The 57,671-nt window shown below is 54.5% G+C and carries 53 protein-coding genes and 2 tRNA genes (2 of these 55 cut by a window edge); 20 read left to right on the forward strand and 35 right to left on the reverse strand.

All coding sequences use genetic code 11. The features are described from left to right. A protein-coding gene (locus tag BT114_RS10415) for an EAL domain-containing protein (protein ID WP_072326410.1) crosses the window boundary here: on the forward strand, positions 1 to 2,158 show its 3' portion. 626 nt of this gene lie to the left of the window's left edge; only the last 2,158 of its 2,784 coding nucleotides appear in the window; its start codon lies off the left edge, out of view; the stop codon is at positions 2,156 to 2,158. Positions 2,159 to 2,167: 9 nt separating this feature from the next. Here the strand turns inward: BT114_RS10415 and uvrD are convergent, their stop codons facing one another. Then, positions 2,168 to 4,432 (reverse strand): DNA helicase II, encoded by a 2,265-nt coding sequence (gene uvrD, locus BT114_RS10420; RefSeq protein WP_072326411.1) that lies wholly within the window; start codon positions 4,430 to 4,432, stop codon positions 2,168 to 2,170. Between the two features lie 135 nt (positions 4,433 to 4,567). Between uvrD and BT114_RS10425 the strand changes: the two genes are divergently transcribed. Next, on the forward strand, positions 4,568 to 6,901 hold the full coding sequence (locus tag BT114_RS10425) for a putative bifunctional diguanylate cyclase/phosphodiesterase (protein WP_072326412.1): 2,334 nt from the start codon (positions 4,568 to 4,570) through the stop codon (positions 6,899 to 6,901). A gap of 29 nt (positions 6,902 to 6,930) precedes the next feature. On the opposite strand, the gene hexR is transcribed toward BT114_RS10425, so the two are convergent. After that, positions 6,931 to 7,785 carry a transcriptional regulator HexR gene (gene hexR, locus BT114_RS10430; RefSeq protein WP_425434787.1) on the reverse strand — a complete coding sequence of 285 codons (855 nt, stop codon included), beginning with the start codon at positions 7,783 to 7,785 and terminating at the stop codon, positions 6,931 to 6,933. 190 nt (positions 7,786 to 7,975) lie between these two features. On the opposite strand from hexR, the gene BT114_RS10435 reads away from it, so the two are divergent. Both BT114_RS10435 and BT114_RS10440 read left to right on the forward strand, forming a co-directional pair. Further along, complete coding sequence (locus BT114_RS10435) at positions 7,976 to 8,179, forward strand: PA3496 family putative envelope integrity protein (protein ID WP_072326414.1); 204 nt, start codon at positions 7,976 to 7,978, stop codon at positions 8,177 to 8,179. Positions 8,180 to 8,267: 88 nt separating this feature from the next. Further along, positions 8,268 to 8,771, forward strand: coding sequence for a disulfide bond formation protein B (locus BT114_RS10440; protein WP_143142820.1), 504 nt, complete (start codon positions 8,268 to 8,270; stop codon positions 8,769 to 8,771). Between the two features lie 69 nt (positions 8,772 to 8,840). On the opposite strand, the gene BT114_RS10445 is transcribed toward BT114_RS10440, so the two are convergent. Then, positions 8,841 to 10,034 (reverse strand): glycosyltransferase family 4 protein, encoded by a 1,194-nt coding sequence (locus BT114_RS10445; protein ID WP_072326416.1) that lies wholly within the window; start codon positions 10,032 to 10,034, stop codon positions 8,841 to 8,843. 167 nt (positions 10,035 to 10,201) lie between these two features. Here BT114_RS10445 and olsF point away from each other — a divergent pair, with 167 nt between their 5' ends. After that, a complete protein-coding gene (olsF, locus tag BT114_RS10450) occupies positions 10,202 to 11,917 on the forward strand; it encodes a bifunctional ornithine lipid synthase OlsF (RefSeq protein ID WP_072326417.1) in 1,716 nt (571 codons plus the stop codon). A gap of 5 nt (positions 11,918 to 11,922) precedes the next feature. Here the strand turns inward: olsF and BT114_RS10455 are convergent, their stop codons facing one another. The 7 genes from BT114_RS10455 to BT114_RS10485 form a co-directional block, all read right to left on the reverse strand. After that, entirely contained in the window at positions 11,923 to 12,873 is a 951-nt protein-coding gene (locus BT114_RS10455) for a PDR/VanB family oxidoreductase (protein WP_072326418.1), read from the reverse strand. 156 nt (positions 12,874 to 13,029) lie between these two features. Next, complete coding sequence (locus BT114_RS10460) at positions 13,030 to 14,490, reverse strand: ABC transporter substrate-binding protein (RefSeq protein ID WP_245770431.1); 1,461 nt, start codon at positions 14,488 to 14,490, stop codon at positions 13,030 to 13,032. Next, positions 14,487 to 15,866 carry a GGDEF domain-containing protein gene (locus BT114_RS10465; protein WP_072326420.1) on the reverse strand — a complete coding sequence of 460 codons (1,380 nt, stop codon included), beginning with the start codon at positions 15,864 to 15,866 and terminating at the stop codon, positions 14,487 to 14,489. Before BT114_RS10465 ends, BT114_RS10460 begins: the two co-directional genes overlap by 4 nt. A gap of 216 nt (positions 15,867 to 16,082) precedes the next feature. Then, positions 16,083 to 17,081, reverse strand: coding sequence for a c-type cytochrome (locus BT114_RS10470; RefSeq protein WP_072326421.1), 999 nt, complete (start codon positions 17,079 to 17,081; stop codon positions 16,083 to 16,085). Positions 17,082 to 17,094: 13 nt separating this feature from the next. Beyond that, positions 17,095 to 17,733, reverse strand: a complete 639-nt coding sequence (locus BT114_RS10475) for a c-type cytochrome (protein WP_143142821.1) — start codon at positions 17,731 to 17,733, stop codon at positions 17,095 to 17,097. A 93-nt stretch (positions 17,734 to 17,826) separates the two neighbouring features. After that, complete coding sequence (locus BT114_RS10480; protein WP_072326422.1) at positions 17,827 to 18,450, reverse strand: response regulator transcription factor; 624 nt, start codon at positions 18,448 to 18,450, stop codon at positions 17,827 to 17,829. Then, a complete protein-coding gene (locus BT114_RS10485; protein WP_072326423.1) occupies positions 18,443 to 20,233 on the reverse strand; it encodes a sensor histidine kinase in 1,791 nt (596 codons plus the stop codon). Before BT114_RS10485 ends, BT114_RS10480 begins: the two co-directional genes overlap by 8 nt. A gap of 116 nt (positions 20,234 to 20,349) precedes the next feature. Between BT114_RS10485 and BT114_RS10490 the strand changes: the two genes are divergently transcribed. Beyond that, positions 20,350 to 20,928, forward strand: a complete 579-nt coding sequence (locus tag BT114_RS10490) for a hypothetical protein (RefSeq protein ID WP_143142822.1) — start codon at positions 20,350 to 20,352, stop codon at positions 20,926 to 20,928. Positions 20,929 to 20,989: 61 nt separating this feature from the next. On the opposite strand, the gene BT114_RS10495 is transcribed toward BT114_RS10490, so the two are convergent. Beyond that, positions 20,990 to 22,336 (reverse strand): sodium-dependent transporter, encoded by a 1,347-nt coding sequence (locus tag BT114_RS10495; RefSeq protein ID WP_072326425.1) that lies wholly within the window; start codon positions 22,334 to 22,336, stop codon positions 20,990 to 20,992. A gap of 356 nt (positions 22,337 to 22,692) precedes the next feature. Here BT114_RS10495 and argH point away from each other — a divergent pair, with 356 nt between their 5' ends. From argH to BT114_RS10520, 5 genes are read left to right on the forward strand one after another with little or no spacing between them, the layout of a single operon-like run. Continuing rightward, the gene (argH, locus tag BT114_RS10500; RefSeq protein WP_072326426.1) at positions 22,693 to 24,120 is read left to right on the forward strand and encodes an argininosuccinate lyase; all 1,428 of its coding nucleotides are present in this window, start codon (positions 22,693 to 22,695) and stop codon (positions 24,118 to 24,120) included. A gap of 4 nt (positions 24,121 to 24,124) precedes the next feature. After that, on the forward strand, positions 24,125 to 24,238 hold the full coding sequence (gene lptM, locus BT114_RS10505) for an LPS translocon maturation chaperone LptM (RefSeq protein ID WP_084662151.1): 114 nt from the start codon (positions 24,125 to 24,127) through the stop codon (positions 24,236 to 24,238). Between the two features lie 5 nt (positions 24,239 to 24,243). Then, complete coding sequence (lysA, locus tag BT114_RS10510) at positions 24,244 to 25,497, forward strand: diaminopimelate decarboxylase (RefSeq protein ID WP_072326427.1); 1,254 nt, start codon at positions 24,244 to 24,246, stop codon at positions 25,495 to 25,497. 9 nt (positions 25,498 to 25,506) lie between these two features. Then, complete coding sequence (gene dapF, locus BT114_RS10515) at positions 25,507 to 26,337, forward strand: diaminopimelate epimerase (RefSeq protein WP_072326428.1); 831 nt, start codon at positions 25,507 to 25,509, stop codon at positions 26,335 to 26,337. Further along, complete coding sequence (locus tag BT114_RS10520; protein WP_072326429.1) at positions 26,334 to 27,023, forward strand: DUF484 family protein; 690 nt, start codon at positions 26,334 to 26,336, stop codon at positions 27,021 to 27,023. Before dapF ends, BT114_RS10520 begins: the two co-directional genes overlap by 4 nt. Here BT114_RS10520 and yihA read toward each other — a convergent pair. After that, complete coding sequence (yihA, locus tag BT114_RS10525; protein ID WP_072326484.1) at positions 26,977 to 27,639, reverse strand: ribosome biogenesis GTP-binding protein YihA/YsxC; 663 nt, start codon at positions 27,637 to 27,639, stop codon at positions 26,977 to 26,979. The genes BT114_RS10520 and yihA overlap by 47 nt on opposite strands. Positions 27,640 to 27,901: 262 nt before the next feature. Here yihA and BT114_RS10530 point away from each other — a divergent pair, with 262 nt between their 5' ends. Beyond that, positions 27,902 to 28,516, forward strand: a complete 615-nt coding sequence (locus BT114_RS10530; RefSeq protein WP_072326430.1) for a c-type cytochrome — start codon at positions 27,902 to 27,904, stop codon at positions 28,514 to 28,516. A 57-nt stretch (positions 28,517 to 28,573) separates the two neighbouring features. Then, complete coding sequence (locus BT114_RS10535; RefSeq protein ID WP_072326431.1) at positions 28,574 to 29,185, forward strand: thiol:disulfide interchange protein DsbA/DsbL; 612 nt, start codon at positions 28,574 to 28,576, stop codon at positions 29,183 to 29,185. Between the two features lie 8 nt (positions 29,186 to 29,193). Here the strand turns inward: BT114_RS10535 and BT114_RS10540 are convergent, their stop codons facing one another. Next, the gene (locus BT114_RS10540) at positions 29,194 to 29,643 is read right to left on the reverse strand and encodes a YqaA family protein (protein ID WP_245770432.1); all 450 of its coding nucleotides are present in this window, start codon (positions 29,641 to 29,643) and stop codon (positions 29,194 to 29,196) included. 159 nt (positions 29,644 to 29,802) lie between these two features. Between BT114_RS10540 and BT114_RS10545 the strand changes: the two genes are divergently transcribed. Beyond that, positions 29,803 to 30,726, forward strand: a complete 924-nt coding sequence (locus tag BT114_RS10545) for a hypothetical protein (RefSeq protein WP_072326432.1) — start codon at positions 29,803 to 29,805, stop codon at positions 30,724 to 30,726. Between the two features lie 83 nt (positions 30,727 to 30,809). Then, complete coding sequence (locus BT114_RS10550; protein WP_072326433.1) at positions 30,810 to 31,388, forward strand: chalcone isomerase family protein; 579 nt, start codon at positions 30,810 to 30,812, stop codon at positions 31,386 to 31,388. Between the two features lie 71 nt (positions 31,389 to 31,459). Here the strand turns inward: BT114_RS10550 and BT114_RS10555 are convergent, their stop codons facing one another. From BT114_RS10555 to BT114_RS10575, 5 genes are read right to left on the reverse strand one after another with little or no spacing between them, the layout of a single operon-like run. Beyond that, positions 31,460 to 33,169 (reverse strand): potassium/proton antiporter, encoded by a 1,710-nt coding sequence (locus tag BT114_RS10555; protein WP_072326434.1) that lies wholly within the window; start codon positions 33,167 to 33,169, stop codon positions 31,460 to 31,462. Between the two features lie 52 nt (positions 33,170 to 33,221). Next, positions 33,222 to 33,662 carry a universal stress protein gene (locus BT114_RS10560; protein ID WP_072326435.1) on the reverse strand — a complete coding sequence of 147 codons (441 nt, stop codon included), beginning with the start codon at positions 33,660 to 33,662 and terminating at the stop codon, positions 33,222 to 33,224. A gap of 14 nt (positions 33,663 to 33,676) precedes the next feature. Then, positions 33,677 to 34,960 (reverse strand): TRAP transporter large permease, encoded by a 1,284-nt coding sequence (locus tag BT114_RS10565; RefSeq protein ID WP_072326436.1) that lies wholly within the window; start codon positions 34,958 to 34,960, stop codon positions 33,677 to 33,679. 3 nt (positions 34,961 to 34,963) lie between these two features. Next, entirely contained in the window at positions 34,964 to 35,539 is a 576-nt protein-coding gene (locus BT114_RS10570) for a TRAP transporter small permease (protein ID WP_072326437.1), read from the reverse strand. 55 nt (positions 35,540 to 35,594) lie between these two features. Next, positions 35,595 to 36,653, reverse strand: a complete 1,059-nt coding sequence (locus BT114_RS10575) for a TRAP transporter substrate-binding protein (RefSeq protein WP_072326438.1) — start codon at positions 36,651 to 36,653, stop codon at positions 35,595 to 35,597. Between the two features lie 162 nt (positions 36,654 to 36,815). Between BT114_RS10575 and dtd the strand changes: the two genes are divergently transcribed. Both dtd and BT114_RS10585 read left to right on the forward strand, forming a co-directional pair. Beyond that, on the forward strand, positions 36,816 to 37,268 hold the full coding sequence (gene dtd / locus BT114_RS10580) for a D-aminoacyl-tRNA deacylase (protein WP_072326439.1): 453 nt from the start codon (positions 36,816 to 36,818) through the stop codon (positions 37,266 to 37,268). A 12-nt stretch (positions 37,269 to 37,280) separates the two neighbouring features. After that, positions 37,281 to 38,057, forward strand: coding sequence for an SDR family oxidoreductase (locus tag BT114_RS10585; RefSeq protein ID WP_143142823.1), 777 nt, complete (start codon positions 37,281 to 37,283; stop codon positions 38,055 to 38,057). 19 nt (positions 38,058 to 38,076) lie between these two features. Here the strand turns inward: BT114_RS10585 and BT114_RS10590 are convergent, their stop codons facing one another. Beyond that, on the reverse strand, positions 38,077 to 40,011 hold the full coding sequence (locus BT114_RS10590; protein ID WP_072326441.1) for an ATP-binding cassette domain-containing protein: 1,935 nt from the start codon (positions 40,009 to 40,011) through the stop codon (positions 38,077 to 38,079). Between the two features lie 58 nt (positions 40,012 to 40,069). Here BT114_RS10590 and BT114_RS10595 point away from each other — a divergent pair, with 58 nt between their 5' ends. Further along, positions 40,070 to 40,636 (forward strand): TIGR02444 family protein, encoded by a 567-nt coding sequence (locus BT114_RS10595; RefSeq protein ID WP_072326442.1) that lies wholly within the window; start codon positions 40,070 to 40,072, stop codon positions 40,634 to 40,636. Between the two features lie 72 nt (positions 40,637 to 40,708). Next, entirely contained in the window at positions 40,709 to 41,407 is a 699-nt protein-coding gene (bamJ, locus tag BT114_RS10600) for a BamJ family beta-barrel-assembly machinery protein (RefSeq protein ID WP_072326443.1), read from the forward strand. Positions 41,408 to 41,473: 66 nt separating this feature from the next. Here bamJ and pnp read toward each other — a convergent pair whose 3' ends face one another. The 15 genes from pnp to rlmE form a co-directional block, all read right to left on the reverse strand. After that, positions 41,474 to 43,657: a polyribonucleotide nucleotidyltransferase gene (gene pnp / locus BT114_RS10605; RefSeq protein WP_072326444.1), complete on the reverse strand. Its 2,184-nt coding sequence runs from the start codon at positions 43,655 to 43,657 to the stop codon at positions 41,474 to 41,476. Between the two features lie 96 nt (positions 43,658 to 43,753). Beyond that, complete coding sequence (gene rpsO, locus BT114_RS10610) at positions 43,754 to 44,020, reverse strand: 30S ribosomal protein S15 (protein ID WP_072326445.1); 267 nt, start codon at positions 44,018 to 44,020, stop codon at positions 43,754 to 43,756. A 65-nt stretch (positions 44,021 to 44,085) separates the two neighbouring features. Further along, positions 44,086 to 45,036 carry a tRNA pseudouridine(55) synthase TruB gene (gene truB / locus BT114_RS10615; protein ID WP_072326446.1) on the reverse strand — a complete coding sequence of 317 codons (951 nt, stop codon included), beginning with the start codon at positions 45,034 to 45,036 and terminating at the stop codon, positions 44,086 to 44,088. Between the two features lie 15 nt (positions 45,037 to 45,051). Next, complete coding sequence (gene rbfA / locus BT114_RS10620) at positions 45,052 to 45,444, reverse strand: 30S ribosome-binding factor RbfA (protein ID WP_072326447.1); 393 nt, start codon at positions 45,442 to 45,444, stop codon at positions 45,052 to 45,054. Between the two features lie 78 nt (positions 45,445 to 45,522). After that, a complete protein-coding gene (infB, locus tag BT114_RS10625) occupies positions 45,523 to 48,159 on the reverse strand; it encodes a translation initiation factor IF-2 (RefSeq protein ID WP_072326448.1) in 2,637 nt (878 codons plus the stop codon). Between the two features lie 32 nt (positions 48,160 to 48,191). Continuing rightward, positions 48,192 to 49,679 (reverse strand): transcription termination factor NusA, encoded by a 1,488-nt coding sequence (gene nusA, locus BT114_RS10630; RefSeq protein ID WP_072326449.1) that lies wholly within the window; start codon positions 49,677 to 49,679, stop codon positions 48,192 to 48,194. Between the two features lie 27 nt (positions 49,680 to 49,706). Continuing rightward, entirely contained in the window at positions 49,707 to 50,177 is a 471-nt protein-coding gene (rimP, locus tag BT114_RS10635; protein WP_072326450.1) for a ribosome maturation factor RimP, read from the reverse strand. Between the two features lie 144 nt (positions 50,178 to 50,321). Further along, positions 50,322 to 50,398: transfer RNA gene (locus BT114_RS10640), tRNA-Met, on the reverse strand. A gap of 111 nt (positions 50,399 to 50,509) precedes the next feature. Next, positions 50,510 to 50,596 (reverse strand) — tRNA-Leu (locus tag BT114_RS10645). Positions 50,597 to 50,698: 102 nt separating this feature from the next. Further along, the gene (secG, locus tag BT114_RS10650) at positions 50,699 to 51,040 is read right to left on the reverse strand and encodes a preprotein translocase subunit SecG (protein WP_072326451.1); all 342 of its coding nucleotides are present in this window, start codon (positions 51,038 to 51,040) and stop codon (positions 50,699 to 50,701) included. A 5-nt stretch (positions 51,041 to 51,045) separates the two neighbouring features. Then, the gene (gene tpiA / locus BT114_RS10655; RefSeq protein WP_072326452.1) at positions 51,046 to 51,792 is read right to left on the reverse strand and encodes a triose-phosphate isomerase; all 747 of its coding nucleotides are present in this window, start codon (positions 51,790 to 51,792) and stop codon (positions 51,046 to 51,048) included. Positions 51,793 to 51,850: 58 nt separating this feature from the next. Next, a complete protein-coding gene (gene glmM, locus BT114_RS10660) occupies positions 51,851 to 53,191 on the reverse strand; it encodes a phosphoglucosamine mutase (protein WP_072326453.1) in 1,341 nt (446 codons plus the stop codon). Next, positions 53,188 to 54,021: a dihydropteroate synthase gene (gene folP / locus BT114_RS10665; RefSeq protein WP_072326454.1), complete on the reverse strand. Its 834-nt coding sequence runs from the start codon at positions 54,019 to 54,021 to the stop codon at positions 53,188 to 53,190. Before folP ends, glmM begins: the two co-directional genes overlap by 4 nt. A gap of 127 nt (positions 54,022 to 54,148) precedes the next feature. After that, complete coding sequence (gene ftsH, locus BT114_RS10670) at positions 54,149 to 56,113, reverse strand: ATP-dependent zinc metalloprotease FtsH (protein WP_072326455.1); 1,965 nt, start codon at positions 56,111 to 56,113, stop codon at positions 54,149 to 54,151. 163 nt (positions 56,114 to 56,276) lie between these two features. Continuing rightward, on the reverse strand, positions 56,277 to 56,897 hold the full coding sequence (rlmE, locus tag BT114_RS10675; RefSeq protein ID WP_072326456.1) for a 23S rRNA (uridine(2552)-2'-O)-methyltransferase RlmE: 621 nt from the start codon (positions 56,895 to 56,897) through the stop codon (positions 56,277 to 56,279). A gap of 126 nt (positions 56,898 to 57,023) precedes the next feature. Between rlmE and yhbY the strand changes: the two genes are divergently transcribed. Next, positions 57,024 to 57,338 (forward strand): ribosome assembly RNA-binding protein YhbY, encoded by a 315-nt coding sequence (yhbY, locus tag BT114_RS10680; RefSeq protein WP_072326457.1) that lies wholly within the window; start codon positions 57,024 to 57,026, stop codon positions 57,336 to 57,338. A 74-nt stretch (positions 57,339 to 57,412) separates the two neighbouring features. On the opposite strand, the gene greA is transcribed toward yhbY, so the two are convergent. Then, a protein-coding gene (gene greA / locus BT114_RS10685; RefSeq protein WP_072326458.1) for a transcription elongation factor GreA crosses the window boundary here: on the reverse strand, positions 57,413 to 57,671 show its 3' portion. 221 nt of this gene lie beyond the right edge of the window; the window shows 259 of its 480 coding nt (coding positions 222–480); its start codon lies beyond the right edge, outside the window; the stop codon is at positions 57,413 to 57,415.

Genomic DNA, 57,671 nt, shown 5'->3' on the forward strand with positions numbered 1-57,671 from the left:
GTCCATGCTGGCTGAAAATCTCATCCCGGCTGATGCCTTGCGGCAACTCAATCCACTGAATCAGCCACGTTATCCATTTATCTTATCCACACCCCTTTACCCGGAATGGCCTTTTATTGCGCTGGAACAAGTGGATCAAAAACTGGCTGCCCAGGTGACTGCTGCGTTGTTATTGATGGAGCTGACACCGGAGCAACAGCAGCAAACCGGTATCCTCGGTTTCAGCATTCCGGCTGATTACCACCTGGTGGAAACCCTGGCCCGACAACTGCGTCTGCCGCCTTTTGACCAGACCCCGGTGATCACACTGCAGGACTTGTGGGAGCAGTATGCTGTGCTGATCCTGTTCGGTACTGGTATTCCTCTGCTGCTTTTTCTGCTGGTGCTGCTGCGCCACAACCGAGAACTGAATCGCAGCAATCACCAACTGCGTATTGAGCAACAAAAAAGCCAGCTGGCCGCCAGTGTATTCAGCCATGCCAGTGAAGGCATTATCATCACTGCACCGGATGGCAGCATTCTCGATGTCAATCAGGCCTTCAGTGATATCACCGGTTACAGTCGTGATGAAGTGCTGGGGCAGAATCCACGCCTGCTTAAATCTGACCGCCAACCCGCCGAGTTTTATCAGCAGATGTGGCAAACGCTGTTAACTCAGGACTACTGGTTTGGTGAGATCTGGAACCGCAACAAGGAAGGCGAGGTTTTTGCTGAACAATTGGCCATCAATGCCGTGCGGGATGACACAGGGCAAATCAGCCACTTTGTCGGGCTGTTTTCTGATGTGACCCACCAGAAGCTCCAGCAGCAACAGCTGGAATACATTGCCCATTATGACGTGCTCACCGGCCTGCCCAACCGGGTTCTGCTGGCCGAAAAAATGCGTTCGGCCATGCGCCAGGCACAACAACAGGATGCCTGTCTGGCAGTCAGCTTTATCGACCTGGATGGCTTCAAGGAGATCAACGATCTCTACACCCATGAAGTGGGTGACCAACTGTTGGCGGCACTGGCCAGCCGCATGCAGAAAAACCTGCGGGACGGTGACATCGTGGCACGACTGGGTGGCGATGAGTTTGTGGCGCTGTTCACACTGCTGGACAAACCCGAAGACAGCCTGCACCGTGTTGAAGAACTGCTGGAGGTGTTACGCCAGCCAGTACGACTGGGGCAACGTCACCTGCAGGTTTCGGCCAGTGCAGGGTTAACCTTCTTCCCTCAGGATGATGCCACCGAAGCGGATCAGCTGCTGCGCCAGGCTGATCAGGCCATGTACCAGGCCAAACTGTCTGGTAAAAACCGCTGGCAGCTGTTTGATGCCGAGCGGGATCGCAACCTGCGCGGGCACAATGAAAATCTGGATCGGATTCGGCTGGGCTTGGAGCAGCAGGAGTTTGTGCTTTATTACCAGCCCAAGGTCAACCTGCGCACTGGCGCGGTGATCGGTGCCGAAGCTTTAATTCGCTGGCAACACCCGGAACGGGGTCTGCTGGCCCCGGGGCAGTTCTTGCCGGACATTGAAGGCTACAGCCTGGACATCAGTGTGGGTGAATGGGTGCTGGAAACGGCCTTGAAGCAATTGCGCCAATGGCTGGCACTGGGCATTGAGCTGCCGATCAGCGTCAACATTGCCGGGCATCACCTGCAGCAGGCCAACTTTGAAGACCGCCTGGTTGAGCTGTTGCAAGACTATCCTGACGTGCCCACCCGGCTGCTGGAGCTAGAAGTGCTGGAAACCAGTGCACTGCAGGATATTGAGCACGTATCCAGTGTGATTCGCTCCTGTTCACGACTCGGCATTGAGTTTGCGCTGGATGATTTTGGCACTGGCTATTCGTCATTGACCTATTTAAAGCGTCTGCCGGCCCACTCCTTGAAAATCGATCAGAGCTTTGTCCGGGACATGCTGGATAACGAAGATGATCTGGCCATACTGCAAGGCATCCTGGGATTGGCCAAAGCCTTCCAGCGTCAGGTGATTGCAGAAGGCATGGAAACCGCTGAACACGGCAGCCTGCTGTTAAAACTTGGCTGTGAGCTGGCCCAGGGTTACGGCATTGCCCGCCCGATGCCAGCGCACCTTATGGCTGACTGGCTAAAAAACTGGCAGCCTCACCCGGACTGGGCAGCACAAGCTGATTCAAACACATTCTTGTGATCCGCTGGATCAATCCAGCGGTGTCAGGGGAGCAAAACCCAGCACCAGCCACTTTTCACCGGCATCATCAAAGTTGATCAGCAGGCGCGTACGATCTCCTTCACCTTCAGCATGCAGAATAATGCCCACCCCAAACTTCTTGTGCTCCACCCGCTGACCAATACGCAGGCTGGCTGCGGCAGCACTCTGCTGGCCGCTGACCGCACGATCCAGCGGATTACCCGCACCACCAATGCGTGCAGCAGCCGGGCGCGGCCGTAATGCCGGACTGCTCATCGGTCGACTGACTGCTGCACGCAGGCGCACCTCATGCAACAGTTCGGTCGGCAGCTCATTTAAAAAGCGTGACGGGCGGCAGAAGTTTTCACGGCCATAAATGCGACGACTTTCAGCATAGGTCAGGTACAGGGTTTTCATCGCACGGGTGATACCGACATAACAAAGGCGGCGCTCTTCCTCCAACCCATCCAGCGAGCTGTCCAGCGCCATCTGGTGCGGGAACAGGCCTTCTTCCACTCCAGCCAGAAACACCAGTGGAAACTCCAGCCCCTTGGCCGTGTGCAGGGTCATCAGCTGCACGGCATCCTGATCTTCTTCAGCCTGATTATCACCGGCATCCAGGCTGGCTTCGGTCAAGAACACTGCCAGCGCCTGACGTCCTTCCAGATTGATTTCTTCTCCGTTTTCAGCACTCAACGGCAGAATCGGCTCGTATTGCTGTACGGCAGTGATCAGCTCTTTAAGGTTTTCCACCCGTGCCTGGCCCTTTTCACCTTTTTCACGAGCATGGAAGTCCTTCAGCTCGGTCAGCTCCAGCATCACTTCCACACTTTCATGCAGGCTTAACGGCAGGGTCTGTTCATCCAGCTGTTCAACCAGTTCAATAAACACCTGCACGGTGGTGGCCGCCCGGCCTGTCAGCAGGCGTTTGCTGATCATTTCCACTGCAGCATCCCACAGGCCCAGCCCTTCATCCCGGGCATAAGCGCGCAATTTTTCCACCGTGGTGGTACCGATGCCACGCGTGGGAGTGTTGATCACCCGCTCAAAGGCGGCATCATCCTGACGATTGACCATCAACTTCAGGTAGGCCAGCGCATTCTTGATTTCCATCCGCTCGTAGAAGCGGTGACCGCCATACACCCGATAGGGCATGCCCTGGCGCAAAAAGGCTTCTTCCAGTGCCCGCGACTGGGCATTGGAGCGATAAAGTACCGCACATTCACTGCGCAGGCCGCCATCACGCACATGCTGCAGGATGATATCCACAATAAAACGGGCTTCATCCTGTTCGTTAAAAGCAGCATAAACACGTATCGGATCACCGCGACTGCCTTCGGTCCAAAGGGACTTGCCCAGACGACCACTGTTGTTGCTGATTAATGCATTGGCAGCATCCAGAATGGTGGCAGTGGAACGGTAGTTCTGTTCCAGCCGCAACAACTGGGCGCCCTTCAGATCCTGGGTGAAGTTCTGGATATTTTCGATACGGGCACCGCGCCAGCCATAAATCGACTGGTCATCATCACCCACCGCCATGATGCAACCACTGCTGCCCCGCAATAACCGCAACCAGGCATATTGCAGGTTGTTGGTGTCCTGAAACTCGTCCACCAGCAGATGAGAGAAACGCTGTTGGTAATGGCGCAGCAGCGCAGGTGTATCACGCAGCAACTCCAGCGAACGCAGCAGCAATTCAGCAAAATCCACCAGCCCCTGACGCTGACAGAGGGCTTCATAAGCCTGATAGAGTTCCAGCAGACGCCGCTCAAAATCACCACTGGGCAACACGTGGGCCGCGCGACGCCCTTCATCCTTGTGGCCATTGATGAAGGCCTGCACCTGTTTCGGCGGTGTGCTGTCGGTATCCACACCCAGTTCTTTCATCAACCGCTTGATCAGTCCCAGTTGATCATCACTGTCGAGGATCTGAAAGTGTTCCGGTAACCCGGCCTCTTTCCAGTGGGTACGCAGCAACCGGTGTGACAGACCGTGAAAGGTGCCCACCCACATACTGCGCAGACTCATGTTCAGGCTGGTTTCCAAACGCAGGCGCATTTCCTTGGCGGCTTTGTTGGTAAAGGTGACCGCCAGAATTTCATGAGGCGACAAACCCTGCTCACGCACCAGCCAGACAATACGCTGCACCAATACCCGTGTTTTACCGCTACCCGCACCAGCCAGTACCAGCAGATCCTGTGAAGGTGCAGCCACCACTTCAGCCTGAGCCGGATTAAGTCCCTGCAGCAGCGGGTGGGAGTTTGAGGTTTGCATGAGTCAGCCTGTGGGTCCTGTAGCAAGGGAAAGTAATACAAAATATTAACATAGTGCTGATGGCATGCCTGCACCAAGTCTGATATACATTCTTTATTACAAAACCTACAAGAACAATGAACAGCTGAGACCAGCATGACGCAACCCCTCCAAACCCGGAAGGCCCCGGATGGCCGTCAGGTTTTCCTGTTACTGCTTACAGCAGCCTTGCTGGCTACCCTGGCCCTCTGGTGGCTGTTATTAAAAACTTCAGCCTTATCACCCTTGCTGGCACTGCTGTTCAGCAGTCTACCTCTGGTGGCGCTGGCCTTGCTGGTGCTGCGGCTTCGGCAGGAACAACAGCAACTGGTCAGCCTGCTGGAAGAGCGTGATCAGGCACTGGAGCAGGCACAACAGCTTTATCAGCGATCCACTGGTGAACTGGGCGATCAACGCCGACGCTTCAGCCAGGCCATCGAGGCCAGTCGTCTGGGTTTATGGGACTGGGATCTGGAAACCGACTCCATTTACCACTCCCATTTCCGTGAAATTTTCGGTTATGAGGAAAATGAAATTCCTCACTTTATGGGCCACTTGCAACCACTGGTGCATCCTGACGATTACCCCCGCCTGCGCCAGACCCTGATTGAAGCCTTGAAAGGTCATACCGCACACTTTCAGTGTCGCTTTCGCATTCGTCATAAATCGGGAGAGTGGCGTTGGCTGGAAGACCACGGCGAGGTGGTGGATCGCCATGAAAAAACCGGTACGGCCCGACGCATGCTCGGCACCCGCCGGGATATTACCGAAGAGCAGGAAAAAGATGATTACCTGCAACTGGCCTGGCGTGCCTTTGAAGCTTCTGCTGAAGCCACCTACATTGTCAGCCATGACAGCCGGGTGATTTTTGTAAACCAGGCCTTTGTGGATATCACCGGTTATTCACGTCAGGACATCCTGAATCAGAACTTCTGGACCCTGCCCTGCTTTGCCGAAAGCCTGGACACCTACAAGGCCATTTCCCGCAGTCTGCGTCATGAAGGTCGCTGGGAAGGGGAGCTGCAGCAAAAACGCCAGAATGGTGAAAGCTACCCACAATGGTTAAGAGTGGTCCGGGTCACCAGTGGCTTCCGTCAGGACCCCTACACCATCGGCATCTTCTCTGACATGACACAACGCCGTGCTGTGGAAGCACGCCTGACCTACCTGGCCCAGTATGACGAACTGACTGGACTGGCCAATCGCAGCCAGTTTTATGATCGGATGCACCAGGTGATCAGCCAGGTACGCCTGACCGGTGATCCCCTGACCTTGCTGGTGTTCGACATTGATCGTTTCAAGGCCTACAACAACTCGCTGGGGCATCACGCGGGGGACCGGCTGCTGCGCCTGGTGGCCGAAAGGATTTCCGGGGTATTGCCGGATGCAGAAATCATTGCCCGCACCGGCAGTAACGAGTTTGCCGTGTTATTAAAAACAACTCAGCATCAGGGATTAATTGCAGCGACAGAACTGCAGGAACAGTTGCATCAACCCTTTTATCTGGATCACCAGGAGTTACGCCTGACACTCAGTATCGGCGTCAGCTGTTATCCCGAACACACCCATGAGCTGCAAGTGCTGGTGAATCAGGCCGATCAGGCTCGCCTGCGTTGCAAAACACTCGGTGGCAACCGTATTCAGGTGTACAACGATGAAATCCGTCAAAGCAGTCTGGAACAGTTGCGCCTGGAGCAGGATCTGCGTCGAGCACTGGAGGAGCGCAGCATCAGTGTTTATTTCCAGCCCAAACTGGAGCTGATCACCGGTGAAATCCGCGCAGCCGAAGCACTGGCGCGCTGGCATCATCCCGAACAAGGCAATATTCCACCGTCGGTATTTATTCCGCTGGCTGAGCGCACCGGCTTGATCGATCAACTGGGATTACTGGTACTGGAGCTTTCCTGTGAACAGGCGGCTCGCTGGTATCGTGAGGGTTACAACATCCAGGTCGCCGTTAATATTGCCGCACAACAGGTCGAAAGCGGCAGCCTGGTGCGTCAGGTTGATCGACTGCTGACAGAACATGAACTCCCCGCCAGGTTGCTGGAGCTGGAGCTGACCGAAAGCACCCTGATGGAAGATGCTGAAGCTGCCATCATGGAAATGCAGAGTTTGCGCAATCGGGGCGTTTCCCTGGCCATTGATGACTTTGGTACGGGTTATTCATCCCTCAGTTACCTGCAGCGTTTCCCGCTGGATGTGCTCAAGATAGATCGCAGTTTTCTGGTGTCGGATCATGGCAGCAAAAACCAGGGCACCCTGACGCGTGCCATCATTGCCCTGGGGCATGGATTGGGAATGCAGGTGGTCGCAGAAGGCGTTGAAGAAACCGAACAGCTGGAAGAGTTAAAACTGCTCGGTTGTGATTTTGCACAGGGATTTGTGATCAGCCGCCCCGTACCGGCAGCCGATTTCACACAGCTCCTGCAGAACAGAAAGTCCGATTAAAATCAGCTAATCAGGAAACCGCTGATTAATTAGCGCAGGCGGTCTGGCAGTCGCAACCCTTGCAAACTACGCTTAACAGCCTGCAGGTGCTCCACCAGTTTTGGACCGCGCAACTTGGCCACACCCACCGCCAGCACATCAATCACCACCAGATGTACAATGCGTGAGCTCATCGGTGTGTAGATTTCGGTATCTTCCGGAACATCCATAAACAAGGGCAGGGTCACCATATCTGCCAGCGGCGAACCGGATGGGCATAAACCGATGACACTGGCACCCACTTCCTTGGCCAGCTGCACACTCTGCATCAAAGCCTTGGTGCGGCCGGTCTGGGAAATGGCCACCACCACATCACCTGGTGTCAGGGTCACTGCAGACATGTTCTGCATGTGGGGGTCAGAATAGGCTGCAGTGGACATCTGCAAACGGAAAAACTTGTGCTGGGCATCCACGGCTACAGCGCCGGAAGCACCAAAGCCGTAAAACTCAACCCGATTGGCATTGGTCAACAACTGGATGGCTTCCTGCAGACGCGCAGTATCCAGCTTGTCACGCACCTGCAGCAGCACCCCAATGGTGGAGTCAAAAATACTGCGGGAAAACTCCGCCACCGTGTCGCCATCATTCATCGAGAACTGGGCAAAACTGCTGTCGGTGGCCAGCACCTGAGCCAGGCGCAATTTAAAGTCCTGAAAACCGTCACAACCCAGTGCACGACAAAAGCGCACCACGGTGGGTTCACTGACATGGGCCTCGGTAGCCAGATCCACAATTCGCATGTGAATCACTTCATTGGGATACTTCAGCACATAGTTGCCCACCTTCTGCTCGGAGCGGCGAAAGGTGTCCATGGTCTTGCGCAGATGTTCGAGGATATTGATCACGATTGGGTCAGTTCTTGTCAGCGATACATAAAGCCTATTCTACCCGCCTGAGGGCCTTGGCATGAACCCATTTTTTACCCACCGGGCAAAAAGCCACAGGTGGCTTGCAATATTGGCGTAAAAAATGCAGTGTAATTTATGTCACGCAAGACATCCGAATCTGATGTACGGCTTTTGGAGGACATCCATCATGCGCCATCATTCGTCAACCGATCAGGTTAAAGCTGACATTCTCAGTATCTTTAAAACCCTTACAGATACTGAGCGAGAAATACGCCAGCGTAACGAAGCCCGTCGCCTGCGCCAGGCACGCCAGACCATAGAGGAAAGGCGAGAGCAGAAACGCTTGCAGCAGGAGCTCAGCGACGGCTGGGATCTGGAAGAAATTCACTAAAACATAAGCGCAGGGAACTTGCAGAAAGTTGCAGGGTTTAAGACACTGACTTTTTGCCAGTATTGACCATCAACCGGGAACCCTGCCCTTGAACACCTCATCCATAATGGTGCTATTCCAGCGCCATGGTTTACTTCTCACTCTAATCGGCTCTCTGGTCATCGTTGCAGCCGCTTTTGCCTATGAAAAAATCACCGGCCTGCTGCCTTGCCATCTGTGCTGGCTACAACGCTGGGTGTTTATTGGTTTTGCTGCACTGAGCCTGTGCGGGCTGGCATTACAACGCTTCAGGCTGGTGCGCTGGCTGCTGGCACTGGTGTTTGCCCTGTTAATACTGGTCGGCAGCGGCATTGCCCTGCGCCATCTGTACATCAAACTGAACCCCCAGACCGTCAGCTGCGGCATGGATGTACAAACGCTGCTGGACTTTTTTCCGTTATGGGAAGCGGTCAGCCACATGCTGATCGGCAGCTCAGACTGTGCACAGGCCGCAGACTTTTTAGGGCTACCCTTGCCGACCTGGAGTTTGACCGGTTATCTGCTACTGGGCAGCCTGGCCATCTACAGCCTGCTGTCACGCAAAACCCAGTGAAAAGGTTGACGGATCAGTGACCAGACACCCAGGCGGTTGAGCTGACAACAAACTTCTCGATCCAGGCTTTCAAGCCTTGCGATCCAACCTGGAAAAACGTCTGACGGACTGCGTTTTGGATTCATGACCCGGCGCCTTGTTCAGACTGGTTTGTAATAACCGATAAAAACTCTCACTGATCTGCTCCCAACCCTGCCCCTGCATTCCTTGGGTGGCACGATGCCCCATTGCCAGCAGCTGCTGATCATTAACTGCCAGCGCCACACTGCGAGCCACAAACAAGATGTCGCGCTGCGTTGACTGACAAGGGATCAGGCAGCCATTTTCCTGATCCCGGATCAACTCACTGGCTGCTGCCCGATCAAAAGCAACCACCGGCAAACCGGAAGCCAGGGCTTCACCCACCACATTGCCCCAGGTCTCTGTCAGACTCGGAAATAAAAACAGATCCATGCAGGCATAGTGACGGGCCAGGGATTCACCCCTTTGATTACCCACCAGCAACACATCCGGGCAAGCCTTACGCACCTCCAGCATCCAGGGACCATCACCCACCAATAACAACCTAGCATCAGACCGCTGTGCACGAATGGCTGCAAAAGCCTGCAGCAACAATGGCAGGTTTTTTTCGGCTGCCACACGTCCGACATAACCCACCAGCAACTGCTCAGGCCGCACACCCAGTTGCTCACGCAAGTCATTACAACGTCTGGTCGGAGAAAACAAGCGGGTATCCACCCCTCGGCCCAGCACCTGCACCCGCTGATAACCTTCTGCCTGCAATAGTTGTTGCTGTTGTCGGCAGGGCGTTAAGGTCAGGTTGGACGCATTGTGGAACCAGCGTAAATAACGCCGCGCCAAGCCCTTTAACCATCCCAGCCGATAGTGCTGCAGATACTGCTCAAAATTGGTGTGGTAACCACTGATGACAGGGATGCCATGACGCCTTGCATAAGACAGCGCATGCCAACCCAAAGGACCTTCAGTTGCAATATAAAATGCATCCGGTGGTGTCAGTTGCCACTGCTGCAACACCCGCTCCGGCAAGCGCCAGCCAAAACGCAGCTGCGGGTAACCCGGCAAGGAATGTCCGGCAGCCTGCCAATATTGCAATCGCTCTGCAGCAACACCGGCACCGTGGCCGGGGCATACCAGATCCACCTGCACGCCATGGCGCAGCACACCACGACTCAAGTGGTCGAGTGTCAAAGCAACTCCGTTTACATCGGGAACAAAGGTTTCGGTTACCAGGGCCAGGCGCATGGCGTCACATCATCCATCAACAGGAAACATCCATGCAGACTGTCAGCCCTGTATGACATTTCTGAGGCGAGGTGTTGAAGCTTGTGTGACGTCATCCGGGTGTCACGCTTTTGCCATGCTGGCGTCATGACAGGAGCCTAGCCTGCGGCAAACAACGGAGGTGCACCATGATTGATGTTGAACAACTGACTCGTAACAAATACCCGGCTCTGGATCGCAAACCTGCCATCATTCGCCAACCGCTGCTCTCCCTGCTGAAAAACCTGTTCCACGAAAGTGAAATCAACCGTTTTCTGGATGCTCATGGTCAACTGGGCCCTTTTGAATTTGTGGATCGGGTGTTGGAGCACTTCCAGTTCAGCTACCTGGTTTCAGCAAGGGACAAGGAACGTATCCCTGCTGAAGGGCGGGTGGTGATTGTGGCCAATCATCCGCTGGGCACTCTGGATGGCCTGGTGTTACTGAAACTGATTGGCGAGGTTCGCCCTGATGTGCGAATAGTGACCAACGATCTGTTGTGGCAGTTTGAGCCACTACGCCCACTGTTGCTGCCGGTGGATATTCTCGGCCAGAAAAGTTACCGCCAGTCACTGCAACAGGTGACTGAAGCCCTGATGCAGGAGCAGGCAGTGATCGTGTTTCCAGCCGGGGAAGTTTCCCGCATCACACCAACCGGCATACGTGATAGTGAGTGGCACAAGGGATTTATGCACTTTGCCCGCAAAACCAACAGCCCCTTGTTACCCATCCATTTAGGTTGCCACAACTCGGCACTGTTTTATTCACTGTCCCTGCTGTATCGCCCCTTGGGTGGCTTGATGCTGGTGAAGGAAATGTTCCGTCAGCAAGCCAGGGATTTGCCGGTCAGAATTGGCGACCTGATTCCACTGGAAAGTTTTGACCAACCCGGGCTGCCATTAAAAACCTGCATCCGCCTGTTAAAAAAGCAGGTGTATCGACTGCCCACCCATAAAAAGTCGCTGTTTGCGACCGCACGCGCCATCGCCCGCCCGGAGCCACCGCTGAAATTACGTGAGGAGTTACAGCAGGCAGAGTACCTGGGACGCACCGCCGATGGTTACACCATTCATCTGGCCCACTACCGTAAAGATTCAGCGCTGCTGCGTGAAATTGGTCGCTTGAGAGAGCTGACTTTCCGTCGAGCCGGTGAAGGTACCGGTGAAAAACGTGATCTGGACAGGCATGATCGGGATTACCGGCAACTGGTGTTATGGAGTGAAGAAAACCTGGAAATTGTTGGTGCATACCGCCTGGCAGAATGCGGACCCTTATTACAGCAGAAAGGGCTGGAATCCTTGTATTCCGCCAGCCTGTTTAACCATCAGCCAGAACTCTTGCCAAAACTGGCCGAGGCCGTTGAATTGGGTCGCAGCTTTGTGCAGCCTCGCTACTGGGGCAAACGCAGCCTTGATTACCTCTGGCAAGGCATTGGTGCCTATCTGCGCAGTCGCCCTCACATCCGCTGGATGCTGGGACCGGTCTCCATCTCCAATGCCCTGCCACCCGCAGCGCGGGATTTACTGGTGATTTTCTACCGTTATTATTATGGCCAGACCAGTCATCTGGCATCAGCCAAGGCACCTTATCTGGTCAGTGATGCTGGTCGTACCGAGGCGATGGAGCTGTTTGGTTTCAAATGCGCCCGCACAGACTTCATGGCACTGAAACAACGCCTGGCCTGTTATGGTGTCACCGTGCCAACCCTTTACAAACACTACACCGAACTCTGCGAGCCAGGTGGTGTGCACTTCCTGGACTTCAGTGTGGATGCAGCGTTTAACTACTGCATTGACGGACTGGTGCTGGTTGAAGTGGATCAGATCAAACAGAAAAAACGCGATCGTTACCTGACCGCGCTGTGAAACGGCTAGAGATCCAGCAACAACACACCACCCTCAGCCCTCGAAATACAAGGCAACATCCAACCCTCATCGCGATCATCCTGGGGCAGGAGTTGATCGCGGTGATCCACCTCACCTTCCAGCACCTTGACCCGACAGGCACCACACATGCCTTTCGGGCAATTGCGCGGCAGGTGAATACCCTGCTGCGCCAATACATCCCAAAGCGTCATGGAAGGTGGTACTTCCAGCTCCAGCCCTGAAAGCTGCAACTTCACTCTGAACGAAGGATTGGTTAACAACTCGGGGGCAGTATCAAAATGTTCTCGGTGAATACAAGCGGTCGGCAAATGTTCAGCAGCCTGCTGTTCAACCCAGTCCATGAACCCTGCCGGACCACAAACATACAGATGGGTATTTTCCGGTGCTGCAGCACAGGTTGCTGCCAGATTCAAAGGTGACAGGCCTGGATCATCATCCAGATGCAGGTGAAAAAAAGGCGCTAAAGGTGAGTTCAGAATCTGGCTGGCAAAAGGAGCACGATCCGCACTGCGACTGCACAAATGCAGCTCAAAGGAGCGGCCCAGCGCCAACAGGCGCCAGGCCATGGTCAGCATGGGTGTGATGCCAATGCCACCGCCAATCAACAGGCTGTGGGATGCATCCTCCCGCAGGGGAAAAACATTACGCGGCTCACCAATGCGCAACAGCATGCCTTTTTGTAACTGGTCATGCAGTGCACGGGATACACCACGGCTATTCGGCGCTTTTAATACCCCCAGCAGGTAACGATGGCTTTCAGCCGGATCATTGGCCAGTGAATACTGACGCACCTGCCCACCCCCCAGATGCACATCAATATGAGCCCCAGCGGTGAAAGGGGGCAAGAGCTCATCTTCCGCCGCCAGTTCAATGGCAACAGTATCGGTTGCAATGGGATATTTGTCGGTCACGCGAACCAGCAGTTGTCGGGCCATGCTGCACCTGTCTGTTTTCAGAGGATGCAGTCATTCAAGCGAAATGTGTGCCAGTCCTTAACAATCAGAAAAACGCTTTTTAATCATGCCATTACATCAAGAAAGCAACGGAGCCACTTGTGCCTTTGCAACATTTTGTCGGTTTCTGATCATGATTCACCGCCAATAAAGCTCTTCCAGAATCACCGCCGGTACCGGGGCGTGCAACCAGCTACCCTGGAGATTTTTTTTGCGTATCGCCTGTTGAGGCTTGATGTGCAGAAACACCTGGGCCGCATCTTCGGCCAGCAGCTTCTGGGCCTGTTGCAACAACTGGTTGCGCTGCTGCTCATCCACAGCCTGCTCTATTTTCTGCCAAAGCTGGTTAAATGCCGGGTTCCGGTAATTAAAGTAATAATCATCCCGGGCATAAATATCCATATCAAAAGGCTCAACATGGGCAATCACTGTCAGATCATAATCCCTTTGAAGAAATACCTGTTCCAGCCAGGTTGACCAGTCCATTCTGATCAATTCAATGTCTATCCCTACCTGCTCCAGGGCATCCGCCAGCAACAGACTGCTTTCTCTGGCATACAAGGGTGGTGGCACCATCATGCGCAGTTGCAAACCTTCGGCATAGCCCGCCTGCTGTAACAGGACACGGGCTTGTTGTCGATCATGAGGATACAGATCACTCAGGTCGACATAGGCAGGGTGCCGGGGTGAAAAGTGACTGCCAATTAACGGTGGACTGGTCTGCGGGTAAATGGATAACAGCGCCTGGCGATCCACGGCATGAGTCAAGGCACGTCTGACCCTCACATCTTGCAAAGCCGGATGTGCGTGATTTAACACCAGCAACACCTGCCCCTCACTCAGACCATCCTGCATCACATAGTCCGTCCGTTCCGATAACTGCACGTTGGCGGACAGCGCACTGACATTGGGATAAAGATCGATACGGCCTTCCAGCAATCCGGCTTCCAGTTCCAATCGATTGGAGGTGAAGGTGAAGAGTGCGTCATGAATACTCGGTAAAACGCCCCAGTAATTACGAAATACACTAACCCTTAATCCGACCTCATCCCAGGATACAAAGTGATAAGGCCCAGTTCCTACCGGGTGCTGATGATTCTGTGCAGCGGTTTCAGGGTGTACCATCACGGCGGCTGACAGACCCAAACGAAAAGGCAGCAGGCCATCCGGATGGTGCAAGTGCAGCCTCAGGCGTGAAGCATTGATACTTTCCACTTCACGAATACTGCCAAACAGGTGGCGCTGCGGGTTACCTGCGGCAGGGTCCAGCATACGCCGGATACTCCAGGCAGCCACTTCAGCATTAAAACTGCGCAGATCATGGAATACCACCCCTGGCTGCAGCTCAAAGGTCCAGCTCAGCCCATCCTCAGCAACCTGCCAACGATGCGCCAGATTGGGTTGCACCTGCCCATCCCGGTCTATCCGGGTGAGTCCCTGAAAGATATTGTTGTAGGTGGCCTCAGCCAGGGTTGCAGCGGGGGTGCGGGTCGGGTCCAGGTGAGGTGGACGCAGATGCAGCTCGACTCGTAATGGCTCTGCCATCAATTCAACGGACAGCAACAAACACCATAACAGCAATAAAACGCCCCTGTTCATGCTTGCCCCTCCTGGCATTCAGCCATTGCTGCAACCACACGATTACGACCACTTGCTTTGGCCTGATAAAGGGCCTGGTCAGCCCGCTTCATGCAACCACTCAGATCACCAACACCACAGGCGGCCACACCAAAACTGGCCGTGATGGTCAGCAGCTGGCCACCCAATTCAAAAGGCAGCCGTTCAATTTGCTGACGCACCTGCTCCAGATGCCTGACAACACCATCCAGCGGTGTATCGGGAAACAACATCGCAAACTCTTCACCACCATAACGGGCCAACAGCACCTGATCTGGCAAAGCTTCCTGAAGGCGGCTGGCAAAACCAATGATCACCTGATCACCGGCATCATGGCCAAAACGATCATTCACCTGCTTGAAGTGGTCAATATCCACCATCACGGCACAGACCTGATGTTTACCAACATCCCTTTCCAGACGCTCCAGATCCCGCTCAAACTGATGGCGGTTCGACAGGCGTGTCAGGGCATCATGGGTGGCCATAAACTCCAGCTCACGGTTCATCGACAGGATGCGCGCTTCATGCAGGTTGATCTTGTCGACATAACGCTGAATTGACTGGGCCATCCAGGTGATTTCATCACGCCCACCCACCGGAATGTCGGCGGGCAACAAACGATCCTGACTGAGGGCTTTTTGCAACGCCACCACCCGGCGCACCACGGAGCGGTTGATATAAAAAACCGTGGTCAGCATCAGCAACAGCGCGATGACCGCCGCCACCAGCAAAAGGCCTTCGCGGGTGGCAATGGCACTGTTAACCTGCTGTACCGAGTCCTGTATTTCCGAGCGAATGGCACTGACATGAAAACCCACTGCCACACTCAACTCTGTAGCCAGTCGGCGGTTTTCCCGTAATAACTCACCAATTTCTGCTTCAATCAGCTGCAGTGACTGAAGCCGATCCGGATCTGAAGATTCACCATGAAACACATCAGCACGCAAATTGATTCGCTGTGCAACCAGTTGGTCAACCTTGGTCAGATTATCAATCAGTTGATCACGAACCTGATAAATACGTGCAAAGGCTTCACCACCATCCAGATTTGATTCCAGCTCCGCCACCATCCGCCCGATCCACTCCTTGCGATCAGCAATTTCAAACATCGCACGACGGCGATTAAAATGATTTTCTGCCTGCAGCAAGAGCGCACTGCTACCCATCAGGCCTTCGGTCTGCTGCACCAGGCGAGTCGCAGTCAACAGGGTGTTGATCTGCTGTTGGGACAGGTGGGTGATGGTGTTGCGGTACTGGGAGAAAGAAAAGAGCGCCAGCAAAATGGCAGCCAGACTCACTGCTGTGGTCAACAGTGTCAGCAACAGGGTTCTACCAGTCAGGCCTGGGCTTTTCCTCATTCCATTAAGTCTCTTTTACTGACTTGCCCTGGTGCCGGAGCACAAGAGGCTGTGTTTTGTTTTTATTGTATTTTCACTGAATCAAATAACCATAGCAGAAATCTGTGATTCTCAACCAAATGTTTAGTCTTGTAGCGTTTAGCTTAAACCAGAACGGCCAACCCCCTGTCAGATTTGATTGACAGAGGGTTGCATCCGACCAGATAAATGGACTGTTCACTGCGGTGTGAAGGTACGCGCTCTCAGCACTTCAGGTTTCAGGATGGGTTTTTCACCCGTGTTGCGATGATCACCCAGAAGGCGCCCCTGCTGTTCCGTGCCATAAAAGCCGTGTTTGTGAAAAGATTCCAGATAACGTGCACGTGTCGCTCTGACATCACCTTCATAACGTGGGTCCTGCGGTCTTTCATGACTGTTGATGTATACCGCAATATCCCAGGCATCCTGCACACTCATGGTATAAGGCTGCCCCAGCGGCATATTGTGGTGAATGAATCCCGCCAGGGTGAAGTTGCGAATGATTCCGGCCCCCCAGTTATAAGACAGGTCACCCCAGACGGCCGGAAAATGAGTCTCACCCTTGACCCGCATGCCACTGCCATCACTGCTGTGGCAAATGGCACAGTTATTTTCATAAAGTGCATGCCCCCGCTCATGGGAAGGCTCCTGCGACGGCTGGTCTATCGGATAACCACGACCATAATAGTCACCCAACTGATAAATCGGCACCCCCTTGGCCAGCCACTGGTGATAAGCAGCCAGCGCCACCATGTCATCACTGCCGTACTCTGGCGGAATGCCATTCATGGAGTAGCTGAAACAACCGGCAATACGCTCTTCCAGATTATTGACATGGTCATTTTTGGGGCGGTAATTGGGTAGTACAACCGCTGCAGGCCATACCGGTGAAGCAAAAGGCATCCTTCCTTCACCCATGTGGCAGGAACTGCAGTTCATATCATTAAAAACGTTTTTGCCACGCAGTTGCTGAGTATTCATGAACAGGTCATGACCACGGCGAATCACCCGCTTCAACTCAGGGTGCATGCGAGCTGCTTCCAGATCATCCATGGTGGGTGGTGTATGCAGCAGCTGGCCTTCTCTGGGCTGCGGCGGGTTAACCGGGAAACGCAGTTGCTGCTCAGCCTGTACCGGCAGAATCACGCAGCTGGCCAGCATGCCGACCAGCAGCCATTGGAATCGATTGGTTTTCATGGCGCTTCTCCGTTTATTGGGCAGGCAAGGTGGATAACCAGGCAGCCACTGCCCGGATATCCTGCTCAGTCATGCGCTCGGCAATGGCCAGCATCAGGTGCTGCGGATCGTTGTCGCGCTTGCCCTGCTTCCAGTCCAGCAGTTGCCGTTCAATGTATCCGGCATGTTGACCGGCAATCCCGGGGAAGTTGGAACCGGCACCCTGGCTGGCCGGGCCATGGCAACTGCCACAAGGAACGATGTAGCGCTCCCAGTCACCCTGTTCAACCAGTCGCTGTCCCAGTTTCAGCAAATCAGCTGCGGCATCCTTGCCACCCTGGCCGGGTGTAGCGGGCAGTTGACTGTAATAAACAGAGACATCCTTCAACTGCTGATCGGTGAGCATGGCAGCAAAAGGCATCATGCTGGCGTTGGTGCGACGACCTTCACGAAAGTCGACCAGTTGTCGATACATGTATCCGGCATCCATTGCCGCCAGACGCGGCCAGGATTCACCGCCGGGGATGTGCATACCACTGCCATCGGCCTGATGACAGGCAGCACAAACCGCTGCTGCAGTCCTGCCTCGTTCAGCATCGCCTTCGATGCCGGCAAACAGTGGCATGCTGAGCAGCAGGCTCATCATCAATAAAGTTTTTCTTGGGGTTTTCATAGGCTGTCCCTTCTTCCTTTTTCTGCTGAATGCAGACAGGAGCAACCTTAATGTTTGCAAGGTATTCGCGGTATCAGCAGTATCCTCACACCACTAAAGGATTTCCCTACCCGTTCGCACCAGCAGATGGATCAGCTCAGGCACCGAGGTAACAGAAAGCTTTTTCATCAGGTTGTGGCGATGCACATCAACTGTTTTTGGGCTGATGCCCAGATGGTCAGCAATCAGCTTGGCCGGGAGCCCCTGCACCAGGCACTCCATGACCTCCTGCTCTCTGGATGTGAGGGTTGCCAGCTGCTGTTTGCTGTGCTGTTGCTGATGCAACTGCTTCAGTCGGGTTTGATGCAGCGCCACGGCTTGCTGAAGTGCATCAATCAGATGCTGGTCATTAAAGGGTTTTTCAAAAAAGTCACAGGCACCATCCTTCATGGCTTTCACCGCCATCCCCACATCAGCATGGCCACTCATCAGAATCACTGGTGGTGCTGCCGGATCCTGCTGCAGGGTACGCTGCAACTCCAGTCCACTCTGACCCGGCATGCGCACATCCAGCAAAACACATCCCGGCTGGCCACTTTGCCACTGAGCCAGAAAGTCCGCTCCATCACTGCACAGGCAGACGGTCAGACCCACAGTGCCCAGTAACCAGGCCAGGGACTCCCTGACCTGCTGATCATCATCCACAATCCAGACCTTTGCTGCAGTGGCATCAGTCATTTTTGTGCTCCCCATCCTCTCGCTTCATCCCGGCGAATGCATCCGCAGGCCACTGAATCCTTGCGCAGCAGCCTTCCATCTCACGGTTAAACAGAAACAACTGGCCACCCATCTGCTCGATCAGGTTAAGACAGAGGCTCAAACCCAGTCCCATGCCACTCGCCTTGGTGGTGAAAAAAGGCTCAAACAGTCGCTGTTGCACTTCCATGTTCAGCCCTTCTCCATGGTCTTCAACATCCAGTTGAATATTGCCTTCAGCCGTCAGGCGACTGCTGAGCAGCAAGGTTCGCCGGGCAGCAGTCAACTGAGTCATGGCATCCACCGCATTGGCTAACAGATTGATCAGCACCTGCAAAAGCTCAACGCGGCTAACCTGTATCAGGGGCAGCGCACCACACAACTGCCAATCAACCTTTACCTCGGTCTGACGCAGGCGACCTTCCATGAGTTCGATGGCTTCACAAAACACCTGATCCGGATCCAGCCACTCGGATTGCGGGACTTCCTTGCGTAAAAACCCTCGCAGATGACGAATGATTTCTGCTGCCCGCTCACCCTGGGCAGCCATGTGCCGTGCAGCATCATGCAGCTGCTGCTGAATGGCGTCTGCAGGCAGCTTTTGCAACAAGCGCTGACTGCCTTGTGCATAATTCACTATGGCTGTCAGCGGCTGGTTCAGCTCATGTGCCAGACCGGTCGCCAACTCACCCATCAACGAAAAGCGGGAAAGGTGGGTCAGCTCCTGCTGACGCTCCCGGGATTGCTGCATGGCCAGCTGCAACTCGGCAGTCCGCCGGCGAATCAACACCTGCACCCGCAGATAATGTGCCAAACCGGCAACAAACAATATCACCAGGAACAACAGGAAATAGCGGTAGGTATGGATCAGCGCCAACAATGAATGACCTGAAAACCCGGCATAAGGGCCAAGACGCAGGCGTGCAAACAGAGTATGAACAGGCTGGTAAGACAAGGGCGCTGACCATTCCGGCAAACCCTGTTCGGAATGGGTCTGCAAGAGCGCCACCACCACTTGCCGTAAAAGGTCCGGTGGCTGGATACCAACACTCAGAAACGGCCAGTCAGGATAAAGATCGCTGGACAGCTGGCAAGGGTAGCCATCAACCTTTTGCGGCTCCAGCACCCGCCACCAGTCAGCATCCAGACGCCCTTCAGCTATCAGTGTTTCCGGCAGGCAACTGCGCAGTACCACTGCATCCACTTCACCGGATTGCAGCAAGAGCAACAGCTGTTCCATCGGGTAACCGGTGAATAACCACTCACCAATATGCTGCTCGGCATTCAGGCCCCGCTGCTCCAGCTGGTCACGAATCAGTTGATAACCACCAAAAGCCTGAGGAGAAACTGCAGCCACTCGTCGCTGCCTTAAATCCTGCCATCCATGGATGGCAGCATCCCGGCGAACCAGCACCACCGACCCGACAGCCTGGTGGGGAGGATCAAACAAGGGGTTGAGCAGAGTGGCAAGAGGAGCCAGGGGATAATCACGACTGAGTTCAACATAATGACCGGGGTTGGTGATCACAAAATCCAGCTGCCCAACTGCCAGTGCCTGCTGCAAGGCAGACAGATCCAGCATTTGCAGGTGCAACTGATAACCCGACAACCCCTGCTGCAAAGCGTCCAGGGTCGGCTGCCAGGACTCCAGTCCATCAGGTGCATCTCGCCAATCCAGCACACCCAGATACAAATCCCTGGCCTGCAACCCAACAGATAACAACAACAGCATCAAGGCAACCAGACCAACCGAAGTCCGTTTCATGCTTCTCCCGTTACAATACCAACTTACAGAAAAAAACAAAGTGATGCGAGACTTGCACCAACACCCTATGGAAGATGGGGCTGCATTCCACCCGCACCCAGAAACTGGAGGTCAGTTTGAAAGGATCACTCTATCGGAATCTGCTGATATTCACCACTTTACTCATGGTCGGTTGTGCGACCACCCACCCGCTGGGCATCAAGGATGGCGACTGGCAGCAGATGAGCCAGCAACAGCAACATGAAGCCCGCATGCAGCAGGCCCGACTGGATGAAATTGAACGACAACGGCGTGCTGATCAGGCCGAAGCCCGACGCCTGCAGGAGCTGGCCCACCAGGCAGAGCTGGAACGCATCCGCCAGAATCCACGTTTTGGTGACATCATCCAGTGCAGTGTCAGCAATGGCCAGACCTACACCAGCAGTGATTGGCACCCGGCCCAGCCCATGGCATTTGAGCTGGTGCGCGGTGAAACACGGGAAGTGTTGTTTCCACGTGCCGACCGACCGACACAACAATCGCGTGGCACGGCCAGTTTTGATGGCCTGACCGTGAAAATCTGTCGTCCGGTGGAGCGTGATTGTTCGGTGATGGCAGGGACCGAAAGTGAATACCGTCGCGGCAAAACCCAGTCCATCCGTTCTGCTCGACTGATCAGGGGTGAGCTGCGCTGCCAGTTTCCCCGCGGTTATTAAAGCAACTGACAGTAACAGAAAAGGCCGGATCATCCGGCCTTTTCTGTATTTCAGACACGCCTCAGAGGTTGGCGAAAAACACCACCAATACGCCAATCGGTGCAATGTAACGGGCAATCAGATTCCACAGGCTGAAGTCGTAAATATCCAGCCCCAGTTCCTGACGCACCTGCTCCTTGTCCAGACACCAGGCCACAAACAGGATCACACCCAAGCCGGTCAGTGGCAGCAGGAACTTACTGGTCAGGGTATCCAGCAGATCAAAAATACCCAGCCCCAGCAGGGTGAAGTCACTCAGCACATTAAAGGACAGCAGCGCCAGAATACCCAGCGCCCAGGCAGCCACACCGGAAACCAGGGTGGCGCCCATGCGGCTTAAGGGTGTGCGCTCTTCAACAAACTCCACCACTGGCTCCAGCAGAGAAATGGCTGATGCGATAGCGGCAAAGGTCAGCAGCACAAAAAACGCCACACCCACCAGCCAACCAGCTGTGATGTTGCCAAATGCCACCGGCAGGGTGACAAAAATCAGGCCGGGGCCCTGACCCAGATCCAGGCCATTGGCAAATACAATCGGGAAAATGGCCAGACCGGCCGCCAGTGCAATCACTGTATCCATGATCACCACAGTACGGGCTGACTGCAGCAGGCTGACATCTTCACCCAGGTAAGAGCCGTAAGCCATCATGATGCCCATGCCCAGTGACAGGGTGAAAAAGGCATGGCCCAGTGCTGCCAGAACAATACCACCATTCAATTGTGACCAGTCAGGTTTGAACATGAATGCCAGTGCATCCATGAAACCGCCGGTGGTCATGCCGTAAATCACCAGCAACACCAGCAGCACACCCAGTGCAGGCATCAGGGTGCGGGCAGCCGCTTCCAGACCACCGGTGACACCACGGGCCACAATGCCGATGGTGATCAGCATGAACAGGCTGTGCCAGAAAATCAGCAGTCCGGGGCTGGCCAGCAGACCACCGAAAATGGCGCCAATGCCATCACCGTCCTGACCACTGAAGTTGCCGGTCACAGCATCCTTGATGTAGGCCAGCGACCAGCCACCGATCACACTGTAGAAGGACAGAATCAGGAAAGCCGCCAGCACACCACCCAGACCAACCAGTACCCAGACGCGACTGCGATGATTATCTGCAGCCAGTTGCTGCATGGTGTGGATGGGGTTTTTCTGGCCACGACGGCCCAGCAGCCATTCACCGACCAGAATCGGCAGACCGATCAGAAAAATACAGGCCAGATAGATCAGCACAAAAGCAGCACCGCCACTGTCGCCGACCATGTAGGGAAACTTCCAGATATTACCGAGACCCACCGCCGAGCCTGTGGCGGCGAGCACAAAACCCATGCGGGACGACCACTGGGCATGCACCTTGTTTGCAGTTGTCATGTAAAAAACCTCAAGACCCCGTTTCTTATTGATTTCAGGCCTGCTGATCCACCACCACTGACTGGATCCAACACAGACAGAAACCAACAGAAAACATCAGTTGCCTCCGGGGTTTGAGACAACAGAAGGTCTGGCAGGATCACTGCTGCAAACAGTCAGCGGTACCAGCGGATAAACCGGCACCTGCAACTTTCCGGCTGATCGATCTGACCGGTTGGAAAGTAATGGCGGGCATTTTGCCCCAAACAGGCGTTCGGGTCACCTGAAACGGCGTTGAAAAGACGACTTTCCCTGTAACCCTCTGGTAAACTTGGTTCCATTATTTTATTGATCCCGTTTTCCGGAGTAACCGATTCATGACGCAGCCCAGCGCCCCTGAGCAGAACCCTGCCACTGAAACCGAAAAGCCCTGGGGAGGGCGCTTCAGCGAACCAACCGATGCCTTTGTGGAAGGCTTCACCGCCTCGGTTAATTTTGACAAGCGCCTCTATCATCACGACATTGAAGGCTCCATTGCCCATGCCACCATGCTGGCCAAGGTTGGTGTGCTGACCGAAATGGAGCGGGATGCCATCGTGCAGGGCCTGAAGGACATCCGCGCCGAGATTGAACGTGGCGAATTCCAGTGGTCAGTGAAACTGGAAGATGTTCACATGAACATTGAGTCCGCCCTGACCGCCCGCATCGGCATCACCGGTAAAAAACTCCACACCGGCCGCTCACGCAACGACCAGGTGGCCACCGATGTGCGCCTGTACCTGCGTGATGAAATTGACACCATTGCTGCCGAATTGACGCGTCTGCAAACCGGTCTGATTGATCTGGCCAGCCGTGAAGCCGATACCATCATGCCAGGGTTCACTCACCTGCAGACCGCCCAGCCAGTCACCTTTGGTCATCATCTGCTGGCCTGGAATGAAATGCTGCAGCGGGATTACGAGCGATTGATCGACAGCCGCAAGCGGGTCAACATCCTGCCGCTGGGCGCTGCCGCACTGGCGGGCACCACCTACCCGATTGACCGGCTGATGACGGCCGAATTACTGGGTTTTGAGCGCCCCACCGAAAACTCACTGGACTCCGTCTCCGACCGGGACTTTGCCATCGAATTCTGCAGCTTTGCCAGCCTGCTGCTGATGCACCTGTCACGCATGAGTGAGGAACTGGTGTTATGGACCAGCTCCCAGTTCAACTTCATCAACCTGCCGGACCGCTTCTGCACCGGCAGCTCCATCATGCCGCAGAAAAAAAACCCGGATGTGCCTGAGTTGGTGCGTGGCAAGAGCGGACGGGTGTATGGCCACCTGATGAGCCTGCTGACCCTGATGAAGTCCCAGCCACTGGCTTACAACAAGGACAACCAGGAAGATAAAGAGCCACTGTTTGATGCCATCGACACCGTTAAAGGCTGCCTGCGTGCCTTTGCCGACATGGTGCCAGCCATTGAACCACGCCGTGAAGTGATGCACGAAGCAGCCCGCCGTGGTTTTGCCACCGCCACCGATCTGGCTGATTATCTGGTGCGCAAGGGTGTGCCTTTCCGGGATGCCCATGAAATTGTCGGCAAGTCAGTGGCCTTTGGTGTGGCGGAGAACCGCGATCTGGCTGACATGACACTGGCGGAACTGCAGCAGTTTTCAGACATCATCGGTGCCGATGTGTTTGAGGTACTGACGCTGGAAGGCTCGGTTGCGGCCCGTAACCACCTGGGCGGCACCGCACCGGAGCAGGTGCGTGCTGCTGCAGTGCGCGCCCGCAACCTGTTGCGTCAGCGTGCAGGTTAAAACCATGCGACTGCTGCCACTGTTTTTGCTGTTGCTGCTTCTGGCTGCCTGCGGCCAGAAGGGTGACCTTTACCTGCCGCCTGCGGCCAGTCTTCCAACCCCTGATGCACGAGTCTGATCACCATGGATTTTTTCAATTACAACAATGGCCAACTCTTTGCTGAAGACCTGAGCGTCAAAGAACTGGCTGAAGCCTTCGGCACCCCGCTTTATGTGTATTCCCGCGCCACCCTGGAGCGACATTACCGTGCTTATGCTGACCCGCTGGCCAATCAGCCGCATCTGATCTGTTATGCCGTGAAGGCCAACTCCAACCTGGGTGTGCTGAATGTGCTGGCACGCATGGGTGCCGGTTTTGACATCGTTTCTGCCGGTGAACTGGAGCGGGTGCTGGCTGCCGGTGGTGATCCGGCCCGAGTGGTATTTTCCGGTGTTGGCAAACAGGTTGGTGAAATCCGCCGCGCCCTATCCGTTGGCATCAAGTGTTTTAATGTCGAGTCCATTCCCGAGCTGCAGCGCATTGACTGCATCGCTGAGGAAATGGGGCTGCGGGCACCGGTTTCCATCCGGGTGAATCCAGATGTTGATCCCAAAACCCACCCCTATATTTCCACCGGTTTAAAAGCCAACAAGTTTGGTATCGGTTTTGAGCTGGCGCGTGAAGTTTATCGCCAGGCAGCAGCCATGCAGCACATTGAAGTGGTTGGTGTCGACTGCCACATCGGCTCACAGATCACCCAGATTGACCCTTTCCTGGATGCCCTGGATCGGCTGCTGGTGCTGATCGATCAACTGGCAGAAGACGGCATTCACATCCGCCACCTGGATCTGGGTGGCGGCCTAGGTGTGCGTTACAACGATGAAACGCCGCCCCTGCCAACCACCTATATTGAAGCCCTGCGTCAGAAACTGGGCAACCGTCAGTTTGAGCTGGTATTTGAGCCCGGCCGCGCCATTGCCGCCAACGCCGGCATTCTGGTCACCCGGGTGGAATACCTGAAAGAAGGCCAGGAAAAGCACTTTGCCATTGTTGATGCCGCCATGAACGACCTGCTGCGCCCGGCACTCTACAATGCCTGGCAGGCCATCATTCCGGTCACTGAACACCCCGATGGCACCACACGCAGTTGGGATATTGTCGGGCCGGTCTGTGAAACCGGAGACTTTCTCGGCAAGGATCGTGAGTTGACTCTCAAACCCGGTGACCTGCTGGCTGTACGCTCTGCCGGTGCCTATGGTTTTGCCATGGCCTCCAACTACAACAGCCGCAATCGCCCCGCTGAAGTGATGGTGGATGGCAGTGAGCGTTACCTGGTGCGCCAGCGCGAAAGTTACGAACAACAGATGGCAGGTGAATTCACCCTGCCGGGTCAGTGAGGGTTATCCATGCTGCTTCATTTCACCAAGATGCATGGGCTGGGCAATGACTTCATGGTGCTGGATCTGATCAGCCAGAAGGTTCGCCTGCGGCCGGAACAGATCCGTCGATTGGCCGACCGGCATTTTGGTGTTGGTTTTGATCAGTTGCTGACGGTTGAGGTGCCCACCACCCCGGATGCCGACTTCCGTTACCGGATTTACAACGCGGATGGCTCGGAAGTGGAAAACTGCGGCAATGGTGCCCGCTGTTTTGCCGTGTTTGTCCATGATCGCAAACTAACCAATAAAAATCGCCTGCAGGTCGAAACGGCCGGCGGCCCACTGATCCTGCTGATCAATGACAAGGGACTGGTAACCGTCGACATGGGTGTACCGCGACTACAGCCAGACCTGATCCCCTTTGCAGCAGAACATCAGGCCATCAGCTATCCACTGGAAGTAGCCGGACAGTCTCTGGAAGTGGGCGCGGTTTCCATGGGTAATCCCCATGCGGTACTTCGGATTGATGATGTTGCCCATGCACCGGTGGCCGAGTTAGGCCCGCAAATTGAAAACCACCCTCGCTTTCCAAAACGGGTTAATGCCGGCTTCCTGCAGGTGGTCTCCCGTAATCAGGGGCGCTTGCGCGTTTTTGAGCGGGGTGTTGGTGAAACCCTGGCCTGTGGCACTGGTGCCTGCGCCGCCATGGTTTATGGTCGGCTGCAAGGCTGGTTTGACTCGCGTGTGGAGATGCAGCTGCCCGGCGGTCATCTGCAACTGGAATGGCAGGGCGAAGGTCACCCGGTGATGATGACCGGCCCGGCCCAGAAGGTTTTTGAAGGACATCTGCATTTATGAACAGAGCAGACAAGGCGCTGGCATCCACCGACACAGCACTGGAAGCGGAACAGATTGAAAGCTGGCTGGCAGATCACCCAGACTTTTTTCTGGGTCGTGAACAGCTGCTGTGCAACATGCAACTGGAGCATGCCTGTGGTGACAGTGAGTCCTTGCTGCTGTATCAGTTGCAACTGCTGCGTCAGAATCTGAAAGATCAACAACAGCGCTACCAGCAGTTGCTCAACAATGCCCGTGACAATGAAAAACGTTTAAAAAGGGTAGAGCGCCTGCTGGTTAAACTGGTGGAGGCCAACAACACTGAAGAGCTGGTCAGCCTGCTGCAGGAACAACTGCAGCAGGACTTTGATATTCCACGCATCCAGCTCTGGAGTTATACCAACCTCAGCAGCCTGCCGCGTGCCAGTGAACAACAGCAACAGCAGCAACTGGATCTGCTGGGCCAGCACCAGGCCCGCAGCCTGACCCTGGAGCCAGGCGTAACCAGCCTGCTGGGCCTGGATGGCATGACCAGCGGCTCAGCCATCCTTTGCCGCCTCAGCCACACTCGCACCCTGGGCCTGTTGGTACTGGCACACCCATCAGTACAGCATTTTCGCCAGCAGGACACCCTCTTTGTAGAACACCTCTGCGCGGTGATCAGTCGTCTGCTATCGAGGGATCGGCTGGGATTTCGTCCTGACTGACGTCAGGCACTTCCACCTGCAGCTCCAGCCAGTCATCCAGCACTCGCCAGGCCTCTGCCATGCCTTCCTGTTTCAAGGAAGAAAACAACTGCACAGTAAACTGGCCATTCAACAGTTTTAATTCATTCCGCACCGTCTGCAACTGCTGAGCAGCCGGCCCCCGCTTGAGTTTGTCGGACTTGGTCAGCAGGATATGCACTGGCAGATTACGACTGGCCGCCACTTCCATCAGCTGATGATCAAACTCCGTCAGGGGATGGCGTACATCCATCATCACCACCACGCCACACAAACACTGGCGCTGACTGACATAATCGCCCAGGTGTCTGCCCCACTCCCGACGCATCGCCTCAGGCACCTTGGCATAACCATAACCGGGTAAATCCACCAAGCGGCGCTGCTCATCAATCTGAAAAAAATTGATCAACTGGGTTCGCCCAGGGGTTTTACTGGTTCGGGCCAGGCGTGAAGAGGTGAGGCAATTCAGCGCACTGGACTTACCGGCATTGGAACGACCGGCAAAAGCGATCTCCCAGCCCTCATCCGGCGGACATTGCGCCAGCGTCTGGGCGCTGATTAAAAAGCTGGCCGCCGCATAGTGCTTAGGCTGGGGCATCACGGGTGGGCGTGAAGCCGGTTGATAAATAATTTTCTGCTGGGGCTTTTTTTTCTTAACCGGGCGCATGGGGAACCATCAAACAGGGGAATTAAACAAAAGGGATTAGAGCTGCGGCATTCCAGTTGACGCAAGCCTTAGCTATAATGCGGAAACTTTTTGTGGTGATCAGTTTATCACCCGACGTCCACAGGCGCGATGCTGGTGCCGGTCAACGGACGACAGATTTTCAAGACTAGCCAATGATGAGACTGGATGAACGATGAAAAAACTACTGTTAGGTCTGACCCTCACTGTCGGTATCACCGGCCTGGTTCACGCAGCTGGCGACCCTGTTGCCGGTGAGCAGAAAGCTGCTGTTTGTGCTGCCTGCCATGGCGCCAATGGCGTCAGCATGGTTCCCAACTGGCCAAACCTGGCCGGACAGGGCTTTAACTATCTGGTTAAACAGACCATTGATATCCGCGATGGCCGCCGCGCAGTACCAGAAATGGTGGGCATTGTTGACAACCTGAGCGATCAGGACATTCGTGACATTGCTGCCTTCTATCGCCAGCAGCCTGCCAACCTGGGTCAGGCTGATCCTGCCCTGGCTGAGCGTGGCCGCGACCTGTACCGCGCTGGTGATCTGGCCAAAGGCATTCCAGCCTGCACCGCCTGCCACCTGCCCAACGGTGGCGGTAACGGCCCGGCAGCCTTCCCGGCTGTATCCGGTCAGCACCCGACCTACGCTGTTAATCAGTTGAAAGCCTTCCGCAATGGTACTCGTGACAACGACCCCAATGCCATGATGCGTCTGATTGCTGAAAAAATGAGTGACGCAGAAATGGAAGCTGTTGCTTCTTATATGTATGGCCTGCACGGAACCAACCGCTAAGCGGTGAATCAGAAAAGGGGCGTAAAGCCCCTTTTTGCTTTTTGGAGAAAACACCCCATGACCCGGCTTTTTCGAACCCTGCTGCTGGTTCTGCTACTTACCAGCACAACCCTGCTTGCCCAAAGTTACCGTACCCTGAATGAGCGTGTACCCACTCAGGTTGCATCTGGCAAAATCGAAGTCACATCCATTTTTTCTTATACCTGTCCCTTCTGTTATCAGCTGGAACCGCAACTGGAAGCCTGGGCTGCCAAATTGCCTGCTGATGTAGAAGTTGTGCACCTGCCGGCAGCTTTTAACAGCCAGTGGGAGCATCTGGCACGCGGTTATTACATCATGGATGCGCTGGACATCACCGAGCAGGCTCACATGGCCCTGTTTGATGAAATCCACCAGAAACAAAACAACCTGGGCAGTGTTCGTGCCATGGCTCAATTTTTTGAGCGTTATGGTGTGAAGGCAGAAGACACCGAGCGCCTTTACAGGAGTTTTGGGGTGGAAAGCCGCCTGCGCCAGGACACCGCTCGCCTGCGTGGTTATCGGGTAACCGGTGTACCGGCACTGGTGATTGATGGTCGTTATGTGATTGATGGTCAATCAGCGGGCAGCCTGCCCAACATGCTCAAGGTGGCCGACCAGGTGATTGAACAGGTTCGCGCCAGCCGTTAACACCCCCCTCAGCATCCGGCCAGCCCTGCCAGCCCGAGCACCACCGCATAACGCAGGGCTTTGCCAGCACCCACCAGCAACAAAAAAGTTAACCAATGCACACGCAACACACCCGCCACCAAGGTTAACGGATCACCTACCACTGGCAACCAGGCCAGAAACAGGGACCACTTGCCCCAGCGTGCAAACCAGCGCTCTGCTTTAAGGCGTTGATGGGGCTTTACCGGAAACCAGCGGCGGGTTTCATAATGCAGCAACCAGCGCCCCATCCCCCAGTTCACAAAAGAACCAAGGGTGTTACTGACACTGGCCGTCAGCCACAATGCCCACAACACCTGACCACTGCATGACTGGGCCACAACCAGTGCTTCGGAACCACCCGGCAGCAGGGTTGCCGATAAAAAACCCACCAGAAAGACCCATAACAGGCCTTGTTCTCCAGAAAATGCTTCAGACACTTGAAAAAACCTGTAAAAGACCGTAAAAACTAGCAATCGTTGCAGGGAATCATACAGAAGGGCATCAAGGGATGGCAGAGGGTTACAGCTTGAAACGGACAAACGAGCATATAAACACTATTATGAGTATCCAACCCTCAGGCACACAGTGGTCTTGCTGTGAATATATCAGACGATAATCATGGACAAAGCGCTTCCCAGAGTGGAAGGGCACAGAATGAACAGGAATCCTGGGCTAACAATCAGAAAACCCATTCTGAAGAAGCCAAGGAAAGTCGTGCTGCCCGAGAAAAGGAACGCCTGCTGTGGGAAGAAGAAGAGCGGCTGAAAAAAATCGAAGAGCGAGAGCGGGTAGAAAAAGAGCGCCTTGAAGCAGAGCGCCGCGCCCTTTACGCCGAACTTGAAGGGCTGGATTACGACCTGCTGTCTCTGGTTGACTACCCCACCGATCACGAACTTTATGCCGCCAAACGTGCGCGCACCCTCTGGTTTATTGCACTGGGTTCAGCCCTGTTCCTGTTTTTAGCCAGCCTGCTCAGCCTGACCAGCCCCTGGGTAGGTGGCATTGCCGGTGGTATTGCCTTTGTGCTCTGGTTAACCCATGGTGCGGGCATGATGTCCTATTTCCCGTCACTGAACCGTTATCCCAATCTGGTCACTCAACGCAAACGCCTGAAGCGCGATCTGATCGAATACATCCGCAACCTGGAGGGTCGTCAGGGTTACATGCACCGCATTTATCCACTGGTTCAGTTTAATCCGCGTCTGGGTGCCCGTAAATTCAAACGCCTGGCACTGATGTCCAAAGAGCACACCCTGTTAGCCAACCTGCGCACCCTGCAGGATACCCGTGCTTACCATGAATACATGGTGGAAGCCCTGCGTGGTTATCAGGAGTTGCTGCAACAGGAAAAAGAAGACAAGTTCGTGGAATCCATGGATTTTGATCCCGAGTTGCTGGAAGAAAAAGCCCAGCAACAGGCCCAGAAAGACAATACTGCTGCTCCTGCTGAACAAAAGGAGTCACCAAAAGCAGCACAGGAACCAGATCCCACCCTTTTCACTCCTCGCGACCAGGGTTAGAGGCCACCCCGGCACTTTCTGCCCCTTCAGCGGTCTGTAACAACGGAAGCCTTACAACACAACTGATCCTGAGGAGTCGTTGTATGCACTGGTTGAATAAAATCCCATACTTCACCGTTTCATTGTTTCTGGCTGCCTGGCTGGTTTTGGCAGCCACTTCTGCCCAGGCTTCAGTCAAGATTGAAGGGGTCAGCTTTGCCAGTCAGCTGAATACCTCTCCCACTTTGCAGCTGCAGGGTTATGGGTTGCTGCGTTACCGCTGGGTCATCAAGGCTTATGTGGCTGCCTTTTATCAGACCGATACCAGCCTGGCTGCTGAAGACATGAGTGGTGGCAAACACCTGGAAATTGAATACTTCCACGCCATTAAAGCCGGCGGTTTTGCCAAGGCCACAAGGGACGGTGTCAGAAGCAATACCGATCAGGCCACCTATGCTGCCATCGAAGCCGACCTGGAAGCTTTTCTTGAGCTTTACCAGGACGTACAACCCGGTGATCGTTATGCCCTGACCTGGTTTCCCGATCAGGGCATTAGCCTGAATCTGAATGGTGAAGCGCTGGGGCGTTTCAGTGATGAACGACTGGCACGTGCCCTGTTTGCCATTTGGCTGGGTGAAAACCCCGGAGATGAGCGATTAAAACAGGCATTGCTGGGTGGTTAATCACGCACGACCCCACTCAGTTAAGCACATCACCACAAAACCAGCAGCTAGCCTGTTCAGGTGCCAGAGAATCAAAGCGGCTTTAAACCCACCTGGGTGATGTGGTCACCATCCACAGCCACCACCACCCAGCGAATGCCGTGCCACTCCATCTGGTCACCCACCACCGGGTGGCCACCAAAACGCCGCGTCAACAGCTCACCCAGGGTCAGACTGGCCTGATCAGGACTGATGGTCAGACCATAAAGATCGGCAACATCCTTCAGCGGCGCATCACCAGACAGGGTGAAATCGCCAAAAAAACTGCGCGCCTTTTCCTTGCTGGGCTGGGGTTCTTCATTAAACATCTTGCTGAACACCGGCAGATCTGCTTCCCGCCCGATAATACAAAGCTGGTCACCCTGTTGCAGCCGTGTACTGCCCGACGGGTGAATCAACTGATGATCTCGGAACAAGGCACCGATCCTGGCTCCTGAAGGAAAGCGTAAACGCCTGAGCTCCACGCCATCCAGGGTTTCACTTTTCACCGAATAAACAAACACCTCATAGTCATCCTCGGCAAACACACCCAGCAGACTACGGCGCTTTGGCATAAATTCAGCGGGGACTTCAACCTTTAACCGTTTGGCGGCCCAGGGCAGACTGGTGCCTTGTATCAGCAGAGAAATCAGCACCACAAAAAAGGCGATATTAAAATAGAGCCCGGCATCCTCAACCCCGGCTATCACCGGAAAAATGGCCAGTACAATGGGCACCGCACCCCGCAGTCCCACCCAGGAAATAAAAGCCAGTTCACGCCAGTTGAAACTGAAAAAGGGCTTCAGACAGATCAATACCGCCAGTGGACGAGCGATCAGAATCATACCCAGCGCCAGCAACGTGGCGGGCAAGGCGGTGGCCAGCATCTCATGGGGAGTGACCAACAGTCCCAGAATCAAAAACAGGCCGATCTGGCTTAACCAGGCCAGACCATCATGCACCGGCAGTATGTGTTGCAACTTGGCCGAACGGCTATTACCAATCATCAGGCCAGCCAGATAAATCGCCAGAAAACCACTACCCCCCAACAGGTTGGTGGTGGCAAACAATCCCAGCCCGGCACCGGTTACCAACAAGGGATACAGGCCCGTTGGTAACTGGAGTTTTTTCAGTACCCAGGCAAACAACCAGCCACCAGCAAGTCCCAGTGGTAGCCCAATACCAAACTGCTTCACAAACATCAGCAGGGCACTGAGTGGATCAGCCACCTCCTGAGTCAACAGGGTGATCAGGGTAATGGTCAGGAAAATGGCCATCGGGTCGTTGGTGCCGGATTCAATTTCCAGCGTGGCACTGACCCGCTCGTTCAGGTGCACACCCTTGCCACCCAGCATCGAAAAAACTGCCGCAGCATCGGTTGAACCTACAATGGCACCAACCAGCAATCCCTGCAAAAGGGTCAGATCAAAAATCCACATCGCCAGCAGCCCGGTCAGGCCACTGGTAACCACCACACCCAGAGTGGCCAGCGACAGGGCCGGTCTCAAACCCACCCGGAAGGTTTTCATCTGGGTGCGCATGCCACCGTCCAGCAGGATCACTGCCAGGGCCAGATGGCCAATCACATATGCAGCTTCAAAGCTGGCAAAGTCCAGCCCGATACCATCTTCTCCGGCCAGCATGCCTACGCCCAGAAACAGCAGCAGCAGCGGCATGCCCACTCGTGCTGAAATAACACTGGCAACAATGCTCAGGCACAACAGCAGGGAAGCAATCAGAAAAATGCTATTCAGGTTATCCACAGGTGCAGGGCATCCGGATGATCAGCGGTTCAGCCATTGTGCCATATTTTCTTCAGACCACCAGCGTCGGGCATTTTGCGCGGCTGGCCACCCGTTGGGAGACACTGCCAAGAAAATAACCTTCGACATCACCGTTGGTGCCTCGTGAACCCACCACGATCAGATCCACTTCCTTTTTTTCGGCAAAACGCACAATCATTTTTGACGGGCGACCACCTTTCACAAAGGCACGCACCTTGCTGGCACCCTTGTTTTTTGCCTGCGCTTTTGCCTGCTCTGCCACCTCGGTGGCATATTCCCGCAAGGCATCATCCGGGATTTGAACATTGTCCGGTCGCACCATCGACAGGGATGCCTCAAACAGACTGTGATGCTTGTATACACACAACACCAGAATTTCCGCATCCGTCAGCTTCTGCAACTCAACCGCCTTTTCGAGCGCATTGAGTGCTCCCTCCGATCCATCCACAGCCACCAGGATACGCTTGAACATCGACCACTCCTCGATTACCTGAAAGCCAGATCACGCAGGAACAATGCAATCTGTGGAAAGATGATAATCAGCGCCGCTGCCAGTACCAGCATCAATACAAAGGGTGGTGTGCCGCGTATCACCTCCCAGTAGGGGCGCTTGAATATGGCAATGGCGGTGAAAATGTCACAACCAAAAGGTGGTGTGGCCGAACCGATAGCCACCATCAGGGTGATCAATACACCCACCAGTACCGGATCAAGTCCGGTTCCGGCAATGGCTGGCGCAAAAATCGGGGTCAGTACCAGAATCACCACAATCGGATCCACAAACATGCAAGCAATGAAAAAGGCGACCGCTATGGCAATTAACACACCGGTTGGACCTGCCTCATTAATTCCCAGCCCGCCTAATATCGCCTGTGGAATCTGTGCAAAGGAAATGATCCAGGAAAAGCCGTTGCCCACCGCCACCAGAATGAACACCACTGCGGTGATCAAGCCGGTGGACTTGGCAATGCGATAGATATCCATCAGTTTCAGTGAACGGAAAACAATGAACTCCAGCACCACGGCATACAACACACAGGCAGCAGCCGCTTCCGTCGGGCTGAACACGCCACCATAAATACCACCAACAATGATCACCGGAAAACCCAGTGGCCAGAGCGCCTGCTGCACGGCTGTGAGCCGCTCCTTCCAGCTGGCTTTTGGTTCGGTGGGCACCTTGTTGATGATGGCATAGGCAATGCAATAGGCCGAAAACATCGCCAGAATCAGCAGTCCCGGACCAATCCCGGCAATAAACAACTCGCCGATGGATGTACCCGAGATCACCCCGTAGATGATCATGCCGATGCTGGGTGGAATCAGAAAAGCAATATCACTGGCATTGATGATCAACGCCAGGGTGAAGGAGTCCTTGTAACCGGCCTTCAACATGCGTGGACGCAAGGGTGAACCCACTGCCACCACGGTCGCCTGGGTGGATCCCGAGACGGCACCAAACAAGGTGCAAGAGGTAGCGGTACTGACCGCCAGACCACCCTTGATATGACCAATAAATGCCATCACCATATTGATCAGTCGACTGGCTGACTGCCCACGGGTCATGATGTCGGCTGCAAGAATGAACATCGGTACTGCAATCAGGGCCGCCGGTCGGATGCCTCCCATCATCTGCTGGATGAAGGTGTTCATCTGACCAAAGCCGTCAAACATCATGTAGAAGCCGATCAGTGCTGCCACAATCAGCGGAATCATCATCGGAAAGCCCAGCAACAGCAGCACTACCATGGCCACCAGCATCAGTGTCATCATGACTCAGACCTCCTGCTCGCTGTCTTCATAACCGTCCAGCACGTGGGTGGACAGATAAACATCCCGGGACAGGATGTTTTTCACCCCGGTCATGAAGTACTGCACTCCGGTGACAATAAACCCCAGTGGCACCCACAGGTACATCAGGTACACCGGAATGCTCAGTGCAGGCAAGACTCGCCCGGTGCCATGAACACTCTGGATGTAACCGATCGCAAACCAGCAGAGAAAAAACATCACTGCCGAAGTGAAAAAGGCAATCGTGATCATCAGGTAACGTCGTACTTCCACCGGCAAGGCATCATAAAGGGCCGACATACGGATGTGCCGACCATGGCGTGCGGCATAACCGATACCGGCAAAGGTGATCATCACAATCAGGATGCGATTGATTTCCTCGGCAAAAAAAAGGCTTTCGCCAAACACAAACCGTCCCACCACATTGGCGATGGTATTGAGTGCCATCAGCAGTACACCCAGCGCCAGAATCACCGCCTCGGTCTTGCTGATGGCCGTATCAACAATGCCCAGCAAACCCGGCAGCGCCGACCGGTGTGCGGCAGGCAAATCATCCTTCATCAGGCAGTTTCCTCATTCGGCGGCCATCCCTGGCCAGGCAAATCACTCCATCAGATCACTCACCAACCACTGCTTCCAGGTCAGCCTTGAACTGCTCCAGCAGGGCTGCACCGCGCTCACCCGTCATTTCAATGAAGCGGGCTTCCACCTGAGGGGCTCGATCCATAAAAGCCTGACGTTCTTCCGCAGTCAGGCGTGTCACTGTCACCTGATCACTGGCTTCAAGGATTTTTTCCAGCATCCGGTCACCCAGACCCGGTACATACTCGGTGATGTAATCAAAGGCATGGGCCGTGGCATCACGCACCAGTTGCTGATCTTCAGCAGACAGACCGTTGAAGAACGCCTGATTGGCCATCATGGCCGTGGTGAACTGACCATGACCGGTGAAAATCAGGTTGGGCGATACTTCATACAAACCACCGGACTGAATCCAGAAGATCGGGTTTTCCTGCCCCTGGATGATGTTGGTTTGCAAGCCACCATAAACCTCACCCCAGGCCAGTGGAGTGGGGGTGGCACCAAAGGCCCGATAGGTTTCAGCCAGCAACGGGTTGGTCATTGTGCGAATGTTCTTGCCACGAAAATCTTCCGGGCTGCGCACCGGTGTATCCGCAGTCACCACCATTTCCCCTTCCGGATACATGGTTAATAACTCCAGCCCCTGCTCGGCATAAAGCTCAGTGAACATCTCGTTGATGGCTACACTGGAACGGAAAAACTCAACAATCTGCTCATCTTCAACCGGCAGCAGATAGGGGATGAAAAAAATCTGGGCTTCCGGGATCAGCGATCCGGTAAAACCGGGAGACTGGTTCACAAACTGCAGAATGCCAGCCTGAGTCTGTTCCATGATGTCATCAGACTCACCCAGTTCACCAAAACGAAACACCTGTACCGTGTGAGGTGAGTTGGCTTCAATGTATTCCCGGAATTTCTGGGCAAACACATCCTGCACATCACCTTCAAACTCTTCATGGGCATAACGCCAGTTCTGGCCGGCAGCTCCAGCGGTTGCACTGGCAGTTTCAGTATCCTTGTCTCCACCACAGGCTGCCAAACCTGCCAGCATGACCCCAGCCAGGGCAGTCGCCAGGACTTTTTTAAGCATCATTGGTGTATCCTCTTTTGTTGCGGTTGTGGCCGCCAAACGACCTGCCTGGCTTCAATAAAACCAGGTCCACCAATCAGAATGGCAAATCGAATTATTGATATCAAGGTTTTTCATTATTTTTTATTATGCATTTAATTGCATGTTTTATCTCAGGAGTCATCCATGAAAGCACTGATACAAAGGGTCAGTGAAGCCAGAGTCAGCATTGCCGGGGAAGTGGTAGGAGAGATCAATCGAGGACTGTTGGTTTTGCTTGGCGTGGAACGGCGGGATACCCAAGCGGATGCCGAATGGTTGGTGGATCGCTTGCTGCGTTACCGGATTTTTCCTGATGAAGCGGGTAAAATGAATCTGGGCCTGCAAGAGACCCGCGGCGGCTTATTGGTGGTTTCCCAGTTCACCCTCGCTGCAGATACTCGCAAAGGACTGAGGCCGGGCTTTTCCACTGCGGCAGACCCGGCTACCGGTGAGTTGCTTTATAATCATTTTTTACAACATGCCCGACAACTGCATGACCCGGTAGCCAGTGGCCGCTTTGGTGCCGATATGCAGGTAGGATTAATTAATGATGGACCGGTGACCTTCTTGCTGGAGTCACCCCTGACAAGTGTTTGAGGAGCCATAACCTTGACTGATTCCCGACCCAGACCGGTGGCGGTGGTAACAGGTGGTGCCCAGGGCATCGGCCGCGCCATTACCGGGGCACTGCTGCAACAAGGCTGGCAGGTGATGATTGCTGACATAGATGGCGAAGCAGGCACTGAGTGCATTCACCTGTTCGACAATCTGGGGCCGGTACTCTTTCAAACGGTTGATGTTTCACGCGAAGAACAAGTTCGCCAGCTGTTTCAGGCCACTCGTGAGCAAATGGGACCCATCAAACTGCTGATCAACAATGCGGGTATTGCCAACCCCTTCAGTGGCCCACTGGAAGACCTGGATCTGTCCAACTGGCAGCGTTATCTGGATGTCAACCTCACCGGTGTTTTCCTCTGCTGCAAACATGCCGCCGGTGATCTGCGTGATACCCGCGGCAGCATCATCAACCTCGGCTCCACCCGCGCCCTGCAATCTGAGCCGGATACTGAAGCCTATGCTGCCAGCAAAGGCGGTGTGTTGGCTTTGACGCACGCACTGGCCATCAGCATGGGGCCGGATGTGCGTGTCAACGCCATCAGCCCCGGCTGGATTGAAGTGGGTGAATGGCAAAAAACCAGTTCCCGTTACCAGCCTTTTCATTCGGATGAAGACCATGAACAACACCCGGTTGGCCGTCTGGGCAAACCGGATGATGTTGCCGGACTGGTATTGTGGCTGGCATCGGATCTGGCCGGTTTTGTCACCGGCCAGAACTTTGTGGTGGATGGCGGCATGACCCGCAAGATGATCTATCAGGGTAACTGATCAGAGATTGCTGACCCGCTTACAGCCCCAGCTCGGCGGTTTTCTGCTCCAGGGCTTCACCCGCTTCCAGCCATTCCATTTCCAGGGTTTCCAGCTGCTGCTGCAGGTTACCCTGGTCTTTCAGCAACTGCTGCAGTTCCGGCTTGCGTGCTGCATCGCTGTAAAGACTGGTGTCTCCCAGACTGGCTTCTGTTTGCTCCAGCTGTAAACGTGTGGTGTCCATCTGCTGCTCCAGCTTTTCCAGCTGTTTTTTCAAGGGTTTCAACAGCTCCCTTAAACGGGCTGCCTCCTTGCGATCCAGCTTTTTATTGCCGCTTGCAACGGCAGCAGCACTGCTTGTTGCCACTGCTGCCTGGGGCTGTTTTTCTGCCCGGCGCTGACCGGCCTGACGCTCTTTTAACCAGCGGGCATAGTCTTCCAGATCGCCGTCAAAATCTGTCACTCGACCATCGGCCACCAACCAGTATTCATCCACCGTGTTGCTCAACAGATGGCGGTCGTGAGACACCACCAACACAGCACCTTCAAAATCCTGCAGCGCCAGAGTCAGGGCATGGCGCATTTCCAGATCCAGGTGGTTGGTCGGCTCATCCAGCAACAACAGATTGGGTTTCTGCCAGGCAATCATCGCCAGCGCCAGCCGCGCCTTTTCACCACCGGAAAAACGCCCGACCGGCGCCAGCACTTCATCGCCCTGAAAACCGAAACCACCCAGAAAGTTACGCAACTCCTGCTCCCGTGCATCCGGTGACAGGCGCTGCAAATGCAGCAGGGGGGTGGCCTGAACATCCAGCGCTTCCAACTGGTGCTGGGCAAAATAACCGATATAAAGATGCTCACCGGCAGTACGCTGACCACTGACCAGCGGCACATCACCCACCAGTGATTTGATCAGTGTTGATTTACCCGCCCCGTTCGGCCCCAACAGACCAATGCGCTGGCCGGGATGCAGGGTAAAACCCACCTGACGCACTACCGCTGCCTGCTGGTAACCCAGTTCGGCATCTCGCATCACCAGCAGCGGATCAGAAGACTGGTCCGCTTCGGGGAAATCAAAATGAAAGGGTGAGTCCACATGCGCCGGTGCAATTTTTTCCATCCGCTCCAGCGCCTTGATACGGCTCTGCGCCTGCTTGGCCTTGGAGGCCTTGGCTTTAAAGCGGCGGACAAAATCCTCCATGTGAGCAATTTCACGCTGCTGCTTTTCATACATGGACTGCTGCTGCGCCAGCCGCTCGGCACGTTGCCGCTCAAACGCCGAATAACCACCGCGATACAACCATAACTGCCGATGCTCCACATGCAGCAAATGATCCACCACGTTGTCGATGAAGTCCCGGTCATGGGAAATCAGCAGCAGGGTACCGGGGTAACTGCGCAGCCAACCCTCCAGCCACAAGGTGGCATCCAGATCCAGGTGGTTGGTCGGCTCATCCAGCAGCAGCAAATCCGAAGGCATGAACAGGGTGCGCGCCAGATTCAGGCGAATGCGCCAGCCACCGGAAAAGCTGTTAACCGGATTATTGAAGCTGTCTTGTGCAAATCCCAGCCCAGCCAGCAGCTGTTCGGCTTCAGCCCGTTTGGAATAACCCTGCAGCAGATCATACTGGCCATGCAGTTCCGCCAGCCGCTGATTGTTACCCTCTGCTTCCGCCTGCAGTAACGCCTGCTCAACGGCTTTCAGCTCACCATGGCCTTCCAGCACATAATCCAGCGCTGGCTGGGTCAGTCCAGGAACCTCCTGCGCCAGGTGTGCAATACGATCATAACCGGACATTTGCAGCTCACCGGCATCCGGTGTAAGTTCACCCAGAAGCAGTTTGAACAGGGAAGACTTACCTGCACCGTTGGCACCCGTGAGGGCTACTTTCCAACCTGCATGAAGGCTGACACTGGTATTTTCCAGCAAACGCAAATCACCGCGTTGCAGGGTCAGCCCGCGAAATGTCATCATGGTGTACTGCTCCGGATCTTTTTGCTGTTACAGAAGCACTGAATAAGGACTCAAAAAAATGCTGCTGCATGATAACCCGTTCTGGCGCTTTTCGCTGAGCCTGTATCAGCTCAAGCGTATCAAGGATGCCTGCCTGCAGTTGCAGGACGAAAGTGGCGCCAATGTTAACCTGCTGCTTTTTGCGCTGTGGGTATCCCAGCAACAGCTGCGTTTTGCCCCCGACTGGAAGCAATCCTTTCAGCAACTGGATAACTGGCATCGGGATTACACCTTGCAGTTGCGCCGCCAGCGTAATGAACTCAAGGTGCTGGCTGAAAAAGCGGATCAGCATGAAGATGGTCCACTGCACCGCATGCGTGATCACATCATGAAGGCTGAACTGCTGGCTGAACAGCAGGAACAGGCGGTGCTTTATTATTATTACCAGGAACGCCAGGGATTGCTGGATTGTGAAAACAAGGAAGCTGCACTGATTGAAAACCTCTGCAACTGCTTTGAAGATCCTACCCAGGTGGATGATGCACCCCTGAAAGTCTTGCTGGGCGTGCTACTGGATGAGCGTGATACCGAGTTTGCCATCGTTCGCCTGCGGGAACAGCTGGAGCGACGCCATCAACGTCGTTAAGGAACCAAAAAACCTCAACAGCCTCTGATAACATCGAACAACATGCAATTTTGCACAACCCAAGGAGTCACCATGTACAAACAACTGGGCCTGTTGGCCACTGCAGCAACTCTGAGCCTGGCGCTGGCCCTGCCTGCCACTGCTCTGGCCAACCCCTCAACAGACAAGGAACGCATTGGTTACAGCCTGGGCATTATGGTTGGTCGCCAGTTACAGCAGGACGTGAAGGACCTGGACATCGATAGCTTCAGCGCCGCGCTGAAAGACCTTTATGCCGGTCGCGAACCCAAACTGGATGATCAGCAGATCGGCCAGGTACTGGAACAGCTGCAACAACAACTGATGGCTGAAGCCCAGCAGCAGGCTGAACGCGAGGCCGCAGAAAACCTACAGCGCGGCCAGCAGTTCCTGGCTGAAAATGCCGGCAAGGCGGGTGTACAAGTCACCGCCTCTGGCCTGCAATACAAGGTAGTGCGTGAAGGCAAGGGTAACAAGCCCAAAGCCGGCTCCACAGTCAAAGTACACTATGAAGGCACCCTGACTGATGGCACGGTGTTCGACAGCTCTTACCGTCGTGGTGAGCCTGTCAGTTTCCGGGTCAACCAGGTAATTGCCGGTTGGCAGGAAGCACTGCAACTGATGCCGGAAGGCAGTGAGTGGATGCTTTATATTCCTGCTGAGCTGGCTTATGGTCCGGCCGGTGCCGGTGGTGCCATTGGCCCCAACGAAACCCTGGTGTTCAAAGTGGAACTGCAGGAAGTCAAAGACTAATTTAATCCCTGATTAAGCAGCATAAAAAAACGGCCCGTAGGCCGTTTTTTTAGATCCGCAAGAAAATCAACCCTGGGCTTCAGCCGCAAATGCTGCTTTATCTTCCTCGGTCACTTCCTTGATCGACAGCTTCACGCGGTTACGGTTATCAATGTCGATCACCTTAACCAGCACTTCCTGACCTTCACTCAGGTAGTCCTTGACGTTTTCTACCCGCTTGTTGTCGATCTGGGAAATGTGCACCAAACCATCCTGACCCGGCAGGAAGGTGACAAAGGCACCAAAGTCAGCCAGACGCGCAACCTTGCCCATGTAGACCTTATCAATTTCAGCACTGGCAGTCAGACCAATGATCATGTCGATGGCGGCCTTGGCAGACAGCTGGGAATCAGCATACACCTTGATTTCACCGGAATCGTCGATATCAATGGAAGCACCGGTTTTTTCAGTGATGCTACGGATGGTGGCGCCACCCTTGCCGATCACGTCACGGATCTTGTCGGTATCAATTTTGATAGTGGTCATGGTTGGTGCATTGTCGGACAGCTCAGCACGTGCGCTTGGCAGCACCTGATTCATCTGCTCCAGGATTTCCATACGCGCCTGATTGGCCTGCTGCAGGGCAAGTTCCATGATTTCTTCGTTAATGCCTTCAATCTTGATGTCCATCTGCAGCGCAGTAACACCAGCAGCCGAACCGGCCACTTTGAAGTCCATGTCGCCCAGGTGATCTTCATCACCCAGGATGTCGGTCAGTACAGCAAAACGCTCACCTTCCTTGACCAGACCCATGGCAATACCGGCCACTGGTGCTTTCAGAGGCACACCGGCATCCATCAATGCCAGTGAAGAACCACAAACGGATGCCATGGAGCTGGAACCGTTGGACTCAGTGATTTCAGATACCACACGAATGGTGTAGGGGAATTCACTCTCAGAGGGCAGCATGGACTGCACACCACGCTTGGCCAGACGACCATGACCAATTTCGCGGCGCTTCGGCCCCCCCATGAAACCAGCCTCACCCACCGAGAAGGGAGGGAAGTTGTAGTGGAACAGGAAGCTATCCTTGAACTCACCTTCCAGACTTTCGATGATCTGTGCATCACGGGTGGTACCCAGAGTGGCCACAACCAGTGCCTGAGTTTCACCGCGAGTGAACAGGGCAGAACCATGCACCTTGGGCAGCACACCCACTTCGATGGTCAGCGGACGCACAGTCTTGTGGTCACGACCATCAATACGCGGCTCACCGTTCAGTACGTTGTTACGCACCACATCTTTTTCAATCTTGGCAAAGACTGACTTCACTGCATCAGCAGAAGGTGCATCTTCAGCACCCGTCGCCAGTTGCGCCACAACCGACTGACGGATTTCATCCAGACGGCCATAACGCTGCATCTTGTCAGTGATCTTGTAAGCTTCACGAATACCGGCTTCTGCCAGCGGACGCACCAGCGCTTCTGTGCTGGTGTCACGCGGGGCTGGCTGCCAATCCCAGGCCGGTTTACCTGCTTCAGCGGTAAACTCTTTAATCGCCTGAATCACCACCTGCATTTCATCGTGGGCAAACAGCACCGCACCCAGCATCTGGTCTTCGGTCAGCTCTTTGGCTTCCGATTCAACCATCAATACTGCAGCTTCAGTACCAGCCACCACCATGTCCAGGCGGGAGTCTTTCAGCTGTGCAGAGTTGGGGTTCAGCATGTAACCGCCAGCATCGGTGTAACCGACACGGGCAGCACCCAGCGGACCATTAAACGGCACACCAGAAATGGACAGGGCTGCTGAGGCACCAATCATGGCAGCAATGTCTGCTTCCATACCACGCTCAGCAGATACTACCGTGCAAATCACCTGCACTTCGTTCATGAAACCTTTAGGGAACAGAGGACGAATCGGGCGGTCAATCAGACGGGAAACCAGGGTTTCCTTTTCAGTCGGGCGGCCTTCACGCTTGAAGAAGCCACCGGGAATCTTGCCTACGGCGTAGGTCTTTTCCTGATAAAACACAGCCAGCGGGAAAAAGTCCTGGCCGGGGCTGACGTCTTTTTTGGCAACAGCAGTACACAGCACGCTGGTGTTATCGATGGTCACCAGTACCGCACCGGTGGCCTGACGAGCAATGCGGCCGGTTTCGAGGGTTACGGTGCTCTGACCATACTGGAAGGTTTTCTTGATTGCTACTGGAGTCACGGAATATTTCCTTTGATTTCGATTATTTTCGCCATTAATTAGCCCGCCTATCATACGCGCCTTGTTGTTGCAAACAAAGTGTTACCGCCCATAAAAACAAAACCCCCGCAGCAAGCTGCGGGGGTTTGCAGGACAACTGAAGCCCTTGGATCAGCGACGCAGACCCAGACGCTTGATCAGTTCAGCATAACGGCTGGTGTCTTTCTGCTTCAGGTAGTCCAGCAGTTTACGACGCTGGTTAACCTTGCGGATCAGACCACGACGGCTGTGGTGGTCTTTTTTGTTCACTTCAAAGTGACCCTGCAGGGTGTTGATGTCGTGAGTCAGCAGGGCAACCTGTACTTCCGGGGAGCCGGTGTCGTTGGCGCCACGAGCATATTCTTTAACGATTTCAGCTTTCTGTTCAGCTGTCAGCATGGTTATTACTCCACAGTCGCTTGAGGACAGAGGCGAGGCCGTGCGACGTTACAGCCTGCCCGATATTAACCCTGAGCTGCGACACTGCGCATTTTCAGGGGTTGCAGCAACAGCTTGTCAGCTTCACTGCGCACCTGTGCCAGACCGATAAAATCTGACCCGGATGCATAAAGGCGCACATTTTCCCCGATTGCAGCCACTTCGTCCAGCAGTTTCACTGCCTGGCCTTGCAACAGCTTTTCAGCATCTGCTTCATTCAGCTGGCAGATTGGCAGGTGCCGCACCAGATGATCCACTGGCCGCATGTAAGCGAGAATGCCGGCTTCGCCCTGCTGTTCAAAAGCAGCTTCCAGAGTTGGCAGATCCACCAGTTGACTGGCATCCTCCGCCCCGGAGGCAATACGCCGCAACGAAGACAGGTAACCACCACTACCCAAGGCCCGCGCCAGGTCTTCCCCCAGCACACGAATATAAGTGCCCTTGGAGCAGTGCACCTCCAGAGTCAGGCTATCGGGTGTAAACTCCAGCAACTTCAGCTGATGCAAAACAATATCACGGGGTGGCCGTTCAACATTTTCTCCGGCACGAGCCAGCTCATAAAGCTTGCGCCCTTGATGCTTGAGTGCCGAATACATGGGTGGCACCTGTTGCTGCGGACCAGTGAAATCTGCCAGCAGCTGCTGCAGGCGCGTTTCATTCATCTCCGGTAAAGGAAAACACTCCAGCGCTTCACCTTCAGCATCACCGGTATCGCGGGTCTCACCCAGCTGAATGCGCGTCACGTAGGTTTTATCCGCATCCAGTCCCTGACTGGCAAACTTGGTCGCTTCACCAAAACACAGTGGCAACACACCGGTAGCCAGCGGATCAAGATTCCCGGTGTGACCGGCTTTTTTGGCCTTCAAAAGCCATTTGATACGCTGCAAGGCCTGGTTACTGGATAAACCCAGCGGCTTATCCAGCAGCAACACACCATCCACCGGTTTACGCGGGATTTTTTTCTGCGTTTTCTGCATCAGTCAGCAACAACCTCAGTCCTTGCCATCTTCACGATGACGACTGCGATCTTCCGCCATGGCACGTTCAATCAGGCTGCTCAGCTCCTGACCACGGCGCACACTTTCATCAAAGTGAAAGCGCAACTGGGGCACCACCCTGAGTTTGATGGCCTGCCCAATGCGACTGCGTAAAAAACCGGCAGCCTGCTTCAGGATCGCCATGTTTTCGGCAATCACTTCCGGCTTGTCTTCTTTACCCAAAATGGTCACATAAACATCGGCATAACCCAGATCCTTACTGACCTTGACACCACTCACAGTAATCATGGCATCCAGACGCGGATCTTTGACCTCACGCTGGATCATCACTGCCAGCTCACGCTGCATCTGGTCACCAATGCGGTCCAGACGACTGAATTCTTTCATGTAAGACCTCCAATAAAACAGCCCCGATCCCGACAAGTCGGAGAACCGAGGCTGTTTTGCTGCTTCAGTTGGACGCGATCAGAGACTGCGCTCTACCTTGACCTTGTCAAAGACTTCGATCTTGTCACCGACTTTAACGTCATTGTAGTTCTTCACGCCAATACCGCACTCCATGCCGTTACGAACTTCACCGGCGTCATCTTTAAAGCGGCGCAGGGACTCCAGCTCGCCTTCATAGATGACCACGTTGTCACGCAGTACACGGATTTTCTTGTTACGGTAAACCGTACCCTCAACCACCATACAGCCAGCCACCTGACCGAACTTGGGTGAGCGGAACACATCACGCACTTCGGCAATACCCACAATTTCCTCACGGAACTCGGGTGCCAACTTGCCAACCATGGCCTGCTTGACCTGCTCAATCAGCTCATAAATGATGCTGTAATAACGCAGATCCAGCTCTTCACGCTCAACAATGGCCTTGGCTGATGCATCCGCACGGACGTTGAAACCAATCAGGATTGCATCAGAAGCCAGCGCCAGGTTGGCGTCGGTTTCCGTAATACCACCCACACCGGAAGACACGATGTTGACCTTGACTTCGTTGGTCTCCAGGTCTTTCAGGGCACCAATAATGGCTTCCACGGAGCCACGCACATCCGACTTCAGTACGATGTTGACGCTGGCCGTCTGACCCTGCTCCATCTGGCTGAACACGTTTTCCAGCTTGGCTTTCTGCTGGCGCGCCAGTTTGACTTCGCGGTATTTGCCCTGACGGAACAAGGCGACTTCACGGGCTTTTTTCTCATCCTGAACGACGGTGAATTCATCACCAGCTTCCGGCGTGCCATCCAGACCGAGAATTTCCACCGGAATGGATGGACCGGCAGCATCGATTTGCTTGCCGTTTTCATCAATCAGGGCGCGTACCCGGCCATAGTTCAGACCGGCCAGCACAATATCGCCCTTGCGCAGCGTACCGTTCTGAACCAGAACCGTGGCAACCGAGCCACGACCACGATCCAGACGGGACTCAACAACCACACCCTTGGCGGGTGCTTCAGGCACAGCAGTCAGCTCCAGCATTTCCGACTGCAGCAATACCGCCTCCAGAAGGTCATCAACACCAGTACCCTTTTTAGCGGATACGTGAACAAAAGGTGTGTCACCACCCCAGTCTTCCGAGATGACTTCATGCTGGGACAGCTCATTGCGGATGCGATCCGGATCAGCCCCTTCCTTATCTATCTTGTTAACTGCCACCACCAGCGGTACACCGGCAGCCTTGGCATGCTGCACAGCCTCAATGGTCTGCGGCATCACACCGTCATCGGCAGCCACCACCAGAATGACCACGTCAGTGGCTTTGGCACCCCGCGCACGCATTGCAGTGAACGCCGCGTGACCGGGGGTATCCAGGAAGGTCACCATGTTGCCACCATCAGTTTCAACGTGGTAAGCACCAATGTGTTGGGTAATACCGCCAGCTTCAGCATCAGCAACCTTGGCACGACGAATGTAATCCAGCAGCGAGGTTTTCCCGTGGTCAACGTGACCCATTACGGTCACCACCGGAGCACGGGTAATTTCGTGACCTTCGTAGCTGATGTTATCCAGCACTTCCAGCTCAATGGCATTTTCTTTTTGCAGCTTGGGCGTGTGGCCCATTTCTTCGACTACAATCGCTGCTGTGTCCTGATCTATCACCTGGTTGATGGTGGCCATGGCCCCCATCTTGAACATCACCTTGATGACCTCAGAACCCTTGATCGCCATGCGATCAGCCAGGTCAGCCACGGTGATGCTCTCGGGAATCAGCACTTCACGCTTGATCGGTGCAGTCGGGCGCTCAAAACCATGCTCGCGTGACGGACCACCGGAACGACGACCACCCTTGCGGCGATCATCCTTGCCACCACGGCGGCTCAGGCGACCTTCTTCAAAATCATCTTCGCGGCGTGAGCCGGTTTTTTTACCACCGGCAGACTTGCGGCTACCCGGTTTGCTGGCCTTGGGCTTGTCATCTGCAACGGCAACCTTGGCCGTTTTCAGCAACACTTCAGCGGGTTCTTCCACCACGTCATCATCAACCGCAGTCACAATCGGGTTGGCACGGGCTTTACGTGCCTGTTCAGCACGGCGCTTTTCTTCCTGCTTACGACGCTCTTTTTCAGCTTCGGCCTTTTTCAGTGCTTCTTCATCCAGCACCGGCTCAACACCCTTGCTTTCCTGCTGGGCACGACGGGCAGCCTCTTCTGCTTCCAGCTCCCGGCGGGCAGCTTCTTCTGCTTCGCGGCGCGCCTGCTCAACAGCCATGCGCTTCTGTTCAGCTTCGTTTTCCGCCTGCTTCAGGGCTTCAGCTTCAGCAGCCTTACGCGCTGCTTCTTCAGCTGCTTCCTCTGCCTTACTGGCCTGAATATCAAGTTCGCTACGCTTAACAAAAGTACGTTTTTTGCGTACTTCAACATTCACGCTTTTGCGGCCATCAGTTTTCAACTGCTGGGTCACCTTGCGGGTCATGGTGATGCGGGTCGGCTCTTCACCACCGCCGGTGGTGCGCTTCAGGAAACCCAGCAGGGTTTCCTTGTCCTGCTCGGAAACCTTCTGGTCTGAGCTTTTATGGGGCAAACCAGCCTCTTTCATCTGTTGCAGCAAACGCTCAACAGGTCGGCCAATGGCCTCAGCAAATTCTTTTACGGTGTTTTCTGCCACTGTCCATCTCCTCTTTCGACGACGCGTCAGGCTCAGGCTTCGTCTTCAAACCAGTGAGCACGAGCAGCCATGATCAGCTTGCCGGCACGCTCTTCTGTCATCGCCTCGATATCCATCAGGTCATCAATGGATTGTTCAGCAAGATCATCCAGGGTGGTGATACCCATCTGGGCCAGTACTGACGCCAGAATACGATCCATTCCTTCCAGATTCAGCAGCGCTTCATCCGGTTTGGCATCCGCCAGCGCCTCTTCAGAGGCAATTTCCAGCGTCAGCAATTCATCCTTGGCGCGGCGACGCAGTTCATTAACCAGGTCTTCATCCAGGCCATCAACTTCCAGGAATTCTTCCAGTGGCACATAAGCCACTTCTTCCAGGCTGGTGAAACCTTCTTCAACCAGTAGGCGGGCCAGATCATCATCCACGTCCAGATGCTGCACAAAGTACTGGATCTGGTTATCCATTTCCTGCTCTTGCTTGCCGCTGGCTTCTTCTTCGGTCATCACGTTCAGACGCCAGCCAGTCAGCTCACGAGCCAACTTGACGTTCTGGCCACCACGGCCGATGGCCTGAGCCAGGTTGTCTTCTGCCACAGCCACATCCATCGAGTGAGCATCTTCATCAACAATGATGGAAGCCACTTCAGCAGGTGCCATGGCATTGATCACCAGCTGTGCCGGGTTATCGTCCCACAGCACAATATCAACCCGCTCGTTACTGAGTTCCGTGGATACCGCCTGTACACGCGAACCACGCATACCCACACAAGCACCCACCGGATCAATACGGCGATCATTGGTTTTCACGGCAATTTTGGCACGTGAACCAGGATCACGTGCGGCACCACGAATTTCGATCAACTGCTCGGAAATTTCCGGCACTTCAATCTTGAACAGTTCAATCAGCATTTCCGGGCAGGTACGTGACAGCACCAACTGCGGACCGCGATTGTTCGGGTTCACTTCTTTAAGAATGGCGCGCACACGATCATTCAGGCGAAACTTTTCACCAGGGATCATTTCGTGGCGGCCCAGATAGGCTTCTGCGTTGCCACCCAGATCAATGATCAGTCCATCACGGGTGGTCTTTTTAACCACACCGGACACCAGCTCACCCTGATGCTCCAGGTACTGACGCACCACTTCTGCCCGCTCTGCTTCGCGCACCTTCTGCACAATGACCTGCTTGGCAGTCTGTGCAGCAATGCGACCAAACTCGATGGACTCGATGGGCTCTTCCTTCACATCACCCACCACCAGGCCGTCAGCCTTGGCTTCGGATGCAGGAATCTCACAATCCGGCTCGGAAAAATCTTCATCATCAACCACCGTCCAGCGGCGGAAGCTGTCGTACTCACCGGTCTTGCGATCGATGTTAACGCGAATATCAACGCCTTCTTCCATAAAGCGCTTTTTGGTTGCACTTGCCAGTGCGGCTTCAATAGCCTCGAAAATGGTGTCCTTGGGTACGCCTTTTTCATTGGAGACGGCATCCACCACCAGAAGGATTTCTTTACTCATGCCTTGGCCTCTCGAAATCTGTCCTTGCTACTTTTTGTGCTTATCCAGGTCAGGTTTGACTCTTGCCTGGTCGATGGTTTCAATCGGAAAACAGTATTCTTCATCTTCAACCTGAAGGATCACTTCATCTGCTTCAACGCCTTTCAACAAACCGCTGAACTTGCGCTGTCCTTCATAAGGCAGACGTAATTTGATCTGGATCTGCTCACCTGCATAACGCTGGTATTGATCCAGACGAAACAATGGGCGATCCATCCCGGGAGATGAAACCTCCAGGGTGTACTCACCAGGAATCGGGTCTTCAACATCCATCAGGGCACTGACCTGACGGCTGACCTGGGCACAGTGATCCACCGTGATACCCTGCTCACTTTCAATATAGACGCGAAGCAGCAGGTTGGTACCACGACCGGTCAATTCGAGTCCCCAGAACTCAAAGCCGAGAGACTGAACAACAGGTTCAATCAGCTGTTCCAGCAACTTGTCTTTACTTGCCACGGAAAAGGCTCCAGCTCTCTGCATAGGCAGATCGGATGATCACAAAGGCCGGAAAACTTCGGGAATGGGCTTGGGCGCCGTTTGCGCGAAGACTTTTTCGACCTAACAAAAAGCCCCTTAAAAAAGGGGCTTCTGATTAAATCTTGGTAGCGGGGGCCGGATTTGAACCGACGACCTTCGGGTTATGAGCCCGACGAGCTACCAGGCTGCTCCACCCCGCATCAGAGGCAGGCATTGTACTGGTAGTGAGCACATTGGTCAACCACTACCACCAAAACACCTGAAAACAAACTTCTCGCCGTCGCACTGCTTAATACTGCTGCGCTCAACATTGGTGCCGAAGGCGGGACTCGAACCCGCACGGGCATACGCCCACTACCCCCTCAAGATAGCGTGTCTACCAATTCCACCACTTCGGCTTGCTGCTCACCTGTCAAAAACATGATTCCACACAGGCGTTTGAGGCGGGCAAATAATAGAGCTGCCAACCCGCCTTGGCAACCCCTCACTACAAAAAAAGCTTAGTCTTGCGGACGCGTTTCAAGTGTCGGCAGATCATCCAGCAATGGCAGACGCTCACGCTCAAACTCTTCAATCACGTCAGCGGCGGGCAGACCCAGATCCGGGGCATGTTGCTGAGTGGCCAGATAAGCCAGCGCCATGCTGGTTGCAAAAAATGCCGCTGCCAACCAACCGGTCATGCTACCCAGGAAACCCATCGGGCCAAGACTGCCAAAAACGGTATTGGAGGCACCACCACCAAAAGAGGCACCGGCTTCAGCACCCTTGCCTTGCTGCATCAATACCAGCACCACCAAACCCACCGCCAGCAACACATGAATCATCAAAACAATACTTTGCATGAACTTTATTCCGCTGCGTAACCTATTGCCAAAAACTGGTCGGCATCCAGGGATGCACCACCAATCAACCCGCCGTCAATATCCGTCATCGCAAACAAGGATGCGGCATTATCCGGTTTGACGCTGCCACCATAAAGCAACAGCATCGTTTCAGCCAACTGAGGACTAACCTCAGCTACAGCACTCCGCAACAAGGCATGCACGTCCTGCGCCTGCTGTGGTGTTGCCGTTAAACCTGTGCCTATGGCCCAGACTGGCTCATAAGCAAAAATCACCTGCTGCAACTGCTGCGCTGTTAAACCCTGCAAGATCGCCTGGGCCTGACGTAACACCACCTGCTCAGTCTGACCGGCCTCACGCTCTGCCAGTGTTTCACCAACACAGATCACCGGCTTCAAACCTGCTGCCAGGGCCTGCTGTGCTTTTTGCAATACCAGTGCATCTGTTTCCTGCTGGTACTGACGCCGCTCGGAGTGCCCTAACAAAACATGGCTCACACCCAGATCTGCAAGCATAGTGGCAGCCACTTCCCCGGTATAAGCACCAGACTCATTGGCAGCACAATCCTGTGCACCCAACAACACACCCGAACCCTGCAAGCTACTTGCCGCCTGCTGCAGGTAAGGAAAAGGCGGGCACACCAACATCGCTGCTGTCGGCAGACGCGCAGCCAACAACTGCTTTAACAGGGCGTCCGTCATTTCACGGCTGCCATGCATTTTCCAGTTGCCTGCTACCAGTTTCTGTCGCATCAGTTGCCTATTCATTCATGATCAAGGGCGAGGATTCTATTAAAAAACCCCTTCAAGCTCAACCAGCAACTGCTGCAATCACCGCAGCAATTTCTTCTGCCTGGCACTGCACTTCTGCCTCCACCTCACCTTCAACCATGACTCTCAGCAAGGGTTCTGTACCCGACGGACGCAATAAAATACGCCCTCGGCCAGCCATACGTGCTTCAACCTCTGCCACTTTTGCAGTGACCTGAGGATGACGCAACAGAGCATCCTTGTTAGCAGCAGTACGCACATTCACCAGGCTTTGCGGCATTTTTTTCATGCCTTGCAACAACACCTCAACCTGCCCATCTGCCTCAATAACCGCCTGCAACACCTGCAACGCAGCAACAATACCATCACCTGTTGACTGCACATGACGGCACACCAGATGCCCGGAGTTTTCTCCGCCCAACAACCAGTTGCGCTGCTGCAACTCGGCCATCACATAACGATCACCCACCTTGGCGCGCACAAAAGGAATATCCCGTTCTTTTAGTGCCAACTCCAGGCCGAGGTTGGACATCAGGGTGCCCACCACGCCACCCTGCAACTGGCCTTTGGCTTGCAGATTACAGGCCAGAATGTACAACAGATCATCACCATCCAGCAGGCGACCGGTGCGTGTCACCATCACCAGTCGATCTCCATCACCATCAAAACCTATGCCCAGATCAGCACCGATTTCCAACACCCGGGCCTGCAGCGCCAGGGGTTTGGTGGAGCCATAACCCTTGTTGATGTTCAGTCCATCCGGTTCAGCACCGATCACGTCTACTGTTGCACCCAGCTCACTGAATACTTCCGGGGCAATGTGGTAGGTGGCACCATGGGCACAGTCCACCACCAGGTGCAAGCCCTGCAGGCTGGCACTGAATGGCAGGGTGTTTTTGCAAAACTCGATGTAACGCCCGGCTGCGTCGTTAATGCGTCGTGCCTTGCCCAGGGCTGCGGGAGAAGCAATTTCCAGTGGCTTGTCGAGCCAACTTTCAATTTCCAGCTCCACTTCATCGGGTAATTTTTCACCGTTGCGGGAAAAGAACTTGATGCCGTTGTCTTCAAACGGATTGTGTGAGGCACTGATCACAATGCCGGCATCGGCATGAAAGGTCTGGGTTAAATAGGCAATGCCCGGTGTGGGCATGGGCCCCAGCAGATACACATCCACGCCAGCAGCAGACAGTCCGGCTTCCAGCGCCGACTCAAACATATAACCCGATAAACGGGTATCCTTACCGATCAGGATGCGCTTTTTACCCTGACGGGCAAACACCTTACCCGCCGCCCAACCCAGCTTTAACACAAAATCAGGGGTGATTGGGTGTTCACCCACACGACCACGAATGCCATCAGTACCAAAGTATTTTCTAGTCATTTTGTTATCTTGCTGTTTTGTTTTTCAACTGCCTGCCATACTCTCAAGGCATCCTTCATTCCCGCCACAGCATGCACCCGAATCAATCGGGCACCTCGCTGCACAGCCAACAAATGAGCCGCCAGCCCGGCCGCTTCACGGTCCCCGGTTTCACGCCCGGTGAGTTCACCCAGCATACGCTTACGCGACATACCCGCCAGCACCGGGTAACCCAGGGCAACAATTTCATCCAATCTGGCCAGTAACTGCAGATTATGTGTCAGTTGTTTGGCAAAACCAAAGCCGGGATCCAACAAGATGCGCTCTGCCGTTATACCTGCCTGCTGGCATTCACTGGCTCGCAGCTGCAACCAGTCAGCAACATCCTTCACAACATCCTGATAATCCGTTTGCTGTTGCATGTTACCGGGTTCACCCCGCATGTGCATCAGGCACACCGGCAAACCACTGGCTACTGCAGCATCCAGTGCACCCGGACGGGTCAGGGATCGGACATCATTGATCAGATCCACACCTGCAGCTGCAGCTGCCTGGATCACCTGTGGACTGCTGGTGTCCACCGAGATCAGCACGCCCGATGCAGCTTTAAGGGCTTCAATCACCGGCAACACCCGATCCAGCTCTTGCTGCTCACTGACAGGCGCCGCACCAGGGCGAGTGGATTCACCACCAATATCAATGATATCCGCACCCTCTACCTCTAAACGCAAAGCCTGTTGCAACGCCTGATCCACCTGGGTGTAACGCCCACCATCAGAAAAGGAGTCCGGGGTAACATTTAATACACCCATGATGCGAGGTTGTTGCAGATCCAGCTTTCCGGCAAACATGATCTTTCACTCCGTTTTAAAACCAGGAAACCACTGCTCAACGCGATGAGTTCAGCTCAAGGACTTCCAAAACAAAACCCCGCCAAGGCGGGGTCTGCATTTGATCACACAGGTGCTGCCTGGAACATCAGTGCACCGAACCACCCAGCGGATCAGATGGCTTATTGCCAGGCTTGTGTTCATCAACCTCATCATCCAGTGCTTCTTTGCTGGACTCAGATTCGGCTTCAGCTTTAACGCCACCTTCACCATCGTTATTCCAATCTTTAGGTGGCTCAGGGGTGCGGCCTTCCATGATCTGGTCAATCTGATGCGCATCAATGGTTTCATATTCCATCAAGGCATCTTTCATCAGCTCCATCTTGTCACGATTTTCCTCGAGCAGACGGGTTGCCTCTTCGTAACAGGTATCCAGAATACGGCGGATCTCGGCATCCAGCATCTTGGCTGTTTCACCACTGACATTCATGTTGCCGCCACCAGCATTACCCTTGCCAAGGAAAATCTCACCTTCGTCTTCGCTGTACAAGACTGGTCCAGCGGTGTCAGACAGGCCCCATTTGGTCACCATGTTACGAGCCATTTTGGTGGCCTGCTGAATATCGTTGGACGCACCGGTGGACACACCATCCGCGCCGTAGAACATTTCTTCCGCAATCCGGCCACCATAAGCCGAGGTGATGCGGCTCAGCAGGTAACGACGACTGTAAGAAACGCGATCTTCCTCCGGCAGGAACATGGTGACACCCAGTGCACGCCCGCGCGGAATGATGGACACCTTGTAGACCGGATCATGGCCCGGCAGCAGACGACCCAGAATGGCGTGACCCGCTTCATGGTAAGCCGTCATGATCTTGTCTTTTTCGGTCATCACCATGGACTTGCGCTCAGCGCCCATCATGATTTTGTCCTTGGCCTTGTCGAACTCTTCCATACCCACCAGACGCTTGTTGGTGCGGGCAGCAAACAATGCTGCCTCATTCACCAGGTTGGCCAGATCAGCACCGGAAAAGCCAGGTGTACCACGCGCAATCACGGAAGGGTTCACATCATCCGCCAACGGCACTTTACGCATGTGGACTTTCAGAATCTGTTCACGACCACGAATATCCGGCAGCCCCACCACCACCTGGCGGTCAAAACGACCAGGGCGCAGCAGTGCAGGGTCCAGTACGTCCGGACGGTTGGTAGCGGCAATCACAATGATGCCATCATTCGGATCAAAACCATCCATCTCAACCAGCAGCTGGTTCAGGGTTTGCTCACGCTCATCGTGCCCCCCTCCCATACCGGCACCACGATGACGACCCACGGCATCAATTTCATCAATGAAGATGATGCAGGGAGACTGCTTTTTGGCCTGCTCAAACATGTCGCGGACACGGGATGCACCCACACCCACAAACATTTCCACAAAGTCGGAACCAGAAATGGTGAAAAAGGGTACCTTGGCCTCACCGGCCACCGCTTTTGCCAGCAGGGTTTTACCGGTACCGGGACTGCCCACCATCAATACACCACGGGGAATCTTGCCACCCAGACGCTGGAACTTGCCCGGATCACGCAGAAAGTCCACCAACTCTTTAACATCTTCTTTGGCCTCGTCACAACCTGCCACATCAGCAAAGGTGGTTTTGATCTGATCCTGGGTCAACAGGCGTGCCTTGGATTTGCCAAAACTCATCGGCCCGCCACGACCACCACCACCACCCTGCATCTGACGCATAAAGAACAGGAAAATGGCCATGATCAGCAAAATCGGGAAGCTGGCAATCAACAGGCGAGTCCACAAGCTTTGACCTTCCGGTTTACGGCCTTCGACCACCACATTGTGGGTCAGCAGGTCATCGATCAGCTTGGGGTCTTCCGCTGCTGGACGAATGGTACTGAAGCGGGTGCCATCAACACGCTCGCCATGAATATCAAAGCCGTCAATGACAACCCTTCTCACCTGCTGCTGCTGGACTTCACGGACAAACTCGGAATAGTTGACCGAATTGGGCGTGGTCTCGACATTGAAGCTGTTAAACACCGTCAGCAGTACTGCTGCAATGACCAGCCACAGAATGAGATTTTTGGCCATATCGTTCAAGGCAATGCCCTCTTGTTGATTGCACCGGCAGCACTCACAGATAACCTTGCCGGGCGGTAGGTCTTTGTTTCCATCTTACAGCAATTCCGTGTTGAGACCGAAAAAAAGCCGCTGATGTTTCATTTATCTTTTGTATGACAGTGATAAGTTTCTTTCGTTGCCTTCAGCCTTTAAAACCGCGCGCCAACAAGTAAACCTCACGTGAGCGCGCCCTGGAGGCCTCAGGTTTGCGGGTCACCACTCGATCAAAGCGGCTACGCAGCAGCTTCAAGTAATCCTCATAACCCTCGCCTTGAAACACCTTGGCCAGAAAGTCTCCGCCCGGCTTCAATACCTGCTCGGCCAGATCCAGCGCCAACTCCACCAGATACATGGCCCTGGGTTGATCGATGGCATTCATACCACTGAGATTGGGGGCCATATCAGAAATTACAAGGTCGGCCTGTCGCCCCTGCATGGCATCCAGCAACTGCTGCAACACCTCATCTTCCATGAAGTCCCCCTGAATGAACTGTACGTCTGGCAAGGGATCCATCGGCAAGATGTCTGACGCCAGAATGGTGCCCTGACCACCCAGCCGTTCAGACAGCAGCTGCGACCAGCCACCCGGTGCTGAACCCAGATCGATCACTGTCATGCCGGAACGCAGCAAACGGTCTTTATCATCAATCTCAGCCAGTTTGTAAGTGGCGCGGGAGCGATAACCATCTTTCTGGGCTTTCTGCACCCAGACATCATCCACATGTTCTTTTAACCAGGCCGCACTGGTTTTTGATCGCGCCACACACCACCTCTTTACTGCCACTGCCGGGAAAATAAACAGGCCAGGGGATGACCTCAGCCATCCCAGCCTCTAGAATACACAGTTCAGGGATTCACCCTCAGCAAAACCCGAACCGAGAAGATTAACATGAGCCTGAAAGGCGCACAAAAGAAAGAGCTGCGTTCCATTGGACACCACCTGAACCCGGTGGTACTGGTTTCCGAAAACGGTCTGTCCGAAGGGCTGATCAAGGAAGCTGATCGCGCGCTGAATGACCACGAACTGATCAAGATCCGCTTTTCCCTGAATGACCGCGAAGAGCGCCTGGCCATGATGAATGAACTGGCCACCAAGCTGGGAGCAGAAGTTGTGCAGACCATCGGCAAGATCGGACTGTTTTTACGCCGCGCACAAAAACCCAACCCAAAGCTCTCCAATCTGCTGCGTTTTGCGGAACACTGATTCAAGCAAAAACCAGGTGATACAAAAAAGCCGCCAGGCCATTCAGCCGGCGGCTTTTTCTCTGGCATCAGCCCTCAATCGCCGTAGCGAACTTCGCTGATCTCATACTCCACATCCCCTTTCGGGGTTTTGATCAGCGCCACGTCACCTTCTTCCTTGCCAATCAATCCACGGGCAATCGGTGAGGTGCAGGAGATCTTGTTATCCTTCACGTCCGCCTCATCTTCACCCACAATGGTGTAGGTGACTGCTTCGTCGGTGTCCAGGTTGACCAGATCCACCGTGACACCAAACACCACCTTGCCGGTTTTTGGCAGGGTGGTGACATCAATC

It is taken from the genome of Marinospirillum alkaliphilum DSM 21637 (assembly GCF_900119735.1).
Lineage (GTDB): Bacteria > Pseudomonadota > Gammaproteobacteria > Pseudomonadales > Halomonadaceae > Marinospirillum > Marinospirillum alkaliphilum.

Bases quoted from the DNA above. Each gene is read 5' to 3' on its own strand.
- uvrD (WP_072326411.1), bottom strand. From the start codon at position 4,432: ATGCAAACCTCAAACTCCCACCCGCTGCTGCAGGGACTTAATCCGGCT.
- BT114_RS10425 (WP_072326412.1), top strand. From the start codon at position 4,568: ATGACGCAACCCCTCCAAACCCGGAAGGCCCCGGATGGCCGTCAGGTT.
- BT114_RS10435 (WP_072326414.1), top strand. From the start codon at position 7,976: ATGCGCCATCATTCGTCAACCGATCAGGTTAAAGCTGACATTCTCAGT.
- BT114_RS10445 (WP_072326416.1), bottom strand. From the start codon at position 10,034: ATGCGCCTGGCCCTGGTAACCGAAACCTTTGTTCCCGATGTAAACGGA.
- olsF (WP_072326417.1), top strand. From the start codon at position 10,202: ATGATTGATGTTGAACAACTGACTCGTAACAAATACCCGGCTCTGGAT.
- BT114_RS10455 (WP_072326418.1), bottom strand. From the start codon at position 12,873: ATGGCCCGACAACTGCTGGTTCGCGTGACCGACAAATATCCCATTGCA.
- BT114_RS10460 (WP_245770431.1), bottom strand. From the start codon at position 14,490: ATGAACAGGGGCGTTTTATTGCTGTTATGGTGTTTGTTGCTGTCCGTT.
- BT114_RS10465 (WP_072326420.1), bottom strand. From the start codon at position 15,866: ATGAGGAAAAGCCCAGGCCTGACTGGTAGAACCCTGTTGCTGACACTG.
- BT114_RS10470 (WP_072326421.1), bottom strand. From the start codon at position 17,081: ATGAAAACCAATCGATTCCAATGGCTGCTGGTCGGCATGCTGGCCAGC.
- BT114_RS10475 (WP_143142821.1), bottom strand. From the start codon at position 17,733: ATGAAAACCCCAAGAAAAACTTTATTGATGATGAGCCTGCTGCTCAGC.
- BT114_RS10480 (WP_072326422.1), bottom strand. From the start codon at position 18,450: ATGACTGATGCCACTGCAGCAAAGGTCTGGATTGTGGATGATGATCAG.
- BT114_RS10485 (WP_072326423.1), bottom strand. From the start codon at position 20,233: ATGAAACGGACTTCGGTTGGTCTGGTTGCCTTGATGCTGTTGTTGTTA.
- BT114_RS10495 (WP_072326425.1), bottom strand. From the start codon at position 22,336: ATGACAACTGCAAACAAGGTGCATGCCCAGTGGTCGTCCCGCATGGGT.
- argH (WP_072326426.1), top strand. From the start codon at position 22,693: ATGACGCAGCCCAGCGCCCCTGAGCAGAACCCTGCCACTGAAACCGAA.
- lptM (WP_084662151.1), top strand. From the start codon at position 24,125: ATGCGACTGCTGCCACTGTTTTTGCTGTTGCTGCTTCTGGCTGCCTGC.
- lysA (WP_072326427.1), top strand. From the start codon at position 24,244: ATGGATTTTTTCAATTACAACAATGGCCAACTCTTTGCTGAAGACCTG.
- dapF (WP_072326428.1), top strand. From the start codon at position 25,507: ATGCTGCTTCATTTCACCAAGATGCATGGGCTGGGCAATGACTTCATG.
- BT114_RS10520 (WP_072326429.1), top strand. From the start codon at position 26,334: ATGAACAGAGCAGACAAGGCGCTGGCATCCACCGACACAGCACTGGAA.
- yihA (WP_072326484.1), bottom strand. From the start codon at position 27,639: ATGCCCCAGCCTAAGCACTATGCGGCGGCCAGCTTTTTAATCAGCGCC.
- BT114_RS10530 (WP_072326430.1), top strand. From the start codon at position 27,902: ATGAAAAAACTACTGTTAGGTCTGACCCTCACTGTCGGTATCACCGGC.
- BT114_RS10535 (WP_072326431.1), top strand. From the start codon at position 28,574: ATGACCCGGCTTTTTCGAACCCTGCTGCTGGTTCTGCTACTTACCAGC.
- BT114_RS10550 (WP_072326433.1), top strand. From the start codon at position 30,810: ATGCACTGGTTGAATAAAATCCCATACTTCACCGTTTCATTGTTTCTG.
- BT114_RS10560 (WP_072326435.1), bottom strand. From the start codon at position 33,662: ATGTTCAAGCGTATCCTGGTGGCTGTGGATGGATCGGAGGGAGCACTC.
- BT114_RS10565 (WP_072326436.1), bottom strand. From the start codon at position 34,960: ATGATGACACTGATGCTGGTGGCCATGGTAGTGCTGCTGTTGCTGGGC.
- BT114_RS10570 (WP_072326437.1), bottom strand. From the start codon at position 35,539: ATGAAGGATGATTTGCCTGCCGCACACCGGTCGGCGCTGCCGGGTTTG.
- BT114_RS10575 (WP_072326438.1), bottom strand. From the start codon at position 36,653: ATGATGCTTAAAAAAGTCCTGGCGACTGCCCTGGCTGGGGTCATGCTG.
- dtd (WP_072326439.1), top strand. From the start codon at position 36,816: ATGAAAGCACTGATACAAAGGGTCAGTGAAGCCAGAGTCAGCATTGCC.
- BT114_RS10590 (WP_072326441.1), bottom strand. From the start codon at position 40,011: ATGATGACATTTCGCGGGCTGACCCTGCAACGCGGTGATTTGCGTTTG.
- BT114_RS10595 (WP_072326442.1), top strand. From the start codon at position 40,070: ATGCTGCTGCATGATAACCCGTTCTGGCGCTTTTCGCTGAGCCTGTAT.
- bamJ (WP_072326443.1), top strand. From the start codon at position 40,709: ATGTACAAACAACTGGGCCTGTTGGCCACTGCAGCAACTCTGAGCCTG.
- pnp (WP_072326444.1), bottom strand. From the start codon at position 43,657: ATGATAGGCGGGCTAATTAATGGCGAAAATAATCGAAATCAAAGGAAA.
- rpsO (WP_072326445.1), bottom strand. From the start codon at position 44,020: ATGCTGACAGCTGAACAGAAAGCTGAAATCGTTAAAGAATATGCTCGT.
- truB (WP_072326446.1), bottom strand. From the start codon at position 45,036: ATGCAGAAAACGCAGAAAAAAATCCCGCGTAAACCGGTGGATGGTGTG.
- rbfA (WP_072326447.1), bottom strand. From the start codon at position 45,444: ATGAAAGAATTCAGTCGTCTGGACCGCATTGGTGACCAGATGCAGCGT.
- nusA (WP_072326449.1), bottom strand. From the start codon at position 49,679: ATGAGTAAAGAAATCCTTCTGGTGGTGGATGCCGTCTCCAATGAAAAA.
- secG (WP_072326451.1), bottom strand. From the start codon at position 51,040: ATGCAAAGTATTGTTTTGATGATTCATGTGTTGCTGGCGGTGGGTTTG.
- tpiA (WP_072326452.1), bottom strand. From the start codon at position 51,792: ATGCGACAGAAACTGGTAGCAGGCAACTGGAAAATGCATGGCAGCCGT.
- glmM (WP_072326453.1), bottom strand. From the start codon at position 53,191: ATGACTAGAAAATACTTTGGTACTGATGGCATTCGTGGTCGTGTGGGT.
- folP (WP_072326454.1), bottom strand. From the start codon at position 54,021: ATGTTTGCCGGAAAGCTGGATCTGCAACAACCTCGCATCATGGGTGTA.
- yhbY (WP_072326457.1), top strand. From the start codon at position 57,024: ATGAGCCTGAAAGGCGCACAAAAGAAAGAGCTGCGTTCCATTGGACAC.